This window comes from Tenacibaculum sp. E3R01 (assembly GCF_003318185.1).
GTDB classification, from domain to species: Bacteria; Bacteroidota; Bacteroidia; order Flavobacteriales; family Flavobacteriaceae; genus Polaribacter; species Polaribacter halocynthiae.
This window is the reverse complement of record NZ_QOCC01000016.1, coordinates 1-57,671: the sequence shown is the minus strand read 5'-3', so window position 1 is coordinate 57,671 and position 57,671 is coordinate 1. Positions and strand designations below refer to the sequence as shown.

Here is a 57,671-nt window from a genome sequence, read left to right as displayed (position 1 = left end):
AGTGTTGATGTAGCTTACATGGTAAATGAAACCATTGGTTACATTAAATTAGATCGTTTTGCTCGTAATACCTATAAAGAGTTTAAAACTTCTTTAGAAAAATTATTAAAAGAAGGGATGACTAGTTTAGTTTTAGATTTACGTGGTAATGGTGGTGGATTTATTGACATAGCTAATAAGATTGTAGATGAATTTTTAGAAGATGACAAACTCATAGTTTACACTAAAAATAATAAAGGAGATATTAATAAATCTTTTGCTACTGAAAAAGGTGATTTTGAAAATGGAAACTTATATGTATTAATAGATGAAAATTCAGCCTCGGCTTCTGAAATTGTTGCAGGAGCTTTACAAGACAATGATAAAGGTATCATTATTGGTCGCAGATCATTTGGTAAAGGGTTGGTACAACAAGAAATGGATTTAGGAGACGGTTCAGCAGTTAGATTAACAACAGCCCGTTATTACACTCCTACAGGACGTTCAATACAGAAACCTTATAAGAAGGATAAAAAATCGACTGATTACAGAAGTGATATCCAAAACAGATATACCAATGGAGAATTATTTGACAAGGATAGTATAAAAACAGTTGATAGCTTACAATTTAAAACCCCAAAAGGTAAAATTGTTTATGGTGGAGGTGGTATTATTCCTGATATGTTTGTAGCTGTTGATACTACAGCTTATTTACCAACAATCTTTTTTAGACCTTTAAATAATTTTGCATTTGAATATGTTGATGGAAATCGTAAAAAATTATCAAAATTATCAATAGGCGATTTTATCAAAAACTTTAATAAGGATAAAAAAATATCTAATACTTTTTTAGCTAAGCTTAAAGATTATACAGTTTCAGAAAGAACAAAGAAACAATTAGAAAAAAATCTAAAAATATTAATTGCAAGAGACTTATATAATGATGAAGGTTTATATAAACTAAATCAGCAAAATGATAAAATGATTCAAAAAGTTTTAGAAATTGAAGCTAAAAAATAGTCATTAAAAACCACATAAAAACACCCTTTAAAAAAACTAACAATAGCTGGATTATTGTTAGTTTTTTTAGTTAAAAGACTAAAACTAGAATTTTTAGTTTTTAAATTTCACTCTTTCTTTTATTTTATATTATCGAAAATTTTTGAATGCATTTTCTAACTATATTACACACTCCTTTAATTAACAAGTTTTTATAGGATATTTACGCTTAAATTCTCACTTTTATAAAATGTTAAAAAAACAGCAAACTACGGGAAACCCCGTAGATTTACACTAGGGGTATTGGGTATTGTTTTTCATAAAAAAACGCTGTAAGTTTGAAAAAGCATTATTTGCTATAACAGACTAATAATCAATACAAAACACTTCTTTTAAACAATCAATTACTACTATATTTACACTAGTATTAACTTTAAAATAGTGTAAAATGAAAAACTTAAGAACAATTTTAGCAGTAGTATTTTGTATGGTAGTATTAACTAGTTGTACGGATAATTCTTTAGAGGAAATTGAGCAAAATGAAAGACAAAATAACATCCAACTCATCGAACCAACTGAAGACCCAACAGTTGGAGGAGAAGATCAACAAGAAACAGGAGAGGAAGGATAATGTTAAAAGTACTATATTAGGCATAGTAGCTTTTTGTATAGTTACTATGTCTTTATTCCATATATTTTTTAACAAATATTCAGATGAATATAATGAACATTATAAAAACTATAGTTTAATTATTAAAGAAAGAAACCAAGTTCAAGACTCCTTATTAAAAGAGCTTGGCAATACTCTTACCATATCAGAATATAAAAAAGCTAGGGTAGAAAAATGGAAACTTTCTCAAAACAAATTAAAAATCTACACAAAAAAGAAAAAAAGGCTAGCAAAAGAACATTCTTTTAGAGGTAGAAGTAGCTTTAGGTTATGGATTTACATGTTTGGATTAGTGATTTTAGGTCTACTTTTTAGTTGTAAATCATTGTATCATGATATTGTAAATGGAAGCACTTTTAAATTTCAATTTATTTCAATCACAGGTATAGCAGTCTCTTTTTTTTGGGTAATTCATTTAACATTTCTTACACATAACGATTTTAGTAAAAATAGTTATATAATAATCTTATTAGTTGCAGGTGCACTTTCAAGTTGTTTTACCTACTTTTTAGTGAAAAACTACACCTATAAAGATGATTTAATTTTAAAACAACTTTCATTAATTGATAGAATAAAAACTGTTCATTATCCTCGGGTAGCTTTGAAAGCTCTTTACTCTGAAAGGAACGATAAGGCTATGCTTTCTGCTGACAGCGTTAAAGAAAACACCAATGCATTTGATGATGATATAGTAACAACACTAAAAGGAGTTTAGTATGAGTATGAAGCTGCTGAGAAATATAATACGTAGAATCTTAAAAAAGAGGACTTATACTACAAAAGAACAACGTAGAAACATTAAAAAGAAAACTATTATTGAAATAGCTAAAAAAGTTATAGAAGAAGAAAACAAAACAGCAAAAATAAACGATAAGTTAGATAAAAAAATGAGTACGTTTTTAAACAAAAATAAATCTCACTTTTTATAAAATCTATTACTCGTTTTTGAGTTTTTGTTCTAATAGTTTTTCATAACTTTCTATTTTAGCATACATTTTTTTCAACTCTCTTTGTTGTTGAAAGTTAGATAATATTGTAACTACGGCATCAATTTTAGTTTCCTCTCTAAAACTATCAGAATTGATTAAAATATAATCTAAAATATTTTCATTCTTCACCCCTGTCAAATCAACCACATAATCATTCTCTAAATTTAACATCGAATCATTTCCTGTAATCAACCAATTAAAATTTAATTCAGGATAATTTGCAGAGATAACAACAAGCCATTTAGAATTTATTTCTGTTCTACTATTAATAGCTTCATTCAAAACACCATTACCAATGTTAATAGTATTTTCAAAATCACTAATAGTAATACCTTTAAATTCAATAAATTCTTTAACTCTGTTTATTATCATGATAAAATATGAAAGGTTTTAAATTGGGAATATGCAATATAGCGGATTGCACAGTAACAAATATAAGAAAATTAAGGCTAGCTATAGCAACAGCGTACTGTTATAATCTTAAAAAAAGGTATTTTCCCCTTTAAAATTTAAACACTCTTTTTATTAAAAATTGATAACAATTCATATCCTTTATTCTTTAAACTAATAGTACTTCTTCATTTAATTTCCATTTAAAAACAGTTTTTAATAAGTAAGTCAATGGCTTACAAAAAGTAAGTCGTTGACTTACCTTCAAATATATATTTTCAAGTACCTTTACTTTTATTTTTTTACCTAGTATTATATTTCTTTTAATTTTAAACAAAATGATTAAAAAAACATTTTTAATAATCCTATTTTTATTGAGTGTAACAGCTTTTACTCAAAATATAACAGATGGATATTTAAAGTATTCTTTAACTTTAAAAATAGATAATCCTGCGATAACCGAATTACATGCTCAAAACGAAAACAAAGAAGATAGTTTAATTACAAAAGGGGTTTTTGAAGCAATAAAAAGCTTCAAAAACCTTTCATTTAATGTAGAGCTCAATATCTATCCTGATACTGTATTAATAAAAACTGCTGATACTAAAATTTTATTTATTCCTGAAAAACAAAAAAAACATACCCTCTTTTATAAAAATAATAAAGAATACAAAAGGTTTTTTGAGGTTACTGAAGGTTTAAAAAAGAAATGGAACATAAAACATAAAATTGAAGTAGACAGAAATGATAAAAAAACAATCAATGGTATTGAAGCCTATAAAATAGTTATCACTGAAATAAGACAATCTTCTTTAGGTGAGCTTATAGATGTTAATGAAGTTTATGTTAATGACAAAATAAAAATTCCTTTTAATAATTATGAAATTCTTGATTTAAACAAAAACATTAATTTAACCGGTTTAATTTTAGAAATAAAATCATACAACAAAGATTCTCCTAGTTTATATAATTTTTATGAACTCAAAGAGTATAATTTAAAAAAGCAAGATAAAAAACTATTAGAAAGTATAAAAAAAAGAATAACTTCTACTAACTAACATTTAAAATAAAAAGTAAGAACAGCCTTTTTAAAGACAGGCTGTTCTTACTAAAATAAACTATGAAAAACTACCTACTACTAATTGCGCTATTTTTAAACAGCCTATGTTTTGGTCAAAACCAACATGATATAAAAATACAAACCACTCAAAGTGAAAGAAACCAACAGTGCCAATACTTTTCAAAAATGTTTAGGCAAAAACCTAAAGAAATAAAGTTTGGTATTAAAAGAGAAGGTACGAAACTATATTTTGAAATAAATAACAAAAAGTGGTTTACACAACTTTTTAAACAAACAGGTGATGGTATAGCTGTAGATATTGTACCAAAAACAAGATATGAATGTAATGAAGATGTAAAGCCACAACAAGTAAGAGGTCTTTTATTAAAACCTGTATATGCAAAACAGTTACGAAGAAGTTTAAAGCCCTATCAAAAAAGGTATAGAGTATATGTAGGACAAATACCCAAACCGCTTGCAAAAGATGAATTAGAATTTAATATTTTGTTTTTATCAAATAGAACATTGTGTGAATATTATTACATATACAATTTGCAATCATACCCATGGGATTTACTAGATATGGGAGTATATTTAGACTCATTAGTGTACAAAACAAAAAGCATAACTACTCAAAAAGATAAATTTGTAAAAAAATATAAAACGCTAAAATTCACTATCCCTTTCAAAAAAAATAAAGCCACCTATTTACCTGAAGATATTAAACCTTTATATGACTCTTTACAACTAACAGATTTTAACATTAAAAAAATTAATATTAGAGCTTATGCATCAGTTGAAGGAAGTTTAAAAAGAAATACTGAACTACAAAATCAACGTGCTAGTAGTATTGCAAAAGCACTACAGTCCTTTCAAAAACCTCATATCCAAACAGAAGTTAAAACCTCAGAAAATTGGGTAGAGTTTTTAAATGACATTGAAGAAACTGCTTATACTGATTTTACAGATCTATCAAAAAAAGAAATAAAAAAGAAATTAGTAGGTAAAGTAGCTACTGATTTAGAGCCTTATTTAAAAAATCATCGAAAAGCGGTACTTACTTTAGAACTCGATAAAATTGATAAATATAAAGACATGCCAATCACTAAATTGGTAACGCTTTTTAATGAAAACATTGTTAATAACGATATACAACAAGCAATAAATATTCAAAATACTATTATAGGAAAGTTAGCTGAAAGATATTCTCCAGAAGTTTTAACTAAAATGGAAATTCCTAGGCAAAAAAAACACATCACCCTACTTACCAAAAATAGTATGGTTAAGTATTTAAACAATATTAGTCAAACATTAATTGTTACTCATGAATTAGAGCAATTAGAAAAAATAGCACCAAAAAACAAAAGAATAAAATACAATTTAGCTGTTTTAAAGTTTGTTATTTGGAGAAACAATGCAAAGTCATTCAATGAAAATAATTTTAAAAAGGAAATTTTCAACTTAAAAAAATATGGCATTAATCAAAAATTAATAGACCGAATGCTTGTAAACTTTCATATAGTAAAAGCAGAAAAAGAAATGAGGAAAAGAGACTATGCTAAAAAAGATGTTTCTGTAAAGTATATTTTAAACAACTATAAAAAGTTTCCTCTTTCAAACTATGACTACTTGAGTTTAGCTCAATTTTTAACTCATTATGTCAATATAGATAGTGCTATTGAACTATTAGATAAAAAAGCTAGAAGTATTACCATAGATGAAGATTTACTATTTTATTATTTAAATTTAACGATCATAAATACAGCATATACTGAAACGACTGAATACAGAACTATCATGCTAAATGCTATTAACATGAATAAAGATCGTTTTTGTAAACTTTTTAATCCTTCACTAGAAGGTGGTGTTACCTTTCAGTTGCTTGAAGACAAATACTTACGCAAAGCATACTGTGAAAGCTGTAATACAACTAAATAACTTTAAGTAAAACTTAACTTTAATCAACTATAATTTAAAACTCACCCAATGGTGAGTTTTTTTATTCTTTAATTTTTTTTCACCCTAAATGTAACCTTTTTGTAAATTGATGGTTTTAAAGATAGAAACTAACCAAAACTAACACATTGAAAAACTTAACAGACGAAGAACTTATGTTACTAGTTGCCAATGGAGACCTAGAAAAGCTATCCATCATTTTTGATAGATATTATCTTCGCATCTATAATTTTTTCAAGAAAATGTTACGTGATAAAACGATTAGTGAAGATTTAACACAAGAAGTATTTATTAAAATATTAAAATATAAATCATCTTATAAAAGTGGAAATTTTGCATCTTGGATATTTACAATAGCAAGAAATATTTTTACAAGTCACTATCAAAAAAACAAAAAAGAAAGAGCCAATATTATTAATGATGATTTAATAAGCTCGAATGAAGAAATAGCTTCAGAAGGAAATAAAGAAGCAATTGAGCATTTACAAAAATCATTACAACAGTTGAGTGTTTCTGATAGAGAATTAATTGTAATGCATAGATATCAGGGAATAAATTACGAACAAATTGCTGAGATTTTAGGAAGTTCAGCAGGAGCTATAAAAGTCAAAACACATAGGGCTTTAAAGAAATTAAAAAACATGTATTTTCAAACTATAGAAGGTTGATAAAAAAACATATTATGAATTGTAACGACTTACAAAATCAACTTATTAATTATATAGATAATAAACTCTCAAAAGAAGAGCATTTAAAAATAGAAACTCATATAAGAGTTTGTGATAATTGTACTAATGAATTAAAAAAATTAGAAGATATTCTTTTAGTTATGTCTAATGATAAATTAGAAAAACCTAGTGATAAATTAAAAATAAGCTTTGAAAACTTTTTAGCTAAAGAAATTAAAGAAGCAAACACTAAAGTTATTTCATTAAATTCAAAATCAGATTGGAAATCGTATATAAAAATTGCAGCAAGTATTTTAATAGTTTTAAGTGCTTTTTTAATTGGTAGGCAGTCTAATAAACAAAAAACATCAATTGCTAGTCAGCAAAAAACACAACAGAAACAACAGTTTTTTGCTTTATTAGATAACCAATCGGCTAGTAAACGAATTTTAGGAGTAACAAATTCAAAAAAGTTTTCGGAAAATAATACAGAAATAATTGAAGCCATAGTTAATAAGCTATTCTATGATAAAAATGTTAATGTGCGATTAGCTGCAGCAGAAGCACTTTCAAAATTTTCATCATTAGAACTTGTGAAAACAACTTTAATTAAAGCATTGCAAACAGAAAAAGAAGCCATTATTCAAATTGAATTAATTCAAATTTTAGCTAAAATACAAGAAAAAAGAGCGCTCGAACCCATGAAAAAACTACTAGAAAACGAAGAAACACCAAATTATGTTAAACAAGAACTACAATACAACATACCAAGTTTATTGTAATTAAAATTATAAAACATCATGAAAAAAATAGTCCTATTATTATTATTTATTGGAAGCACTGCTTTTTCTCAAGGCAAAGAACACAAACATTCTTTACAAGGAGTAAAAAAAGTACATATTTTATCAAACACTACAATTAAAGTTATAGCAACGAATACAAATTCATTACTATTAAAAAATCACAGTAATCATTCTGATAATCAATGTGAAGAAGATAATGATCGTGAACACTCAAATAACAAACATCATCAAAAGAAAAAAGATAAAAGAAAAGGATTAACCGCTATTTACCCAGGAGGTAAAGACAACACTAATGGGTTTGGTTTTTCTATAACAAAAGAAGGAAGCACCTTAATTGTTAAAGATTTAAAATCTCGTTTCCAACGACATGGAATTCAGCTTGAGCTTCCAAAAAATATTAATCTTTTTGTAGATTCAGGTAACTTAGGAAGCATTCATATTGAAGGGTTTTCTTCTGAAATTGAAGCTGACTCAAACGTTGGTCAAATAAACATGAAAAATGTTACTGGACCTATTACTGCCCACTCTAGTACAGGAGCAATTAATATCGATTTTAGTAAAGTAAATCAATCATCTCCTATTAGTATAAGTTCATCTGTTGGTGAAATTGACATTGCTATTCCTGCTTCAACAAAAGCAGATTTAGAAATAAAAACTAACAAAACAGTGTACACCAACTTTGATATTAACATTCCTACAAAAGAAGGTTTAAAAAATGTAAGTGGTAGAAAAAGAATTGTAAGCACCATTAATAATGGTGGTGTGCAAATTAAATTAAGATCATCAATGGGAGACATCTATCTTAGAAAAAAATAGTCTCTTAAAAAACTAATTCACACGTAATTTAAAATCTAAAAAAATGAAAAGTTTATTCTTATTCATAGGATTACTATTGCCTTTTAGTAACCTAACCGCTCAAAAAAAAGTAGTAACAAAACAAAATTCTAACTCTATTGAAGAAGTGTATGTAAATACCAAATTTGCTAACACTATAGAAGTTCAAAATTGGAATAAAAATGAAATCTCAGTAGTTGCTAACGTTAATATAAACGACAATAAAGACAATGACTACTTTAAATTTGAAACCAAAAAAACGGGAGCTATTTATAATGTAAAATCTGATTTTGGCAACTTATTTAAAAAACATAAAAAAGGAGTTACTATAACTCACAGTGGTAAAGGTTGTAACAGTTACAATTTTTGTTCTAACCATAATAATATAGTTATTAATTATGTTATTTATGTACCTAAAAAAATGACTTTAAAAGTTAAAAGTATTTCAGGTGATGTAGCCGTTTCTTCATATCAAGGGAAATTAACGCTAGATTTAGTTAGCGGTAATATTGATATAAAAAAACACTCAGAAAACATGTATTTAAAAACTGTTAGTGGTGATATTGATGTTGCTGTAGCTGATGCTACTTTTGAAGCAAGAACATTAACTGGTACTGTGTACTCAGATTTAGATATTGACTTTAATCAAAAAAGCAAAAGATCATCTCGTAATAAAATTCAAGGAACCATAAAAAACGGTACTGCTTATTTAAAATTAAAAACCGTTAGTGGAGATATTCTGTTAAGAAAAATTTAAATAAGGCAACCTTATAAGTATATTTATAGTCTATAAAATAAACACAATATATAACTATGAAAAAACTATTTTTAGTACTTATTTTAACAGGCTTATTTATTTCTTGTAAAGAATCAAAAACATACAACAATCATCCAGTAATAAATGCATCAACTGTAAATACTAGCTTTAAAATTGCAGAAAACTGGTATAACGGAAGATGGTCTATTGCTCCACAAGTAAAGCATGATACTTTGAAAATACAATGCCTTTCCAATCCTGAAAAGTTCGTTTTCAAAACAGACATGGATAGCATTTCTTTTGATGTTTTTGAAGGGAAATCGTATGATTTTTATGTACACTTAAATGATTCTATATATGCACATACAATAATTAAAGGGACTTCTTTTTCGAGGGAAGAAATAAAACATAACATTACTTCTAAAAATGACAGTCTCTTTATTTTGTATGAAAACAACAAAGAAAATCAATATCTAACAAAACTTGCTTCAAAATACCCTATCCAAAACTTAATCGATCAAAAATCTAACGACACTGAAAAAATCGTGAAAATTTTAGATTGGACAAATGCTAGATGGAAACATAGCGGAAATAACTCACCAAGTAAATCAGACCCAATTACTATTTTAGATGAAGCTAAAGCTGGAGGTAGATTTCCTTGCTTTGCCTATGCAATCGTACTAAAAGCCCAATTAGAAAATGCAGGTTTTAAGGCTAGAACTATTTATTTAAAAACTAAAGATGTAGAAACAAGAAAATCTTCTCCCGGACATGTAGCTACTGAGGTTTTTATTAATGATATACAAAAATGGGCATTTGTAGATGGTCAGTTCAATGTTATGCCTACTTTAAATAATATTCCTTTAAATGCTGTTGAGTTTCAAAATGCATTAACTAATAACTATGAAAACCTAGAGCTAACTAGCTTAAAAGAAGTATCAAAAAGATCATATACTGAGTTTGTATATGATTATTTATACTATTTAGATACTAGCTTAGATCATCGAAACTTAATTGGAACTGACATTAATCAACAGAAAATAAATGATAAAACAACCCTAATGCTAGTACCAACTGAAGCTCCTAATCCAAGGAAAATTGATTTTTGGAGTTCTAAAATCAATTATTGTATCTATACAAACTCTTTAAAAGATTTTTACGCCAAACCACATTAAAATTATTTAGTTAAATTAGTATTCATAATTTAATTTTGAAATAAAATTAAAAAAAGTGTCCTTTTTTATTTTTGGAAAACGTCTTACTAATACAAAACTTTAAAACTTTAAATGATGAAAAAATTTATGATGCTTTTTGTTGGAACTGAATACACTGATCTTGGACTTTCTCCAGAAGAAATACAAAATCGCATGGAAAAATGGTTTGCATGGAGTGAGAAAATGGAAAAGGCTGGTATCTTACGTGGTGGAGAAGCTTTAACATCACAAATAAGACGTATTGTTGGACAAAATAGAACAGTTACAGATTTAACTTCAGCTGAAGTTAAAGAAATTGTAGGGGGTTATTATTTAGTTGAAGCTAGTGATTTTGATTCAGTACAAGAAATTGCGCAAGATTTCCCTGATTACGACTTAGGAAACACGGTAGAAATTCGTGAAATTATGGTATTTGACAGTTAATGGATTCTAAACTCATAGATCATCTTTTCCGCCATCATAGCGGGAAGATGGTTGCTGTTTTAACTCGAATTTTTGGATTATCTAATCTTGAAATTATAGAAGATGCTGTTCAAGATACTTTTTTAAAAACAAGTACAAGTTGGCGTAATCAGCAACCTGATAATCCTGAAGCATGGTTAACTCATGCTGCAAAAAATAGAGTTTTAGATTTATTTAGAAAATTAAAAGCTGAAAAGAAATATATCCCGGAAATTAAAAATGGCATTGAAGCTATTTCTATCAATGACCTTTTTTTAGATACTGAAATTGAGGATGCTCAATTACGAATGATTTTCACTGCTTGTCATCCAAGTTTAAATGCAAAAGATAGAATTTCATTTGCCTTAAAAACCATTTCTGGATTTAGTATAAAAGAAATAGCCTCTGCTTTATTGACTAAAGAAGAAACCATAAAAAAAAGATTATTAAGGGCTAAACAAAACATTCAGAAAACAAACTTACAATTCAAAATACCAACTGGAAATCAATTACCTATTAGAATTGAAAGTGTTCTAGAAATTTTATACCTCATCTTTAATGAAGGATTTCATTCTAATAAAAAAGAAATTTTAATCCAAAAAGAATTGTGCGGTGAAGCTATGCGTTTATGTAAAATGTTATTAAAAAATAAGCACACAAATATTTCTGCTAGTTATGCATTGTTTGCTTTAATGTGTTTTCATGCCGCTCGCTTAGATGCAAAAATAAATACTGAAAACGAATTACTCGATTTAAAAACTCAAGATAGAAACAAATGGTCTTTTCCTTTAATACAATTAGGAAATGCAATGATGAATAAAGCTGTAGAAAACGATGAATTTTCTTGTTATCATTATGAAGCTGCTATAATAGCTGAACATATTAAAGCACCTAACTTTGAGCAAACAAATTGGAATAAAATATTACAATGGTATCAACACTTATATAAACTACAACCAACAACTTCACATTTATTAAGTATGGCTGTAGTGTGTTTACAAAGTAAAAACTATATTAAAGCTAATTACTATTTTGATAAAATTACTCCTCTTGATTTAGGGCAACGCTCTTATTTATATTTTGGAGCCAAAGCCGAGTTCTTTTATCAAACTGGAAAAATTAAAGAAGCTATAAAATATATTGATATTTCTTTAAAAAATGTAAATAATTCATTAGAAAAAGAATACCTACTAAAAAAGAGAAAAGTAATGTATAACCTTTAGTTTTTAGTTCTATCTTTCACTGAAATTACATTGACTAAAACTATAGTAAATGAATACCAACAATCACATAAATTATATAGAATTTACAGCTAGTAATCTTGAAAAGATAAAAACATTTTACATCAATACTTTTGAGTGGTTTTTTACCGATTATGGCCCTAACTATGTTGCTTTTTCAAATAGTGGTGTAGAAGGAGGGTTTGAAAAATCTGAAAAGAAAATAAAAAATGGGGTATTGGTCGTATTATATCATAAAGACTTAGAAAGCATTCAAAATTTAATTGTCAAATTTGAAGGAAAAATAACTAAAAATATTTTCTCATTTCCTGGTGGCAGAAGATTTCATTTTACTGATCCTTCTGGAAATGAGCTCGCTGTTTGGTCAGATAATTAAGATTTATTTTTAGTTCTTTTTTCATTATATACCTCAGCAATAGTTTTAGCGTCAGTACATGATTTTATCTGTATAAACTGATCTCCAGATTTTACAAAACCAGTTTCTAAAACTTTAAAATAAATTCCTGAATAATTCTGTTGCCAAAATTGCTTTACAATTTTCATATTATTAAAACGAACTCCAAGTTTCATACATGGCTCTCTTGGCTTAGTTACTTCTAATATTGCCTCCCCTACTTTATAAGTATCTCCTACATGAATCTCAGTTTCATCTAAATCGTCAATTGTTAAATTTTCACCAAACATTCCATGTTGCCATTCCAAATCTGGATAAAATTCTTTCCAATACTCATAATGTTTTTGAGAATACCCATATACAGCTTGATCTACTCCTCCATGGCTTTCTCTATTACAAATAGCATCTCCTTTTATTTCTTCAACATCTAAATAAATAGCTTTTTCAACAGGAAATTTAAAAATACCAGTAGTAATCGTTTTTCCTTTCCAATCTACTTCTTTACGTTCTCCTATGCTTGTAGCTATTATTTTCATTCTTTATTTATTTATAATTAAAGCAGAAAATCATTTAAAACATCTGCAATTTTACGATTATCTGACAACTGAGGTATTTTATTCTGTCCTCCAAATTTACCTATAGATTTCATGTACTCATGAAATCCCCCTTTTTTTACTTTTCTAATAACTAGTGGACGTAATATTTTTCCCTCAATTAGATCTTGATAATATATATTTTGTGCTTGCATAGAAGCATCAATCTTTAAAGATAATTCTTCAATATTGTTTGGTTCATTTTCAAATTCAATAAACCATTCATGATAAGGTAAGCCGTCCTCAGGGTTTACTTGCGGTGCTACCGTAAATTCACTAACATTTATATCGGTACCAATAATAGCTTCATTTAATGCTTTTTCTACTTCCTTTCCTATAACATGTTCTCCAAAAGCAGAAATAAAATGCTTAATACGTCCAGTTACCTTAATTCTATAAGGTTTTAGTGATGTAAACTCTACTGTATCTCCAATATTATACCCCCATAAACCGGCAGAAGTATTTAAAATGATTACATAATTAACTCCAATTTTTACATCTTTTAATGATATTCTTGTTGGACTATCTTCAAAAAATTCAGTGGCTGGAATAAATTCATAAAAAATTCCTGAATTTAACTGTAATAACATTCCTTTTTCCGTTTGAGAATCTTGATACGCTATAAATCCTTCTGATGCTGGGTACAACTCTACATAATCTATTTTCTTCCCTATAAGCGCTTCAAACTTATTCTTATACGGTTCAAAATTCACTCCTCCATACACGAAAAAATTAAAATTCGGAAATATCTCAGAAATTGTTTTTCCTGTTTTATCAATTAGTTTTTCAAAATACATTTGAACCCATGATGGAATCCCACTAATTACCGTCATATCTTCCGGTAATGTTTCTTCAACCACTTTATCTACTTTTGTATCCCAATCTTCAATACAATTTGTTTCCCAACTTGGTAAACGATTTTTCAACAAGTAATTTGGCACATAATGTGCTGCTATACCACTTAAACGCCCCAATTTTACACCATTTTTATCTTCCAACACAGGGCTTCCCTGAAGAAATATCATTTTTCCATTAACAAAACTAGCATCTTTAGTTTCTGCTATATAAAATAACAATGCGTTACGTGCTGCCTTAATATGAGTTGGCATTGACTCTTTAGTTATAGGAATATACTTGGCTCCAGATGTTGTTCCAGATGTTTTTGCAAAATAAATAGGTTTACCTTTCCAAAGTACATTCTCTTCTCCTTCTACAATTCTATCAACATAACTCCGTAAACCTTCATAATCATTTACAGGCACACGTTTTTTAAAATCTTCATAAGTATTAATAGATATAAAATCATGATCTTTTCCAAAAGCCGTTTTACACCCTTCAGTTATTAAGTACTCAAATACTTTTTCTTGAGTTTGATGCGGATTATTAGCCCATTTATAAACTCGTTTTCTTACTTGCTTAGCAAAAGGTATTGCTAATTTTGATTTAATACTCATTTACTGAAAATCTATATAATTTATTGGATTTACTGGGTACCCATTATTCCATAACTCAAAATGTAAATGCGGTCCTGTAGATAACTCACCTGTTGAACCTACATTTGCTATTACCTCACCTGATTTTACTATTTCTCCCTGTTCTTTTAACAATGTTCCATTGTGTTTATAAACAGAAATAAACTTATTCGTATGCTGTAACATAATTACATAACCAGTTTCAGCAGTCCACTCTGCTAAAATAACTGTACCATCAGCAATTGCCATAACAGGAGTACCAGTTTGAGCAACAATATCAACAGCAAAATGTTTTTCGTTAACATCAAATTCTTGAGACATGTTTCCTTTTAATGGAGAAAAGAATACATTTTTTGCTCTATTTAAACCTCCTTCGGTTAAAGGAAATCTATCTTTACTTTCTACTTTTTCTCTAAAAACTGAATCTTTTTTAGTAGGTTGTAATAATTTCTCATCTAAAACTACTCCCATTCCATCACTTATAATAGAGTCTATTTTTTCTGGTTCTATTTCTCCTGTTAAAACTGGCTTAATAGCTCTTGTATAATTCTCTAAAACTGTTAATTTTTGTTTTAATGAATCTGCCTTATAAATTAAACGGGTTGCTTTCTTTTTTAATGATGTTGAAGAATATCCCGGTATATATTCTCTTAATGAAGTAAAAGCTATTATTAGTGTTGTTAACATCACTAATAATATTGAAAACAAACCACCAAAAACAAATACATTTAATCTTGATAATTTTAAAGAAAATCGCTCTTGAAAAGTATCTTCATTTAAAATAACCAATCTGTATTTGTCTGTTAGCTTCTGTTTTAACTTTCCTTTTTTATGTTTTTTGGCCACAGTTAAGTAATATAGTAAGTTTGGATTTCAAATATACAACGAAAATTTTTCAATTCTTTTCTTACAGAAGTATTAAAATTTTGTTATAATCCTAATAAATATGCTACAGAAAACATAAATGTCCCTGTAGTTTTAAGATTAGATTCTCCTTCTAAAGCTGATGGAAGATTTAAAATATACCCTGCTTCAAAATCAAATCCGGCATAGGAATATTGAAGAGGTAATAAAAACTGTGCATTCAATAACCCAAATTCATTGTTTTGTTTATACACAGTAAAAACTCGATCTCTAAAAGTAAAAGTTTGCGCTAATTGAATTGTTTGTTGAGCTACAATAAGTCGTAATTCTGGTCTAAATTTTAATTCATTTTTCTTTCCTTTCGTTAATGAAATTTCACCATAACTAGACGATACTATTTGAATAGAACTCTCACTTCCAAATAATAGACTTGTAGCTAATTCAGTTCCTAAAGTTCTTGATTTGTTGTCTAACTCTAAACTAAAATTTATTGCGTTCTTTAAAGGATTGTTGCTTGGTTCACTAAAAAAATACCTATCATAATAAGTTGACCACCTAAATTGTTTATTCTTACCAAATCGTTTCCCATAACCAACTGTTATTGAAGTATAATCCCATTTAGGTTCTAATTCATTGTAATAAACACCAGAAATTCCTGCAAAATACCCTTTCGAATGAATATAGTTTATTTGAGGAGTTATAGAAAATTGATCTATTCCAATATCTCTTCCAGAAAAATATGTTTTGTTATTATAATTAATTGAAAAATGTAAAAAATCTAAATTTTCAGATAATTTAAATAAGTCTTCAATAGTTTCATCATTAAATAAACTATCTAAGATTTCATCTTCTTCTGTTATTACATCTACTTCATTACTTTCATTTTGTTTTTCTTGAGCATATGATGCTATAACACTAAATAGTAACAAAAATTTTAAGCATAGTTTTTTCATGATAATTTAAAAATACAAAAAGTGGTTGAACTTTCAACCACTAAAATAAAACAAGTTTATAAAAATCTTATCAATTCCTTATTCTTCTTCTTTTCTCTCTATTTAAATTTTTTTTTATATTTTTTCTAACCATTTTCTTTTTATTCCCAACCCTTCGCTTTAATTGTTGTCGTTGCTTTGGTGTTAATGTTGCTCTAAACTTAGCTTTTACATTTTTTACACTCACATTATTTTGCTTTATAATTCTTTTTTGGAAAGAAGTAAGTGTATTTTTTAAAGCTATCTGTCTTTCTACTTTTGTTAAAGAACTATTTTTTAATATTGTTAATTGTTCTTGTGAAAGTGTTTCTTTAAACGCTTTCCTATGTTTTTTAATTAATTTTTTTTGAGTCTTTAATAACTCTTTTTGCTCTTCTGAAAGGTTTAACTCTCCTTGTAAATCTTGAGAATACACTTTAAACACACTTAAAAAAAGTGATATTAAAATAATTCCTATAACTTTCAAACTTCTCATCTTTTATCTTATTAAACTCTATTCTTTAGACCCTTATATTCTAAAAAAGTTGTAATCTATTCTACAAAAACTTCTTTTGTAAGTAATTCTTCATTTACATATTCATCTAACAAATCATCAATATCAGATTCTTCTTCTATAATAGATGCTATTAAAATGTCATTCTCTAATTCATAGCCTACATTATCAAAAGGATTATATACAACTAAAACAAATAATAATGCTATTACTGCAGCTGCAGACCAAATGTACATTTTCTTAGAAAGAAAAATGATTTTTCCTTTTTTATTTTGACCAATAGTTTCACTAAGTATTGAGTTTTTTGATTTTTCAAAATAACCGTCTGGCACACTTAGTCCTAAATCTTTTTTATGTATTTTTTCTGAATTCACATCTAATGTATTTCGATAGATAAAGTTATCACTTTGTACGTTCATTACAAACTATGCTTTAATTTTTTCTATATATTCAATAGTAGTAATGTTTTTTTCTATGTGTTTTACAACTGCATAATAATGCGTTTTAATTGTACTCTCACTAATTTTCAAAAGCTTAGATATTTCCCTAAACTTTAAATTATCATAATATTTCATCTGAAAAACTCTTTTTTGGTTTTCAGTTAATACACTTAATATTTCATGTAATTTTATTTGAGCTTGTTCCCCATCAAAAAACACATCACTTTTTAAATTACTTAAAAAAGCATCATCTACTTCTTGTAACGATGAAAAGCTTTTCTTTTTTTCTTTCTCTAAAAACCGAATAGATTCATTATAAGCTATTCTATACATCCAAGTGTGCAAAGAACTTTCTTGTTTAAATTTTGACAAACTTTTATACACTCTTATAAAAGTATTTTGCAGAACATCATCAGCATTTTCATGAGTCCCTACTATTTTCCTTATATGCCAATACAATCTTTCCTGATACAAATCTAATAATTTTGTAAAAGCCCTATCTCTATACTTTTTACTTGATAGTTCTTTTATAAAGTTAGCTTCATTCATAGTACTTATAGAATAGTGTTGATTGTTAGACCCTTTAAAAGGAAAAAAGTTTTAATAAAATAGTTAATTTATTTTAAAAAGCCAAATTAAGTATCTCAATTTGGCTTTTAAACTGCTGCTATTTACGTTTTCTATTTTTCAAAGTTATTTCTTTAACCCTTCCAGCTTCATCAGTAATTGTTGCTAAATTATCACAAGAACCATCACCAAAATCCAATACATATTTGCTAGTCCCTTTAGTTAATTCAACTACACCACTAACAATATATTTACATGCATATTCTCTTCTTAAGCTAGTTGTGATTTGTGCTTTTTTAGCATCACCATTTTTATTAACTGACTCCCAAAAACCTGAAATTAAAAACACATCATCTCCCCTATCTTTTGTATCAGCACCTGCTATTTTTTCTTTTACTTTTTCTCCTTTTTTAACAATAGTTTCTCCTGACTCTAATGTAATTGTAATATCAACGGTATGCGTTCTCTCAGGATTACCATTTGTATTTTCTTTTACTTTGGTTGCCGACATTCCTCCTTCAATAGCATTTCCATTAACTGAGAAGTTTTCAAATGATACGGTTTTAGAAAATGAATCATTTTCACGAACATATTCTATAATAATTTTCCCAGCAAAAACTCGCCCTTTTTTCCCTTCACAACCAGCTCCAAAATCTAAAGTTACTATTTTACCGTTTGTGGTATTTTCAACAGTTCTTTCTAAACAAGATGGATGATTACTAGTTGTTGTTGTTCCTCTTGACGCTAACTCACTTTCTACAGAATCATCTTCAATAACATCATCGACATCTGATGATATATCATCTGCTAAAACAACTTTTAATGCTTCTTCGGTTGTTAAATCATTATTTAATAGTTCTTCATTACTATTTGACTCACATGAAGTGAATACTAAAAGTCCTAAAAATGCAAGGTAACATAAATTTCTTTTTACAAATCTTAAAGTCATAATTACTAATTTTTAATGTTAATCAGTTCTTTGACCTAAGAAGTTTTAAAAAGTTTTAAAAAAATTTTTTTTTTTATAAAAATTCATCTCATCAATATACTTCCATACTTCATTAGAAAGGAGTGGACGTACTGATTTATCTAGCTTTATAGCATTTCGAATCATTGTAGAAGAAATTTGAACAATTGGAGCTTCTACCCTATTAATTTTTATATGATTATCAAACTGAGTCTCAATAATCCCTTCTGATATTCTAGGATAAACATAAACACTATAATCATCTAAAATAGCTTCATAGTTTTTCCACTTATGAAAACTTTTCAAATTATCCTCACCCATTATAATACTAAATGAGTGTGCTGGATATTTATCAGAAATATGAGTTAAAGTGTTAATTGTATAATTAGGTTGAGGCAAACTAAATTCAATATCAGACGGTTTAATTTTATCATACTCTTTAGTTGCCAAGTACACCATTTCTAAACGATGGTGATTATCTAAAAGTGAACTTTTTTTCTTAAAAGGATTATGAGGTGTTACCACCATCCATATTTCATCAAGGTCAGAGTTTTCAACCATATGGTTCGCTATAACCAAATGCCCCATGTGTATAGGGTTGAATGTTCCAAAATACAATCCTACTTTTTTACTCATAAATAAGTATATTAATGCTTAGTAGTTTTTTTTAAACCTAAAAACTCATCTACTAAATCTTCAGCATCTTGTAATGCTACTTCTAAATCGTAGTTTTTTATAATTTTATCAAACTGAGGTGCAGTTGCTAGTTCTACAGAAGCTTTTGCTACACGCATGTTAATTTTATCTTCACTTTCTTCACCTCTATTTTTTAAACGTCTAATAAGCTCATTAATATCTGGTGGTTTTACAAATACAGCTAATGTTTGTTCTGGAAATTTTTCTTTTATACGAAGTCCTCCTACAACATCTATATCAAAAATAACATGCTTTCCTTTTGCCCAAATACGTTCTACCTCTGTTTTAAGTGTTCCATAAAAGTTATCTCTATATACTTCTTCCCACTCTAAAAACTCTTCACTTTTAATTTTTTGTTTAAAATCTGCTAATGAAATGTAATAATAATCTACTCCATCTTTCTCATTACTTCTAGGTTCACGAGAGGTTGCTGAAATAGAAAATTCTAAATTAAACCTATCTTGAGCCAATAAATGACGTACAATTGTTGTTTTTCCTGATCCTGAAGGTGCTGAAAACACAAATAATTTACCTTGAAAATCTTTCACCATTTTTATAATACGTTTAAAATTTGCTCTTTAATTTTTTCTAACTCATCTTTCATTTGGATCACAATTTTTTGAATTGGTGCAAAATTCGCTTTAGATCCTGTAGTATTTATTTCTCTTCCAATTTCTTGAACAATAAAACCTAATTTTTTTCCATTAGAGTCAGCAGTAGCTAATTGTTGTAAAAAATAATCTAAATGATTTGCTAAACGCACTTTTTCTTCATTGATATCTAGCTTCTCTAAATAATAAATAAGTTCTTGTTCAAAACGATTTTCATCAACTTCTACCTTCAAATCAGTTAACGCTTTTTGTAATCTTTCTTTTACATGATCTATTCTATCACCATCTAGCTTTTTAACTTCTTCTAAAGCAGTTTTTATATTTTCAATTCTTTGTTGAAAATCTTCTTCTAATGATTTTGCTTCGTCTTTTCTATATTGAACAATTTCTTTTACAGCAACTTCAATATGAGCTTCTATTTGTTTCCATTCTTCAACATCTAATTCTTCTCTTTCAGTTTTTAATGCATCTGGCATTTTTATTGCCATTTGTAACAACTCTACATCATCACTTGAACCTGTTTGAACAATATTTCTTAATTGCTCCATATACTCTTTAACAACTCCTTTATTTACAGTTGTTGAAGTTTCATCAGCAGTCATTTCTACATAAATTGAAAAATCTACCTTTCCTCTAACCAAACTACTAGCTAACTTTTTTCTTACCGTTAACTCTTTTTCTTTGTAGTAAGATGGAATACGAGTATTTAAGTCTAAATTTTTACTGTTAAGCGATTTTATTTCAATAGTTACTTTCTTGGTAGGTAACTGCAATACGGATTTACCGTATCCTGTCATAGACTGTATCATATTTTCAATTTAATGAAGTGCAAAGATACACTTATTTATTAGTAGTTTTTGGCACTTGTTTTGTTACTAAAGCAACCCCTAAAAATATAAGTAACGTTGCTATTACTTTTACAACATTTAGGCTATCACTTCCTCTAAACAAAGCAAACATTGTAGCTAATACTGGCTGTAAATATATAAACACACTTACTGTTGTTGGTTTTAATGTTGTTAATGCAAAAAGGTTAAATAAATAAGTAATACAAGTTGAAAAAAACACAACATACCCAATTTTTAAATAAACCGATGTGTCCATTGTATTAAAATCAATATTCATTAACTCAGTAAATCCGAAAGGCAATACCATTATAAAACCGAAGAGATACAACCACCTAACAAAAATTATCGGATTGTATTTATTAATTAGTTTTTTTACTAGCACTAGGTACAAACCGTAAGAAGCTGCATTTATAAACACTAAAAAGTTGCCTAAAACCACATTACTTCCATGTTTACTAGATGTATTTCCATAAATTATTAGAATAACTGCTCCTATTAACCCTATAATAACTCCTAGTATTTTTATAGGTACTATCTTTTCTTTTATTAATATGGAAGAAAAAATTAGAACCAATATTGGCGCGGTTACCATTATTGCTGATGCACTAATAGGCGTTGTATAACTTAACCCTTTAAAAAAAGTTAACATATTTAAACAAACACCAAAAAAAGCTGCAACGGCTATTCTTTTATAATCTTCACGCTCAATTTTCTGTTGTTTAATAAACAAACTTGTTATCCAGAAAAAAATAGCTGCTCCTCCTATTCTTACTACTATAAAACCGTAAGGTAAAATATGTTTTGGCATTACCTCTTTAGCTATAGTAAAAGTTATTCCATAAATTAAAGCAGTTATAGAGAGAGCTATTAAAGCTAAAGTTCTTCCATTCATACGTAAAAATATAAAGTGCAAAATTGAGAATAAAATTCAACTTTCCACTTCTTTTTTATCTAAAATAACTTCAAAAAAAAGCACTACATAGTGTAGTGCTTTTTCCTTTGGTTGATTAACTTTTGATTAGTCCACTAAAGGTGGTATTCTTAACACTTGTCCAGGATAAATTTTATCTGGATGTGATAACATTGGCTTGTTTGCTTCAAAGATAACTGGGTATTTCATAGCGTTTCCGTAAAATGTTTTCGCTATTTTCCCTAAAGTGTCACCACTAACAACAGTATGAAACTGTGCCATATCCTCTTCCTTAATCTCTTCAACTTCAGCAACAGTCATATTATCTTCAACAGATGCAATACCTTCAGTATTACCAACTACTAAAACTACTTTTTCTTTAGTTGCTAAATCAGCAGCTTCACCGTTTATTGTTGCTTTATCATCGTCAATATCTACTGATAAATCAGTTACAGATAATTCTAAAGCGTTAACAGCATCTACTAATTTCGAAGCTTTTTCAGCAGCTTCCTCTTCTGTTGTTTTTCCGATTCCAAAAACTTTAGCTCCGGCATTCTTAATAAATGAAAAAATTCCCATTCTTTTTTTGATTTTTTGTTAATTAATACTCATTTTCGTTTGACTAATATACAATTTTTATACCAAAAAAATAATATTAAAAAATTCATATCTATCTACAACTATATAACAAATAAATCAACTTTTGATAGTGATATAAGTTCTTATCAAAACAACTAAATAAGTTTTCTTTTTAATTTAATCATTACAACAAATCAATGCATAAAAAAAGCCGTTAAAAACGACTTCTTATTTTTTTATCCTTTAAACGAATTCCAACCTTGAGCTTTTAATTCTATTTCTTGATTTGCTCTTGTTACCAAATTCATACCTTGATTCTCCTCTGTAATATGACCTATAACACTTAAATTAGGATTCCCTTTTATTTTATCATAATCATCTATTGAAATTGTAAATAACAACTCATAATCTTCTCCACCACTAAGAGCTACCATAGTTGCATCAATTTCAAACTCTTCGCAAGTAGAAATTACTTGAGGGTCTAAAGGTAATTTCTCTTCATATAATTTACATCCCGTTTTACTTTGCGTACAAATATGCATTATTTCAGAAGATAGCCCGTCTGAAATATCAATCATAGATGTTGGTTTAACATCTAATTCTTTTAATAATTCAGGAATATCTTTACGAGCTTCTGGTTTTAATTGCCTTTCAATAATGTAGGTATAATTATCTAAATCAGGTTGATTCTCTGGATTTACTTGAAATACTTGTTTTTCTCTTTCTAAAACTTGTAATCCTAAATACGCACCACCTAAATCACCAGAAACAACTACTAAATCAGTAGGTTTTGCTCCACTTCTATAAATTACATCTCCCTTATTAGCCTTACCTATTGCTGTGATTGACATTAACATCCCTTTTGTAGATGAAGTTGTATCTCCTCCAATTAAATCAACATTATAAGTATTACAAGCTAATTGAATTCCAGCATATAATTCTTCTAAAGCTTCCAATGGAAACCTATTTGATATAGCTATAGATACAGTTATTTGCTCAGCTTCAGCATTCATTGCATATACATCAGATAAGTTAACCATTACTGCTTTGTATCCTAAATGCTTTAAAGGCATGTAACTTAAATCAAAATGAACTCCTTCGATTAATAAGTCAGTAGTTACTATTGTTTGTTTTTCAGATGAATCTATTACAGCTGCATCATCTCCAACACTTTTAATTGTTGTTTTATGGTATGATGAAAAGTGTTTTGTTAAATGTTTTATTAAGCCAAACTCACCTAGTTCAGACAACGACGTTTTTTCTTGATTTTTATCTTCTAACATCTTGCAAAGATACTACTAGGAATGTAAACTAAACAAGAATTATACAACATCCTTTTTTAAGGTTTAATTTTTCTCTTAGGGTGTTTACTTACTTAATTGTTAAACTTATACACATAATCTTTATATATTTCATAAATTTGTCTTAATCCAAAAATTATATCATGATAAGAAAAATACTTTTTTTACTTTCTTCTATTATATTTTTTACAAGTGTTTCCTACTCGCAAACACCTTGTTCTAGTGGAAAAGCTGGCGATTACCCTTGTAAGGGTTTTGATTTACTATCAAACATACCTGTATCAACTTTGGCTAACAGTAATAAAAGTGTTAATGGAAATGCCCCGGACGGAAGTGATATTTGGGGATGGACAGATTCTACTACCAACAAAGAGTATGCTATTGCAGCAATGACCAATAGTACAGCTTTTGTTGACGTTACTGACCCTGTTAATCCTATTTTTTTAGGAAGACTAGATTCTAATGCGAACAGTCATTACTGGAGAGATGTTAAAATATACAATAACCATGCTTTTATTGTTGCTGATAATGTTGGTAATCATGGAATGCAGGTTTTTGATTTAACTAAATTAAGAAACGTTACTACACCACAAAATTTTACCGCCGATAAAATTTATACTGGAGTAGGTAGTTGTCATAACATTGTTATTAATGAAGCAACAGCTGTTGCTTATTTAGTTGGTTGTAAAAGCACTAATGGTGGTGGACCAATTTTTGTAGATATTTCAGACCCTAAAAACCCTAAAGATTTAGGTAATTATACTGCAGACGGATATTCTCATGATGCTCAAGTTGTAACCTACAATGGACCAGACACACCATATAAAGGAAAAGAAATTTACATAGGTAGTAACGAAAATGAAGTGGTTATTTTAGATGTTACTGATAAAGCAAATGTGAAAAAAATTTCAAATATAGACTACCCACAAATTGGATATACTCATCAAGGTTGGTTTACTGATGATCACCGATTTTTTATTCTTGGTGATGAAACAGATGAAAAAGATCTTGGTATGAACACTAGAACTTTAATTTTTGACCTTCAAGATTTGGATGCTCCAAAATTATCTTCAACCTATCTTGGAGCTTCAAAAGCTATTGACCATAACGGATACGTTAAAGGAAATGAATTTTATATGGCTAGCTATAGAGCTGGATTAAGAGTTTTTGATATTACCAATATAGCAGCTTCAACAAATTCAATGACTGAAACAGGATACTTTGATACCTATCCTGCTGATGATAATACAGCTTTTGACGGTGCTTGGAGCGTATACCCTTATTTTGCTAGTGGTAATATTATTATCAATGACATTAATAGAGGTCTTTTTGTTATTCGAAAAAGTGGAACGCTTTCTTCAAATTCTGAAAACTTAAAAGAAAGTAGTTTTTCAATAAATCCAAACCCAACTAATACCTCTCCTATAATTACTGCTCAAAACAACACTATAAAATCAATTGAAGTATACAGTATTTTAGGAAAAAAAATATTTTCTAAGAAAAATATTAATCAAACAAAATTCGTTCTACCTATAAACCAAAATGCGAAAGGCATTTATCTTGTTAAAATAAACGGTAGAACATCAAAAAAACTAATTCTTAAATAACTGTAATTGGTAAAAAATATTTTTAAATATATTTTAATCTTCATAGTTCTTCTAGGTTGTACTAAAGAAGGCATTACATTTAAATCTACTTCTTTTTTAGAACAATTAGATTTTGTAAAAACTATAGGAGGTTCTAAAAATGAAGTTGCAAAATCTGTCATTAAAACACCAGATGGAGGATATGCTATTTTAGGATACACTCAAAGTAACGACATAGATTTCTCTCAGAAAAACAATACCAGTTTTGATTATGCTGTGCTTAAATTTTCTTCAGATGATAAATTAGAATGGAAAAAAACATATGGGGGATCTAATGATGATAGAGGTGAAAAAATTATTTCTACTTCTGATGGAGGATATGCTATTTTAGGCTACACCAAAAGCAATGATATAGACATCACCAACAATGCTGGAGATAGAGATTTTTGGTTAGTAAAACTTAACCCAACTGGAACTATCATATGGCAAAAAACATTTGGATATATTGGCAAAGACATTGGCACTACTCTTATTGAAACCGATGATAATGGTTTTTTAATTGCTGGCGAATTAGACGTCACTTCTTCAGGAGGTTTAGGAAACTCTAAATCTTCTGCTATTCAACATGCTGGTGGTGACATGTGGGCTTTAAAGTTAAATAGTCTTGGTGCTATAGAATGGAGCAAATATTATGGCGGAACTTTTACTGATACACCACATGGAATAGTAAAAACAGATGATGGGTACATTATAGCTGGAATTTCTGACAGTAGTGATGTTGATATAACAAACAATAAAGGTTCTTATGACTTTTGGGTTATTAAAATTAACAAAAAAGGAAAACTTCTTTGGAATAAAAACTTTGGAGGTACAGAAATTGATGAAGCTAAAGCCATTGTTTCTACCAATGATAATAATTTTTTAATTGTTGGAAATACAAGAAGCACCGACAAGGATGTTACAAATAATAAAGGAGGAGCAGATCTTTGGGTTATTAAAATTAACTCAAATGGAGGTTTAGTATGGCAAAAGAATTTTGGAGGGAACAACTTTGATGTTGGAAATTCTATTAAAAAAATGAGCGATGGAAATTACTTACTTTCTGGTAGTTCAAGAAGCGCAGACAATGGTATTACTAATAAAGGACAAAACGATGCTTGGATTTTAAAAATCTCTCCTGATGGAAGCTTATTATGGCAAAAAACAATTGGAGGTACTGAAATAGATTTTTGCTATGATGTAGTTGAACTCAATAACGGAACTATTGTTGGAGTTGGAGAAAGCTCTAGTAACAATAATGATATAACAAACAACAAAGGTTTTTCTGACCTACTTATAATAAAATACAAATAAACCAATGAAAAATTACGCTATACTATTTTTATCTTTATTCCTTTTTTCTTGTAGTTCTGATAATGACGAACCAATTAAGGAAGTTTCTATTGACCTTAAATTTACTCATAATTGGGGGGGAACTGATGTAACCAAAAGTGATTTTAATAAAATAGAATTCGAAAATTCAAAAGGCGTTAAACAAAGCATAGAACGTTTACGCTATTTGATTTCTAGAATTACACTTACTGATGGAAATAAAAAAGAAATTAATTTTGATGGATATAAGCTAGTAGATTTGGATGACTCTGACAACTTAACACATGCATTATCACAAAAAATATCTGAAGGAACCTATAATCTTTCTTTTACTTTTGGTTTTAATACTGAAGATAATAAAGATGGTGTATATAAAGATTTAAACACTGCTTCTTGGGAAGTTCCTGCTATGCTAAATGGTGGTTATCACTTTATGCAACTTGACGGGAAGTATTCAGATAAAGATGGAAATCCTCAACCATATAACTTTCATGCAATTCAAGCTTACGATCAAACAACAAAAGAAAGTAAAGACACCTTTTTTGTTGTTGAACTTGGTACTGTATCTATAAAAAACAATGCTACTATTACTATTAACATGGACATATCTCAATGGTTTAAAGTTCCAAATGAATGGGATTTAAATATTTTAAACGTAATGTTAATGGGTAATTTCGAAGCTCAAAAACAGATTTCTGACAACGGTCGAAATGTATTTAGTTTAGGAGGAGTTAGTCAATAAAATCAAATGAAGAAGCTAAGTATATTTCTTTTTATAATTTTTATAAGTTGTTCTTCAAAAAATGAAGAAGAAGAATATATTCCTAAACCTACAGAATTAGAAATACCAGAAATACTTAAACAAAAACTAATCGCTCCAGTAATTCCTTCAACAAACCCTTTAACTGAGGAAGGAATTGCTTTAGGTAAAAAATTATTTTTCGATAAACTTTTATCTAAAAACAACACACAATCTTGTGCCAGTTGTCATAATCCTCAAAAAGCATTTAGTGATGAAACTCGATTTAGTGATGGGGTAGATGGAGTATTCGGCAAGAGAAATTCTATGCCTTTATTTAATTTAGCGTGGAATTTTGATGATCGTTTTACTTGGGATGGAAAAGAGCTTAGTTTAGAAAGACAAGCCTTTGAACCTGTTAGAAACCCCATAGAAATGCATAGTATTTGGGCTGATGTTGAAAAAAAACTACAAAAACATTCCGAATATCCTATATTATTTAAACAAGCATTTGGAACTTCAAAAATTGATTCTACACTAGTAACTAAAGCAATTGCTCAATTTGAAAGAACATTAATCTCTGCGAACTCAAAGTTCGATAAACATCTACTTGGTAAAGCACAACTAACTCCAGAAGAATTAAATGGATTCAATGTTTTTATGGATGAAAATAAAGGAGATTGTTTTCACTGTCATGGAAGTAATAACAACCCACTTTGGACAGATAATAAATTTCATAACAATGGCCTTGATAATGTTTTTGCAGATTTAGGTTTCGGAAAAGTCACTGGAGACTCTAACGATAATGGTAAATTTAAAACTCCTTCACTAAGAAATTTAGCTTTTACTGCTCCATACATGCATGATGGAAGGTTTTCTACTTTAGAAGAAGTTATTAATCATTACTCAGAAGGCTTAAAATCATCGCCAACAATTGACCCTCTAATGAAAAAAGTAGATAAAGGAGGCGTTCAATTAACTGAAAAAGACAAAGCAGATTTAAAAGCTTTTTTATTATCCTTATCAGATTATGACTTCATAAATAACACCAAATTTCAAGAATAACTATTTAAAGTATCAACAAATTTTATAGTCTTATAAATGATATTAGTTTCAAAAAATGATAAAAATCATATTTTGTGATTATCTTTGCAGTTCATTTAGATTTAATCTACTTTAAATTATGATAAAAGTTTCAGACACAGCAAAAAAGAAAGTTGTTCAACTAATGACTGATGATGGCTTTGACGCTACTAGCGATTTTGTTAGGGTTGGCGTAAAAAGTGGAGGATGCTCAGGCTTATCATACGATTTAACTTTTGACAAAAAAGAACAAGAAGACGATAAAGTTTTTGAAGATAATAATGTAAAAATTATTGTTGATAAAAAAAGCTTTTTATACTTAGTTGGAACAACTTTAGAATACTCAGGAGGTTTAAATGGTAAAGGTTTTGTTTTTAACAATCCTAATGCCAATAGAACTTGTGGGTGTGGAGAAAGTTTCTCTTTATAAACTTATTGAAAACAGAACTTAGAACTGATGAGTAAATACACTGAAGACGATTTACGAGAAGAATTAAAAACCAAAGAATATGAATATGGTTTTTATACAGATATAGAAAGTGAAACCTTTGCAAAAGGGTTAAATGAAGAAGTGGTTCGTGCAATTTCTAAAAAGAAAAACGAACCAGAATGGATGACTGAATGGCGTTTAGAAGCCTTTAGAGTTTGGAAACAAATGGAAGAACCAGAATGGGCAAATGTTCATTATGAAAAACCAAACTTCCAAGAAATAGCATATTATTCAGCACCAAAAGAAAAACCAAAATTAAATAGTTTAGATGAGGTTGATCCAGAATTACTTGACACCTTTAAACGTTTAGGAATTTCTATTGATGAACAAAAAAAGTTAGCAAATGTTGCTGTTGACATAGTAATGGATTCTGTATCTGTTGCAACTACCTTCAAAGAAACTTTAGCTGAAAAAGGTATTATTTTCATGCCAATATCTGAAGCTATTCAAGAACATCCTGAATTAGTTAAAAAATATTTAGGAACAGTAGTACCAACTACAGATAATTTCTATGCAGCTTTAAATTCAGCTGTTTTCTCTGATGGCTCTTTTTGTTACATTCCAAAAGGGGTACGTTGTCCAATGGAGTTATCTACCTATTTCAGAATTAATGAAGGAGGTACTGGTCAATTCGAAAGAACTTTAGTTGTTGCTGACAAAGGAAGTTATGTTTCTTACCTAGAAGGATGTACCGCTCCAAGTAGAGATGAAAACCAATTGCATGCAGCCGTTGTTGAATTAATTTCAATGGATGATGCCGAAATAAAATATTCTACAGTTCAAAACTGGTATCCTGGTAATGCAGAAGGAAAAGGAGGAGTTTACAATTTTGTTACCAAAAGAGGTTTGTGTGAAACAAATGCAAAAATTTCTTGGACTCAGGTAGAAACAGGTTCTGCTGTAACATGGAAATACCCTAGTTGTATTCTTAAAGGAAACAACTCAGTAGGAGAGTTTTATTCAATTGCAGTAACTAACAATCATCAACAAGCCGATACTGGTACTAAGATGATTCATTTAGGAAAAAACACTAAATCTACAATTATATCTAAAGGTATTTCTGCAGGAAAATCTCAGAATAGCTATAGAGGTTTAGTTCAAATAAATTCTAGAGCTGAAAACGCACGTAATTTCTCTCAATGTGATTCTTTATTAATGGGTAATGAATGTGGTGCACATACATTCCCTTACATTGAAGTAAAAAACAAATCAGCTCAAATAGAACATGAAGCTACTACAAGTAAAATTGGAGAAGATCAATTGTTTTATTGTAATCAAAGAGGTATTGACACTGAAAAGGCAATCGCTTTAATTGTTAATGGATTTAGTAAAGAAGTTTTAAACAAACTTCCTATGGAATTTGCTGTTGAAGCTCAAAAATTATTAGAGATTTCACTAGAAGGAAGTGTTGGATAAATTCCAATAAAATTAATTCCATATAATATATTAATTGTAAAAATCACACGCTTGTGGTTTAAAAACCAAAAGCAAACAGCATAAATATTAAGATGTTAAAAATAGAAAATTTACACGCACAGATAGAGGATAAAGCTATTTTAAAAGGGCTAAATTTAGAAATAAAAGCTGGTGAAGTTCATGCTATAATGGGGCCAAATGGTGCTGGTAAAAGTACTTTTGCAAACATTGTTGCAGGTAAAGAAGAATATGACGTTACTAACGGAACTATTGAATTAAATGGTGAAGACATTAGCGAACTAGCTCCAGAAGAAAGAGCTCATAACGGTGTGTTTTTATCTTTTCAATATCCAGTAGAAATACCTGGTGTTACCGTAACTAATTTTATTAAAACAGCTATAAACGAATCTCGTAAAGCAAAAGGCTTAGAAGAAATGCCTGCTAAAGATATGCTTAAAATGATTCGTGAAAAATCTGAATTATTAGAAATAGACCGTAAATTTTTATCGCGCTCTTTAAACGAAGGTTTTTCTGGAGGAGAAAAGAAGCGTAATGAAATATTTCAAATGGCTATGTTAGAGCCTAAACTAGCTATTTTAGATGAAACTGATTCTGGTTTAGATATTGATGCTTTACGTATTGTAGCAAATGGTGTAAATAAATTAAAATCTAAAGACAATGCTGTAATTGTAATTACGCACTACCAACGTTTATTAGATTATATCGTACCAGATTTTGTACACGTTTTACACAATGGAAAAATTGTTAAATCTGGTGATGCTTCTTTAGCTTTAGAATTAGAAGCTAAAGGTTATGATTGGATTAAGGAAGAGGTAAATAGTTAAGAAGTTTAAAAGAATAACTTTTTAAACTTATACACTTTTAAACTAACAACAATGGAGTTGAAAGAAAAATTAATATCATCATATGTAGCTTTTGAAAACGGAATCAATATCAATTCTGATATTCATGATATTCGCACAAAAGCTTTACAAAACTTTGAAGACTTAGGCTTCCCTTCTAAAAAATTAGAAGCTTGGAAATACACATCTTTAAATTCAGTTTTAAAAGAAGACTATAGTCTTTTCCCAGATAATGACATAGCAATTGAATTAGCTGATGTAAAGAAGTATTTCATACATGAAATTGATAGCTATGCTGTTGTTTTTATAGATGGTAAATACAGTTCATTTTTATCAAACACAACTCATGATGGAATGGATATTTGTTTATTATCTGCTGCCTTTACAAAAAGTAAGTACAAACCTATAATTGAAAATTATTTCAATAAAATAGCTAAACAAGATAATTTAACATCTTTAAATACTGCTTTTGCTAACGAAGGAGCTTTTATACACATACCAAGAGGTGTTGAAGTTGAAAAACCTATTCAAATTATTAACTTTACCACTGGTAAAGAAAATGCAACTATGTTACAGCCTCGTAACTTAGTTGTTGTAGAAAATAATGCGCATGTTCAAATAATTGAACGCCATCAAAGTTTAACAGACAATGCAGTTTTAACAAATTCTGTTACTGAAATCTACACAGATGTTCATGCTACTGTAGATTACTACAAAATACAAAACGACAACATTAATGCTTCTTTAGTTGACAACACTTATATTGAGCAACAAAAAGAAAGCGTTTGTTCTGTTCACACATTTTCATTTGGAGGTAATATTACAAGAAATAATCTTAATTTTTACCAAAAGGGAGAGCGAATAGATTCTATATTAAAAGGAATTACAATTATAGAAGGAAAACAACATGTTGACCATCATACATTAGTTCATCATATAGAACCTAACTGTGAAAGTCATCAAGATTACAAAGGTATCTTTGGAGAGCGCTCTACTGGAGTTTTCAATGGAAAAGTTGTTGTAGAGAAAGAAGCTCAAAAAACGAACGCTTACCAACAAAACAACAATGTACTTATCAGTGATAAAGCTACCATTAATGCAAAACCTCAATTAGAAATATTTGCTGATGATGTAAAGTGTTCTCATGGATGTACTATAGGTCAACTTGATGACCAAGCATTATTTTACATGCAGCAAAGAGGGATTCCTAAAAAAGAAGCCCAAGCTTTATTAATGTATGCTTTTGCCAACACTGTTTTAGAAAGCGTAAAAATACCAGAAGTTAAAAAGAGAATTAACAAGCTTATTGCCAACAAACTAGGAGTTAACATAGGATTCGATTTATAATCAATTCTTTACTATTATAATAAAAATAGCTCAGAAATATTTCTGAGCTATTTTTTTTGTTAGACTGATTTATTTAATTCACTAGTTTTTATTAGTTTTTATAAAACTCTTAGAATAAGAATGCTTTGTACTTTGTACCTCTAATACATAAAATCCTGCTTTTATTTCCTCTACAGATATAGATTTAGACAATGATCCTTTTTTAATAACTGCCCCAGTTAAGTTAACTATTCGATAAGAACCGTTTAATTTTCTTTCTGGTATAATTATATTCAATACGCTGTTAGAAGGATTAGGGTACACCATTAAGTCATCTATAACAACTGAAGTAGGTGTAAAAACTTCTACCGCATTTTCTACAGCATTTGTTCCAATACAGAAAGCTTTAGTATCTGTACTTGTAAACTGACCTCCTGATGCTAAAACAGTTCCAGAACTATTAGTTAGTTTATAAGATCCATTTCCATAACTACAACATATACCGTCTCCATAAGAATCTTTAAATATTAAACTATAACATCCATTAGGTAAAGTTTTATTTACAGTAATTTTCGAACCACTTGCTTGACTGTTATAATTATTACCAGAAGCAACAACAGTATTAGAACTATTAGTTATTTCCCAGCTTGTTTCAGAAGAATAATTATCAAAAGTTATCTCTAAACTTACAGTAGAGTTTCCACCTCCAGTACTTCCTGTTGAAACAGATAACTGATCGATAGCCATATCACCTTGCCAAGTTGTTCCTGTTACACCATTAAATCTTACTTGAACATCTTTACCTACATAACTATCTAAATTAACACTTGCTGTTTGCCATGAATTTCCTTGATTTCCTGATTTTTGCCAAACACTTGTCCAATTTACACCTTTATCAATACTTACTTCTACCTTTAAGTTACCCATAGCTGAAGTACCATACATATGATATTTAAATGATAAAGAAGCATTACTAGCTTGTTTTAAATCAAAACAAGGAGAAGTTATTATTGCTGACTTGTTTGAATAATTTGGAGAGGAAGATTCCATATATAAATAATAACTCCCTGCATTGGCTGAAGTTGGTCCTGTGTTGCTTGAAGGTGTTGATCCAGATCTAGTAGCCCAATTAAAATCGTCAGATGTACTTTGCTTCCAGTTCCCTATAGTGTTTTCAAAACTTTGATTGTAAGGAAATGAAGATACTGTATTACTACAACTACCACCTGGTGGATTTCCTCCACCACCATTATTATCAACTCCTTTAGCTGGCATATCAGAACCAATTGAACTAATTAAATTATCTGACCTTCCATAAGATCCATTAGGACAACCACCTGTGTTATGAATTGCTATCACTAAATTAGAATTATAATCTAAAACTGGAGATCCAGAACTTCCTCCTTCTGTATCTGCATAATATCTTACTTGTTGACCAGATCCAGAAGAACTTTCAAACACTCTAGAAAAACCATCAGGAGTAGCATCTCTATCAGACTTAACAGAAATCTCTTTTCTTCTTCCTCCTGGGTGTTGAGGGATATATATTCTATCTCCTTTTGAAGTAACAGCAGAACTTAAGCTTAAAAAACCATAAGTATTTGTAGGATTAACAGGTAACTTAACTAATGTATAATCAAGTGATGAATTTGTTTTTACAAATGTAGCTGAAGATGCCACTACATTAGACTGTGCATTTGTAGAACCTGAACATCCATCATATTGATAATTGAACATAAAATCTGTGTTTTGAGCATCAGAAGCAGATCCTATACAGTGATTGTTAGTCATTAAATGACCTTCATTACCTAATAACCATCCAGTACATAAAGAACTACCACCAATTAATAACCTACATACAGCTTTTGCCTTCTCATACATTTCGGTACCTTGATAACAAGAAATGCGTTCTTTATCGTCATTAGAACAGATAGATCTTCTTTGATTAGCCAATTTTTTCATTATTCTTTCTTCACTATAGCCATAAGCTACTTTACTAATTTCAAATCCATTATGCTTACTTGCCTTTCCTGAAGAATATAACTTAACTTCTACTTTCTCATCAAACAATACTTTTGACCAAAAATCACTAATCATAGTCATATTATTATCTACAATTTTACCTTGTCCACCATAAATAATAGACTCTTTACTTTTACTACCTGTGATTTTTACATAATCTCCAGGAGCTAAATCGAAATTTTTAAAATAAATTTTGATGTAAGAAGAATTTTCTGAAAAGAATTCTTTTTTGTAAACTAATTCTTTTTCATTAATTTTTGATGCAGTTCTTTTAAATTTTTGATAACTTTTGGTGACTTTAATATCAGAATCGAACTCATCACCTATTTTAAATACCTTCTGGGCATTTAAATTTTTTGTACATAAAAGCACAGCAGTCAAAATGACTACTTTTAAAAAGTAATTTTTCATTTTTGAAGGGTTTATTTAGTTAATTAATCACGACTAAATTACTGATTATTAAAGTTTTTAACAAAAAAACGTTAATTTTTTACAATATTATTCTTAAAAAAAAGTTCTTATTGATTAATCACAAACCAATTATTTTCCATGAACCACCAGTATTTACCCAATTGCAACTCATTCTCACTTCATTAAATATTTCAAAAATTTTCTTTTAGCATCAGCATTATTATGTAGTGAAAAAGTCATTAATAATATTAAATTTCACTTTTTTTCGTGTAATTATTTTAATTATTTCCTTTAATTAATCGAATAAAGTTATCAATATAAAAAATCGTAAAATCGATTTTACTACTTACTCAAAAAATGGCTTTTATTTAAATTTGAAAAAGATTATTATTAGATTAATTTAAATAAAGTAATACTTCAAAAAACATTAACTCCTCCCCTTAAGTATTCTAAACTTAGATGATAAAGTATTAATTATCAAAACAATAATCCATAACAAAAAATACAACAAAGACCTCATTAACAATAACATACATAAAATTATTATACAGTACTTTAAATAGACCTTCCTGTATTATTAAAAGATAATACCGCTCCTAAAGGAACGTTAAAATTCAATATTTTAAGAACCATCATGTAATGAATTAAATTCTTATTCGTCCAAGGAACTATACAATTTATCAATAATCAAAAAATTATGCGAAAAACTATTATTATAATCTGCTTACTTTTTATAAGTATACAAACACAAGCTCAAACTGATGTTTTTAATGCTCTTTTAAAAACATATGTTGACAACAAGGGTAATGTTGATTACAAAGGACTACGTAAAAATCGTGCTCTTTTAGATATATACCTTAAACACTTAGATAACACAATACCAGGCAAGAGATGGTCTTCAAATAAAGCTAAAGCTTTTTGGATGAATGCTTACAATGCATACACTATTAAATTAGTTTTAGATAGTTACCCTCTTAAAAAAATAACAGCAATTAAAAGACAAGGTAAAAATGCATGGAAGCTACCTATTGCTAAAGTTGGTAAAAAAGAATACACTTTAGATTATATTGAACATAAGATTTTACGTAGATGGCATGATGATGCAAGAGTACATGTTGGATTAAATGCAGCTTCAAAATCTGGACCATGTTTCCCTCCTTATGCTTTTACTGAAAAAAACATTAATACTAAATTAGAATCATTAATGAAAAAATTCATTAATGATTCAACCAAAAATAAAATCTCATTAAATAAAGTAGAAGTTTCCAAAGTTTTTGAATGGTATCAAGAAGATTTTACTTCAAAAAATAGCTTAGTAGATTATATCAATAAATACTCTAAAATAAAAGCTAATGACAATGCCGAAGTTGTTTATTTAAATTACAACTGGGATTTAAACGAAAAATAATGAAACAATAGACAACTCCCCTTTTAATTTTTCCCCTTAAAAAAAAGCGAAGCATAAAATAATATTTTATGCTTCGTTTATTTTTTAAATACTTCAATTAACTTCAACACTTTCTTCTATAAATAACTAACAACTTCAATAAAGTTATTTATTTTTCTATAGACAGTAAAATCATACGAAGTTCCATATAAGAATAACTTTTATCTAGTTTACCTTTAAGATCAGACAAGCTTTCAAATTCAGTATTTTCAATATCTTTAATTATTTTTTTATACTTTTCTAAGGAAATTAACTCTAAAACATCAACCTCTCCAGAAGGTATAAAACTAACCAAATGACTTTCTATGGTACCCACTGTTAAAGATCTTTCATTTGCTATCTCTTTTAAGGACATTCCAGATTTAAACAACTCAAAACTAATTTGTTTAGTTGACTTTTTATCTTCCTTTTTTTGTTCATTTAACTTATTTATACCATTCTCTTTACAGTATTCTTCTACAACCTCTAAAATTTCTTCCCCGTGTTTATTAACACGAATTTTCCCCATTCCATTTACCTTTAACAATTCTTTTTTAGTTCTTGGTAATGCATCGCAAATTGCATATAATGTTTCTTGAGTAAACACTTGAAAATGTGGAATACTTAAAGATTTAGAAATATCATCTCTTAATTCACGTAATTTTAAAGCCAAAATCGGGTCTCTTTTTGAAGAAAGTTTTTTCTTTTTAGTAGGTGCTGTTTTTTGCAATACAGCATTGGCCCTTACTTGTAAATACTCTTGTACTTTAAAACCCTTTGTCATTTTTTTTAACGCAAATAACTTCTCTTCAAGTTTTTCCTGTAAGGCATCAAACTGTTTAGAAAAATCTTTTTTTACTGCTTTATTATCAGATGAAAAAGAAATAGCATCTAATGGTGTTTGTATTTTATTATTTGTTTGCGTTAAAAAATAATCTACAGCTTTTATAAATCGTTCCTGAATAACTGAACTATGTTCTGGTAAAACTTCATCATTAGACATTTGACTTAATTGATTTTTAAACCCATTGGAAACCTTCATTAAAGTAACTACCCCTTCATCTTTTATAACTTGCAAATAATCAATCACCTCACCTTTTATACTTGTTTTATTCTTATAAAAAATATCAATTAAACGAGTAACTGGATACAATAAATACTGATAATCGAACAATTCAGAAACTAGATTTAATTGAAACTGCTTTTCAGATTCATTTAATACTTGTTCATTAGGATGATTCTCTTCAACACTTTCATTAAATGAACTTACCGTTTTATCATTAATTATTGCATTACTAGAAATTTGTGTTTTTAATACCAATCCTTCTAAAGAAGTACATCTACTCAAAGCCACATAAGTTTGTCCATGAGCAAAAGAAGCTTCTGCGTCTATAACAGCTTTTTCAAACGTTAAACCTTGACTTTTATGAATAGTTATTGCCCATGCTAATCGTAATGGAATTTGAGAAAAAGAACCCGCTATGTCTTCTTTAATTTCTTTAGTATCTTCATTAATTGAATAATTAATATTTTCCCAAGTTTCTTTTTCTGTAATAATTTCATCTATCTCATTCCTACACTGTACTGTAACTGAATCACTAGAAATATCAGTAACAATTCCTATTTTCCCATTAAAATATTTTTTTTCAGGTGAAGAGTCGTTTTTTATAAACATTACTTGAGCTCCAACTTTTAACTCTAACTTTTCACTATTAGGATACGAATTCTCATTAAACTTCCCAGAAACTTCAGCTTCAAAATAACTACTTCTTGTTTTTAATTCCTTTAATTCTGAATCATTAATTGAGTTCGCTCTTTTATTATGTGTTGTTAAGGTTATATATCCATCTTCTTTACTTGGAGAAAAGGTAGGGTTATAATGTTCATTTAAAATACTAGCAGATTCTTTTGACAAAGAATCATTTCTAATCTCATTTAAAATTTTAATGAATTTCTCATTTTTTTGACGGTAAATATATTTTAACTCAATAGAAACTACATTTGCTTCTTGATATGCTTTACTACTAAAAAAATAAACAGTTTTATAATACTGCTGAAGCAAACTCCATTCATTTGGTTTTACTACCGGGGCCAACTGTTGTAAATCTCCAATCATTAAAACCTGAGCACCACCAAACACTTTATTTCTATTCTTATATCGACGCATTACTTGGTCTATTCCATCTAATAAATCAGCTCTAACCATACTAATTTCATCAATAACAACTAAATCTAACGATTTTATAATATCAATTTTAGTTTTCGAAAATTTACGTTGTTGATTAGAAGTATTTGTTATTTGATTTGGTAAAATAGGACCAAATGGCATTTGGAAAAAAGAATGAATAGTAACTCCTTTTGCATTGATTGCTGCAACACCAGTCGGAGCAACAATAACCATTCTTTTTAAGGATTCACTTTTAATTTTATGCAAAAAAGTAGTTTTTCCTGTACCAGCTTTTCCTGTAATAAAAAGATTCCTGTCTGTTTTCTCTATAAACTGTAAAGCAAGCTCTAGCTCTTTATTTTCAATCATTCTATAGGTTTATTCTACTTTAGTATTTTTCAATTTATTTTCTTAATACTCTACAATCAAATACTTTCAAATTAAAACTTTTTAAGCTTAAGTTATTTGTTATAAAATCATGATTTTTTAGTAATAATATCCAATGTAGCAAAATTTCATGAAATAAAAAATCCTACACAAACTGTGTAGGATTTTTTATATTTATGAAACCTAAAATCGGCTTACATTTCTAATGCTTTTGTAGGATTATTATCCATTAACAACTCTACTGGATTTTCTAAAGCTTCTTTAACAGCTACTAAGAAACCAACAGACTCACGTCCGTCAATAATTCTATGGTCATAAGATAATGCTACATACATAATTGGTTGAATTACAACCTCACCGTTAACAGCCATTGGGCGGTTTACAATATTATGCATTCCTAAAATTCCACTTTGAGGAGGATTAATAATTGGTGTAGATAACATAGATCCGAAAACACCTCCATTAGTAATAGTAAATGTTCCACCAGTCATCTCATCAACCGTAATTTGACCGTCACGAGCACGTAATGCTAAACGTTTTACTTCACTTTCAACACCTCTAAAAGATAAATTTTCTGCATTTCTTATTACAGGAACCATTAACCCTTTAGGACCAGAAACTGCAATAGATATATCTTGAAAATCGTGTTTAATTTGGAAATCACCATCTATCATTGAATTTACATCAGGATATAATTCTAAAGCTCTAACAACTGCTAAAGTAAAGAAAGACATAAACCCTAACCCAACTCCATGCTTTGCTTTAAAATCTTCTTTATACTGCTTACGTAAATCAAAAATTGGCTGCATGTTAATTTCGTTGAACGTAGTTAACATCGCTGTTTCACTTTTTACAGCTACTAAACGTTGCGCAACTTTTCTACGCAACATAGACATTTTTTTACGTTCAGTACCTCTTGAACCGTTTGCTGGTTGGGTTCCCATTGAAGGTACAGCTTTTACAGCATCTTCTTTAGTTACACGCCCATCTTTTCCTGTTCCTTTCACACTAGAAGCGCTAATTCCTTTTTCTGCTAATACTTTTTTAGCAGCTGGAGAAGCAGTACCTGTTGCATAGGTATCATTTTTAACTTCAGCTTTAGGAGCTTCAGCTTTTGGTGCCTCCTCCTTTTTTACTTCAGTAGAAGACCCTCCTTCTGGTTTAGCTGCGCTCATATCAATAAGACATACTACAGCCCCAACCTCAACAGCGTCACCTTCTTCAGCTTTTAAAGTAATAATTCCACTTTCTTCCGCAGGTAACTCTAATGTTGCTTTATCAGAATCAACTTCGGCAATTGGTTGATCTTTTTCAACATAATCACCATCTTCAACTAACCAAGTTGCTATTTCTACTTCTGTAATTGATTCCCCCGGAGAAGGAACTTTCATTTCTAAAACACTCATGTTTTTTATTTTTATTCTGAAATACTTTCTTTCTTAATTTAATCGAAAACCTTATCTAAAACTCTTTGGTGACGACGTTTGTAACGTGCACTTGAACCTGCAGCAGGTGCAGAATGATAGTCTCTAGACGCACACTCTAATTTTGCTAATTCAAAACGCTCTAACATATACCCCCAAGAACCCATATTTTTTGGTTCTTCTTGTGCCCAAACATAACGCTCAACATTTGGATATCTATCCATCACTTTTTTAATCTGATCATTATGTAATGGAAATAGTTGCTCTATTCTAACTAAAGCAACATCTTCTCTATTTAGTTCTTCACGTTCAGCTAATAAATCATAATAGAATTTCCCTGAACAAAACACCATTTTTCTCACTTTAGAAGTATCAACAGTATCATCTATTACTTCTTGAAAAGTTCCATTTGCTAATTCTTCAATTGTATTTACAGCTTTAGGTAAACGCAATAAACTTTTTGGTGTGAAAACAACCAAAGGTTTTCTAAAATCACGTTTCATCTGACGACGTAAAATATGATAAATATTAGCAGGTGTAGAACAATTTGCTACAGTCCAGTTATCTATTGCTGACGACTGTAAGAAACGTTCAATTCTTGCAGAAGAATGCTCAGGTCCTTGACCTTCATAACCATGAGGTAATAACATTACCAATCCGTTTTGCAATTTCCATTTATCTTCAGCAGAAGATATATATTGATCAAACACTATTTGTGCACCGTTAGCAAAATCACCAAATTGAGCTTCCCAAATAGTTAACGTATTTGGAGCTGCCATTGCATATCCATAGTCAAAACCTAAAACTCCATATTCAGATAAGTGAGAGTTAAAAATAGTCATCTCACCTTTATTATTAGGATTTGTGTTTAATAAATTAACACGTTCTAAAGTTTCTTCATCTCGCATAATAGCGTGACGATGAGAGAATGTTCCTCTTTCTACATCTTCTCCTGAAATTCTAATATTATACCCTTCTTCTAATAAAGTTCCGTAAGCTAGGTTTTCTGCAGTTCCCCAGTCTAATGAATTATCTTCAAAGACCATTTTTTCACGTCCTTTTAAAATACGTTCAGCTTTACGCACAAACTTATGTCCAGTTGGTGTAGTCGAAATTACTTTTGCAATTCCTTTTAAAGCCTCTACAGAATACGAAGTATCTACAGGTTGAAGCATATCTTGTAATTGCTTACGAACAAAACCATCCCATACTTCAGGCATGAATTCTTGAATCTTAGAAGTAGTTTTCTTTTTAGACTCAGTAAATTCAGCTTCTAAATGAGATTTAAATTCATCAGTTATCTGTTTTACGTAGTCAGAAGAAATACTACCTTCTTCAATTAATTTTGCAGCATAAATTTCTTTTGCATTTTTATGCTTTGAAATTGCTTTATATAATTTAGGTTGAGTAAAACGTGGTTCATCTCCTTCGTTATGACCATATTTACGATATCCTAATAAATCAATATAAATATCTTTTTTAAATTTAGTTCTGTACTCAACAGCCATTTCCATAGCATGACAAACAGCTTCTGCATCATCAGCATTTACATGTAATACTGGAGACAACGTTACTTTAGCAACATCTGTACAATAAGTACTTGAACGAGCGTCTAGGTAATTGGTTGTAAATCCAACCTGGTTATTTACTACAACATGAATTGTTCCCCCTGTTTTATAACCGTTCAAATTCATCATTTGACCAACTTCATACACTATACCTTGACCTGCAATTGCGGCATCACCATGAACTAATATTGGTAAAATTTTACCATTATCTCCTTTATAATCTAAATCAACTTTTGCACGAACAATTCCTTCAGCAACCGCATCTACGGTTTCTAAATGTGATGGATTTGGAACCAAATTCATCTTCATTTTTTGTCCGCCTTTATATTCTTTACTTAATGTTAACCCTAAGTGATACTTAACATCTCCATCAATATCTTGGTCTTCAAAATCTTTACCTTCAAATTCGCTAAATAAATCACGAACAGGTTTCTTAAAGATATTAACCAATGTATTTAAACGACCACGGTGTGCCATACCTAAAACACACTCTTCTACTCCATATTTTTCAGCAGCATCACGAAGTGCTACACTTATACCTGGAATTAATGTTTCACCTCCTTCAACAGAAAAACGTTTTTGCCCAACATATTTTGTTTGTAAAAAACTTTCAAATGTAGAAGCTTGATTTAGTTTAGTAAGAATATATTTTTTCCCTTCTAAATCATACATAGGGTGATTATCGTTTTTATTTAAACGACTTTGCCACCATTTTAATTCTTCAGGGTTTCTTAAATACATATACTCTACCCCAATACTATCACAATAAATTGCTTTAAGGTGAGAGATTATTTGTGATAAAGGACTTGGCCCCATACCTAAAATATCTCCAGCATTAAAGACTGTTGATAAGTCTGATTTATTTAAACCAAAATTCTCTAAGTCTAGGCTAGGTTCATACTTTCTTCTTTCTCTAACTGGATTTGTTTTAGTAAACAAATGCCCACGAGTTCGGTATCCATTTATTAAATCAATTACCAAAAATTCTTTACGTACTTCTTCAGGAATTTCAATTGAATTTTCTTCGTCTGTTAACGAATAATCTTCATTTGCCAAATCATATCCTTGAAAAAAACTTCTCCAACTTGGTTCTACCGCATCAGGGTTTTTTTGATACTGTTCGTACAAATCACCTATAAAACCTGTATGTACTGCGTTTAAGAACGAAAACTTGTCCATATTTTTTGTTATACTTTTCTTTATATAAGAATAATGACCACAAAAATACAACTTTTAAGAAAAACAAGGTTTTTTTTTATTCTTAATTTCTGATACTTTTTTGCACAAGCTAATATATTTTGAAAGAATTTTATTCAAAAAAACGTTTAATAACGATTTGATTTTCAAATAGTATTCATTCTTATTTATTTTTTTATCACTTTTTATTTGCAGATATTAAAAAAACACTTAAATTTGCACTCGCATTTTAAGATTTATATCATCTTAAATTCCTCCTTAGCTCAGTTGGTTAGAGCATCTGACTGTTAATCAGAGGGCCCTTGGTTCGAGTCCAAGAGGAGGAGCAGAAGGCAACTTGGAAGCCGATAATTTCCAAATTTTACATAGATTGTTCTATATGAACATTCCTCCTTAGCTCAGTTGGTTAGAGCATCTGACTGTTAATCAGAGGGCCCTTGGTTCGAGTCCAAGAGGAGGAGCAAAAAAAAGACTTTACAAATTGTAAAGTCTTTTTTGTTTCTATCTAATCTATCTATATCGCAATAATTATGCGAATGCTTTTTTTCGTAAAAAAAGTTTTTCTTGTAAATACTTTAATGCTTCAACTTTAGATTCTGTATCAATAACTACGGAAACATTATTATCATTTTTACCAAGAGATATCATTTTAACAGGTATATGTTTTAGTATATCAAATATTTTATGTGTTTTTTCATCATCAATTATAGAATTCCCGACAATACAAATAATAGTATTTAATGAATCAATATTAACCTCAGCATGAACCTCAATTTCGTTAACAATTTCTACAAGATTACTTGTATCATCAATAGTTAATGATATTGACTCTTCTGAAGTAATTACAACTCCTATAGAAGTTTTATGTTTATCAAAAATCTCAAATATCTCTTTTAAAAAACCATGTCCACCTAAAGCAACTTTAGGTTCAATTTTAACTATGGTTATTTTATCTTTTCCAGAAATAGCCTTTACACCTTTTGTATAAGCATCACTAGATATAACTGTTCCAGTTTTACTAGGCATAAATGTATTCTTTAATATTACTGGAATATCTTTTCCTGCCAAAGGTAAAACAGTTTTTGGGTGTAATATTTTTGCACCAAAATGTGCCAATTTAGATGCTTCTGCATATGACAAATAAGGCACTGACTCTGTATTATTAACATATCTAGGATCATTATTATGAAGCCCATCTATATCTGTCCAAATTTCTATTTCTTCTGCATCTATTGCTGCGCCTATAATTGTTGCCGAATAATCACTCCCTCCTCTCTTAAGATCTGTTATAATTCCATTTTCATCTCTACAAATAAAACCTTGTGTGATATATACTTCAGATTTAGGTAAATGCTCTAATACTGATTTTAATGTGTCTGAAACCTTTTCTATATTAGGTTTATCTATAGAATCAACCAGCATAAAATCCTTTGCTTTTAATAATGTATTTGGTACTCCTGAAACATTTAAGTACTCAGAAAATATTTGAGTTAAAAGCGCTTCCCCATAAGTTATTATTTTAGATTTTAAAGATTCTGAATATTGCTGCTTAGTCAATTCTGAAATTTCTTTAATCATATTAGAAATTTCTTTTTTTAGCTTTTCCTTTACTTCATTATCAACAATTAAAGAATGTATAACATCAATATGTTTTCCTTCTAAATTATATAAATATTCCTTTATACGTATTGTATTGTTATTTTTAACATCCTCTACAATAGAAACTAATTGGTTTGTAACTCCAGACATTGCAGAACAAACAACAATTATTTCTTCATTCTTTTTTTCAAGGATGTCTTTTACTTGAGACAAACTTTCAATTGATCCTAGTGAAGTTCCTCCGAATTTTAATACTTTCATTTGGTTAAGTTTATAGCATTACTATTTACTGAACACTTTTAAATTTATGAGTAATTCAAAAGGTTCAATACGTTATTTTAAATAAATTTATTTGTAATTAAATCACAGACAGCTGCTTACTTTTTTCAACAGCATAACATAATTTTTGAACAATAGCTTTAGGGTGTTTGAAAATAAAAAAATGATCACCGTGTAATACTTCAAAACTACATGGACCAGAAGTTACTTTTCCCCATGCTTTCATTTCTGTAATCGTTGTTTTATTCTTTCCCTCTCCTATTTCTTCTGTACCTAAACATACTTGAATAGGTATCATAAATGGTAAGTTCCCCGTTTTATATTTATAATTTTCTATTGATTTAAAATCAGATTTTAAGATTGGGTAATACAAATTTAATAAGCTTTCGTTTGCTAAAATTTCTTTTGGCAAACCACCCATTTCATTTACTTCTTTCCAAAATATTTTTTCAGAGAGTTGAGATTTTTTATTTACAATTTTGTCGTATTCTGGAGCTCCTCTTCCCGTAAAAAACAAACTATTAGGTAATTTAAATTTTTCCTCTCTTGCTTTTTTAAGCAATTCATATCCTAATAATGTTCCCATACTATGTCCGAAAATAATATATTCACTCCCGCCTACAACTGATATTAATTGAACAAAAAGATCCTCAGCCATTTCATTTATTGTTTCAATGAATTCCTCAGTAAATCGCTCACCTCTTCCGGGTAACTCTAATGTTACCCATTCAATATCTTTTGGTACATATTCTTGAATTGCTCTGTAACAATATTTATTCCCCCCTGCATATGGCAAGGCTATTATTTTAGTTTTAGTTGTTGTTAAAGCTTGTTCCATTTTTAAATAATTACTTATCCTTAGCTTAGTACTACATTTTGAGCTTCAAACTTATTTTTAAAGAACATTATCAACTCCTCAGCTTTCATTTCTTTTGAGATTTCGTCTTTAAGAAAAAAACGAGCTATCTCTAATTGATCATCTTCTGGATTATTTTTAATATGCTTACAAAGTTTATCTATTTGTGTAGCATGCAAAAAGTTCCATGTAATTGAAATACTATCAGATACACTAGTTACATCATGAAACCAACCTGAAGGAAAAAGTATAATCTCTCCTGGTGATAATATATCTTCATAATCAGGTGTTATATTAGAAAAATTTGGAAACTTTATATGATCTGGATTTTTAACATCAACAAATGCTCCTTTACTCATCACATCCTGTTCCTTTTTAGGACTGTATAAAAATATTTCTTTTTGCCCGTGAAATTGACACAAAACAGCATTACTCACAAATGGATCTTTATGCAATCTTGTTCTAGAGCCTTTTCCTGAGATAAACAATCCTTTATATGGGTATCCATACTCATTAATAGTTCTTTTTTCAGCATTTTTATTACTTGGAATCACCAATGATGTATCTGGTATAAAATAAGGTTGACTCCATGCATTTTTTAATCTATCAAAAACACTATCTGACCAATAAAACTCAACTTCTTTTAGTTTTGTATACCATCTCATGTACTGCTTTGCCGGCCCATCAGCTTCACTTCTAAAAAAGTTAGTATTGATATACTTTTCTAATGACTGTACAGTTTGTAAATCAAATAAGTCATTATATACCTGAACTTTCTCATCACCAAATTCCTTTATAAGATATTCTGGTGTAAATTTTTCCATATCCCAGTTTTCCATACCATCAGTCACAATAACTGGTGTATTTCCTACGATATAGTTTTCAATAAAACTTTCTTCTGATATACTTTTTACTCTAGGTACTTTCATTTTTTCTTTTTTGATTAGATATAATTTATTAAATAACTGATTATAAGAAGTATTAGATTAACTAACATAATTTAAATATGATTTATAAAGTGGAAAAATAATTTTTTCTGGAACTTTAAGTCCAAGACCTGCATATGTTAATGCATTGTAATACACATTTTTAAGAGGCGCTCCTTTCCATAAAGTAGCCACTCCTTTTCTTGCACTTTTTGAAGTATGCCAATCAATATTAAATGATACCGATTGACTTAATCCATGTACCTGATGAAGCATTCCTGAAGGCATAAAAAGAATATCTCCAGGCTCTAATATTGCCTCCATTATCTTAACCCCTTTTGCCTGAGGGAACTTTTCATAATCTGGATTTTGGGGATCAAATTTTGCCCATCTCCATCCTTCCATATAGCAATCCTTTTTTTGGTTTGCTTCTATCAATATAAATTTCTTTCTACCTGCAACCTGGAAGAATAAATTATTTGTCAATAGCGTATCAAAATGCAATGGAGTTAAACTACCTGTCGACCCCATAAAAAATTGAATATAGTTTTGCCATTTAGACCAGTACCATTTAGGTAATAGTTCTTTAGGAAAAGGATTTATATCAGATAAATACTCTGGAAACATGTAAAAAAAAGGAAGGTCATGTAAATACCCTGGCTTTGTTGCCTTCAACCCCATTTTAAGGTTTTGCTCATACTCCTCTAGCTGCTCCACATAAGAACTAAGCTGCATTTTTTCTTTTTTACCTTCACTTATATCTCCTACTTTTATAGCTACTTCTTGCTCTTTTCCTTTTGATTTAAAGTATTCGGAATCCCAATTCAGAGCTTTCCATTTATTTGTCATTCCTCTTATTACTACAGGCTTATTTTTATTTACATATTCCTTATAAAAAATACCTCTATTCATACTTTTTTCAATAGGAATGTGTTGAAAAGACTTTAGTTTTTTTAATTCTTCTATCTTATCCATTATTATTTAATTATTTAGTTATTTGTCTTTTTAATCTAAAGTGTTAGCGAATGCTACTTCTTTTTCTTTATCTATATTTTGGTTCTCTTTTTTTATTTTGTCTTCATTGTTCTTTTGACTACTCTTATCCATCTCTATATCATACATTAGATCTAGATTTTTTATTGACTTTGTTCTACTAAACCATAGTGAAATCAAAAAGAGCAAAACTCCAGAGACAGTAAAAACAATTATAATAGCTAGTGTAACACTGGTTCCTGGAAAATAATTAACTACTGTTTTTGGAAAAGCTGTAACCATATTTTTTAAAGTATCTACTAATACTCCAGATAATAAAAAAGCTAATGGACCAGCTGCACCAACTAATAACTCTTCAAAACCTCCTAATCTTCCAATTAATTTTACAGGGGCAATTGCTAAATAAAATGCTTCATTTATAACATCTGAAATTGTAAATAGTATAATTATTGACATTCCTAATATTGCTAAACCATATGTATTCACGCTTGTCCATAAACAAGCTATAAGAATTCCAGCAAAAATATTAGCGAACATAATTTTTTGAATAGGCTTTTTAAATTTCTTTACTCCTCCCATTATTAAGGCACCTACAATCATACCTAAACTTACTATTGTCATTATCTTTGAAACAGCATATTCATCGGCAAAATCTAATATTAAAGGAGTGAACAATACTTGTACTAAACCAATTAAAAAATGAATAATAAAAAAGAACGCTAGTAACTTAATAAGTCCTTGTCGCTCAACCAAGAAACCTTTCACTAGCTTCCAGTCGTTTTTCATATTAAATTTTTCTTCTGTTTTTTCAACAACCACAAACTGTATCATAAAAAAAACAAGTATAGCTACAGAAAAAGTAACGATATCTATCAAAAAAACTTTATCCATTCCCATTAGCCTATACAATGCAGGAGCAGCCATAGGAACCCCAACATTTATTAAACCAAATAAACCTAGTGATATTCCTTGAGCATTTACTAATTTACTTTTAGGTACTAAAGCTGTAGTAGCAACATAGAAAGCAGTAAAAACAAACATACTTGCAATAGAGCCTATACCAGAAACTATCATAATATGCCAAGGTTTCAGCTCTCCACTGTTATATAATAACATCAATATAAGAGTACCAATACCAGCTACTACCTGCCCATAAATAATCATTTTCTTTTTACTCCACCTATCAACTAAACTACCTATAAATGGAGCTAACAAAACTGCTGGAGCTTCTTCAAAAAACCAAATAAATGAATAGGATGTAATTGACGGGTTTGGTTGTTTAAGCACCCAAACACCTAAACAAAAATCAGTTAATTCAGTGCCTAATAATGAAAACATTATTAGGCCTAAATACAAGAAATATTTTTTCATTATTTAAAAAATCAGAAAGAATTAGTAAAAAACAATTTTGCTTTTTTAATTAAGCAGTTACAAATTCTTTTACAGAAAGTTGCTTCATGTGAGTTGCTATCGATTGAACATGCGGTTCTTCTAACATCGTTCCATGATCACCAGGAACCGAAAATACCGTTACCTCTCTATCCATGAATTTTTGCCAGCCAAGTTCTCCTTCTATGCCTTCTTCTATAGTTTTAAATACATACACAGGCACATCTCTCTTTTCTATATCCTTAGGAATATAATTAGATAAGTTATTCGCTATAAAAACATTAACTCTACCTCGCATTTGCTCTTCAATAGCCTCTAAGTTTGGAGACTCTTTAGCCAAATCAAAAACAATTTCTAATTGTTCTTCTTTTGTTTTTCCCCTTAACATTTTACTATCAACTTCAATATTAGTATCAAATAACCCGTTTATTTCCTCTACTAAAAAGTGTGCTACTTGATTAAACGCTTTATCATCTAATTCATCTTCCTCAATAAAATCTGGTGCTACAGCTTCAAATACAAACAACTCTTCTACTTCAAACCCATTACGATACAATTGTTGCATCATCTCATAAATAATATCACCTCCAAAAGAATATCCTGCTAAACGATACGGCCCTTCAGGATCAACAGTTTGCATTTCATTTATAAACAAAGTAGCAAGTTCCTCTACAGTTTCTATGTAAGGCGTTTTCCCATCTAAACCAGGGCATTGAAATCCATACAAAGGCTGTTCATTACCTAATTGTTTTGACAACTTAGAATATCCCATCGAGTCTCCTCCAGCTGGTGGTGCACAAAATATTGGTTTCATTGTTCCTTCTTTTTGTAAAGCCACTAAAACATCTTTTTTAAACTCAACGTCGGTTGCATAATATTCACGCAAAGAAGCTATACTTGGATATTCAAATATATGTGCAATCGTTATTTCTCTTGGTAATACATCATTCATCCTAACTACCATTTGAATTGCTAGTATTGAATGCCCGCCAAGTTCAAAAAAACTATCATTGATCCCAACTTTTTCAACTTCTAATAATTCTTGCCAAATAACTATTAATTTTTCTTCTATTTTATTTCTTGGTCCTTCATCATCAATTGCAGAAGCAGAAGAAACTATTGGTTCTGGTAACTCTTTTTTATCAATTTTACCATTTTTAGTTAATGGCATTTCATTTAAATTTACCCAAACTTGTGGAACCATATAATCAGGAAGCTTGGTTTTTAAATAATTCTGTATTGATAGTCTATCAAAATCCCCTTCAGTTACAACATAACTAACTAATCTATTATTACCTAAAGAATCTGGTTTAGCTATAACGCAACAACTGTTAACTGTAGGTTCTTGTGATAATATATTTTCTATTTCTCCTAACTCAATACGATATCCTCTAATTTTTATTTGATCGTCTTGTCTTCCTAAAAACTCTATGGTTCCATCTGGTAACCACCTTCCTAAATCACCAGTTTTATATACTTTACTTTCTGACTTTATAAAAGGATTTTCAATAAAGCTTTTTACTGTTCTTTCTTTATCATTAATATAACCTTGTCCAACTCCAATACCTCCTACCCATATTTCACCAACAACTCCTAAAGCACATAAATTACTTGAAGTATCCACAATATACAACTGCATATTTGCTACAGGTTTACCTATTGAAACAATTCCTTCACTAGGTAATTCTCTCATAATATGTAAACTTACATCATCAGCAGCTTCAGCTGGGCCATAAGCATTTACAACTGCTACAGATGGATAATACTCAAACCACTTAGATAATAATGAATACTGAACAGCTTCACCTGTTACTAAGAAATATTTTAATTTTTCTAGCTTCTTTTCTGAATTAGCATTTAACAACTCAGAAACATATGAAGGTACTAATTGAAGTATGCTAACATTTTCATTGTATAATGACTCTTGTAATATGAATGGATCAGATATTTGACGCTCACTATACACTTCTATTTTACCTCCACATAACAAACCACTTAACATTTGCCAAACAGAAATATCAAAAGTAAATGGTGCTGTAAATGCAACTACACTAGTAGCATCCATTTCTAATTCATCTATCATAAGAAGTAAATGATTTAACATTCCTTGCTGCGTAATCATTGCTCCTTTGGGTTTTCCTGTACTTCCAGATGTATAAATGACATATCCTAATGAAGATGGCTTGCTTTTTACTTTTAGCGGTACTTGAGGTTGACTTTGGTATATTTTATCACTTTCTGATAGCATTACCATGTTTATTTTATTCGACAACTCACCAACAGCATCCTTTCCTTTCTCATCTACCAATATTACATTGCATTGAGCGTCTTCAAATATATGCTCTATTCGTGCCTCAGGAAAATCTGGTTTCATTGGTACGTATGCTCCTTTAGCTTTTAAGATTCCTAATATACCTATCAGCATATTTTCAGAACGATCTAAACATATTCCTACTAAATCATTTTCTTTAACCCCTATACTTTCTAAGTAATATCCTAATTGATTGGTTTCTTGATCTAACTCTTTATATGTAATTTTCTTTTCTCCAAAAGAAACCGCTATAGAGTTTGGCGCTTTTTGAACCTGTTCCTCAAAGAGCTCAACAAATGTTTTATCTAAAGGATAATTTACATGCGTATCATTAAAAATATGTAATAATTGATGCTCTTCTTCTTTTGTTAAAAAAGACAATTTCTTTACCTCTTGATCAGCACCAGTAATTATATTTTTCAACAACTCTTGATAATGAAGCAAAAAGCGATTAATTGTTTCTTCTTTAAACAAATCAGTGCAATACTCCATATCTAACGACAATCCTAATTCATTTTCTTCTATTGTTAAATTTAAATCAAACTGTGATGTATTCGCTTCGTATTCATATGGTGAAAAAGTTATTCCTTCTAGTTCTATTTCTTCTTTTTCTTCCGGAGTATTTTGAAGTGTAAACAACACTTGGAATATTGGACTCATACTCATATCTCTATCATCAACAACACGATCTACAACCTTTTCAAAAGGTGTTTGCTGATGCTCATAACCCTCTAAAGTTGTTTCTTTAACTCTAGATAAAATTTCTGTAAAAGTCAAAGCTCCTTTTAAATCAGTTCTTAATGCTAATGTATTTGCAAAAAAGCCAATCATATCTTCCACGTCAGACTGTGTTCTATTGGCTATTGTTGTTCCAATACAAATATCTTCTTGACCGCTGTACCTAGATAGTAAAACTTTAAATCCTGCCAGCAATGTCATAAATAAAGTAACATCCTCTTTTTTACTAAAATCAACTAAAGCTTTTGTTAAATCTTTATCTAACTCATACTGAATTGCAGTTCCTTCTTTACTTTGTATTGATGGTCGTATATAATCCGTTGGTAATATTAAAGGTGTAATATCTTTTAATTTATTTCCCCAATATGACAATTGAGTATCTAAAATTTCTCCTTCAATATATTTTCGTTCCCAAAGAGCATAATCTGAATATTGAATTTTCAACTTTGGTAATACTGGCTCTTCTTTGATTTGTAGCATTTTATATGTGCTCATAAATTCTGACACTAAAACACCTTGAGACCATCCATCACTAGCAATATGATGAATTACACAAGCTAGAACATAATTATTATCTCCAAGATTATATAGACAGGCACGAAGCATAAAATCTTCCGATAAATTAAATGGTTCTTCTAAAAATGAAGTTATTACTTCCTCTTCATTTTTTTCATCTAATAAATGTGTGATTAAATTCCATTTTTCTGATTCTAAAAATTGTTGATAGCCAACACCTTCTTTAGCATATATTACCGCTCTTAAAACCTCGTGTCTTTCAATAACAGTTTTTAATGATTTTTCAATATTCTCTATACTCAATTTTCCTTTTAATCTAAGTACTATAGGTATATGATATTCAGTACTTCCTTGTAACTGATCTAAAAACCATAAACGTTCTTGGCTAAATGATAATGGTATATCGTTTGTTTTTTCTTGAACTACTAATGCTGGTAAGAGTGTTTTTGATGATTCAGCTAAATGAATACTTAAATTAGCAATAGTTGTATGTTCAAAAATAGCTTTGATTTTTACTTCTAATTTTAATTCACTACGAATCATAGAAACTAATCGTGTTGCCAATAATGAATGACCACCTAGCTCAAAAAAGTTATTGTGTATTCCTATTTTATCTACTTCTAATAACTCTTCCCATATTTTAACAAGTTTTACTTCAATCTCATTTCTTGGAGCCACATATTCTTGTTGAGATATACCAGATAATTCGATTTTCTCTAAACTCTTTTTATCAATTTTACCATTACTTGTTAATGGCATTTTTTCTAAACTTACCCAAGTTGTTGGAACCATATATTCAGGAAGCTTTGTTTTTAAATAAGTTTCTATTTCCTCATTCTCAACAAGACCTTCTTTTACTATATAACCTACCAGCCTTTTAGTACCTTCAGTATCACTAACAGCTAATACACAATTGTTCTTAATTACAGAATGCATTGATAAAACTGCCTCTATCTCTCCTAATTCTATACGATACCCTCTAACTTTAACCTGATCATCAGTTCTACCAAAAAATTCTATATTTCCATCTGGTAACCACTTTGCTAAATCTCCTGTTCTATATATACGTTCTCCTTTAACAAAAGGATTAGCTATAAATTTTTCTTCTGTTAATTCTTCTCTATTAATATAGCCTCGTGCTAATCCTGCTCCTCCAACACATAATTCTCCCACAACACCCTTTGGAAGTAATTGTTGAGTATCACTTAAAATATAAGCACTTGTGTTTCCTATAGGCTTACCAATAGGAATTTTATCTGTAAAATCATCTTGAAAAGTAGTAGCACATATACTTGTTTCTGTTGGTCCATAGGCATTAATATATTTTCCTCCCTTATTTACAAATTCAAGTGCTTCATCAATTGGAGCTTGCTCCCCTGCTGTTATTAACACTTCTAAAGAACGTAAAGAATCAATAGGCATTAGCTTTACAAAAGCAGGAGGTAATGTTGCTATAGTTATATTATTTTCACTTAAATAATTTGCAAAATAATCTAAATCAGATTTTTTGTCTTCTTCAATAATAAACAACTTTGCCCCACTTAAAAGTGGTAAGAATATTTCCCAAATTGATGCATCAAAAGATGAACTAGCAAACTGCAAACAATGAGTTTTCTCATTAATATTTAAAGCGTCAATTTGTGTATAAACAGTATTCACAATACCCTTATGCTCAATCATAACACCCTTTGGATTCCCTGTAGAACCTGATGTATAAATTACATATGCTAAAGATTTTTTTGTTATTTCTATTTCTGGTGCACTTGAAAGGTAATTTGCTTTTTCTTCTTTAAAGAGATCCAAAAACTCTTTATCAATAACTATCGTACTTTTACTATCTTTTTCAATATATGAAATACGTTCTTGTGGGTAATTAGGGTCAATAGGTAGGTAAGCTGCTCCTGTTTTCAAAACAGCCAAAAAACTTATGATAAGATCATTACTTCTTTCTAATTTTACTACAATTAAATCTTCTAAAGCAACTTTATGTTTAGATAAAATATAATTAGCCAATCTATTAGATTCTTCATCTAATTGTTTATAAGTCAATGAAACTCCTTCAAATATAATCGCTTCTTTATTTGGTGTTCTACCTACGTTCTCTCTAAACAAATCAACTAATGTCTTCTCTTTAGGAGAATCAACTGAAGTATTATTAAAATTAATTTTTAATTCATTTTCTTCTGCAGTAGTTAATATGGATAATTTATTTATGCTTTGATTTTTATTTGTAATAATACTCCTTAACAATTCTTGGTAATGAACCAACATGCTTTTAATAGTTTCCTCTTTAAAAAGCGCTGTACAATAGCCCATACTCAAAATAATATCTGAAGCTTGTTCTTCAACATTTAATGTAATATCAAATTGTGAAGTAACTTCTTTATACTCATAATCAGAAACAGATAATTCTTCTAGTTTTATTTCTGAGTCTTGAGGTGTATTTTGTAAAATAAATAGAACTTGAAATAATGGAGACATACTCATATCTCGAGTATCAACTACTCTATCTACTACTTTTTCAAAAGAAGCTAGTTGATTATCATACCCTTCTAAAGTTGTACTTTTTACTGCCTTTAATACTTCCTTAAAACTAGGATTATTACTCAAATCAGTACGAAGTGCTAAAGTATTTACAAAGAACCCAATCATTCCTTCTAACTCTGATTGTGTTCTGTTAGCTATTGGTGTACCAACACAGACATCTTCTTGTCCACTATATTTTGATAATAAAACCTTAAAAGCAGCGAGTAATACCATAAACAATGTAACCCCTTCTTCTTTACACAACTCTTTTACTGCTTTGCTTACTTCTTTATCTAACTTAAAATCGACACTATACCCTTCAGTACTTTGAATAGAAGGCCTTGGATAATCTGTAGGCAATGACAAAGATGTTATTCCTTTTAACTTTTCTTCCCAATAAGTTAATTGTTTATCTAATACAACTCCTTCTATATATTCACGTTGCCACACTGCATAATCTGCATATTGCAATTCTAGACTTTGTAATTCAGTATTTTTATTTAATTTTAATGAATTGTATATTTCTTCAAATTCAGTTATTAAAATACCTTCTGACCAACCATCACTTGCAATATGATGAAACACCATCGCTAACAAACATTGATCGTCTTCTAAATGGTAAATCTTAGCCCTAAGCATATAATCATTTTCCAAATCAAAAGGAGACTCCATAAAATTGGAAATTGTTTTTTCAACACTTTCTTTTTCTAAATTACTTTCAGGTAAATGCCAATTTTCAGAAGAAATAACTTCCTGAAATCCAATACCATTTTCAGATTTTATAACGGTACGTAATACTTCATGACGCTCTATTATTGTTTTTAACGTCATTTCCAAAATAGAAGCATCTATTTTTCCTTTTAACTTTAATACAACTGGCATATGATATTCTATACTACCTTGCAATTGATCTAAGAACCATAAACGCTCTTGACTAAATGATAATGGAGTTCGTCCTTCTTTTCTATGAGAAACAATAACTGGTAATAATACGCCCTCAGATTTTTTTGACAAGTGTATTCCTAAGTCATTTATAGTTGAATAAACAAAAACATCTTTTATCGCTATTTCAAGTTCCAATTCTCTACGAATTGTTGACACTAAACGTGTAGCCAATAAAGAATGCCCTCCTAATTCAAAGAAATTATCATAAACTCCTACTTGTGAAACTCCTAATAATTCTTGCCAAATATTCACCAAGTGTTCTTCTAACTCATTACGTGGAGAAACATAATTATTTATTTGAATTGATCGTTCTCCTGAAAATTCTGATTCATATATTGATAACAACTTCTTTACATCTACCTTATCACTTAAGTTCTGAGGAAACTCTTCTACTATACAATATTGTGATGGATGCATATATGTTGGTAATTCAGACTTACTCAACTCATGCAACAACTCTGTTATTGAACCCTCATCATGATTTAAACCTATAGTACTTAATACCACAAAGCATAATAACAATTCTTTATCAGCTTCATCTTTATAAACTAAAACATGAATATCCTCTATTGATTCTGGCTTTCTTAATACAGAAGCGATTCCTTCTAACTCTACTCGATGTCCTCGTATTTTTACTTGATGATCTTCTCGTCCTAAAAACTCTATATTTCCATCTGGTAACCATCTTCCTAAATCTCCCGTTTTATAAAGTACGTCTCCTAATAAATCTGGATATGGATTGGGTATAAAACTCTGAGATGTACGTTCTGGTAACCCTAAATAACCTGCTCCTACTCCTACTCCACTTACACATAACTCTCCAGTTACTCCTATTGGACATAATTGTAAATTATCATCCAAAATAGCAACATTCATATTTGGTATTACGCGACCTATTGGAACTCTTGATTGACTCTCTGGAAAATCTTCAGTTATCTCAAATTGAATTACGTCATCAGATGCCTCACAAGGTCCATAAGCATTCAGTAAACGGATTTCTGGATAAATACGTCGTAAATCATTCACCAATCCTACTGGAATTGCTTCACCAACTAACATTATCCATTTTAATGTTGTTAATGCTATTGCTCTTTTACTTTCTTTTATATAAGATAATAAGCCCCACATATAAGTTGGAACAAACTCTACCAAACTTACTTTTGTTCGGATAATCGTTTCTAATAATGACTCATAATCTAACAACTCATATTTATCTACAATTACACTTGCTCCTCCTTTTAATAATGGTCCTAAAATTTGCCATACTGAAATATCTGAACCTATTCCTGCACTTTGTAAAAAACGGAAACCATCTGCTAATTCTAATAGTTTATACTCTGCCAATAAATGGTTCATTGCTCCGTCATGACGTGTAATCGCTCCTTTTGG

At 29.4% G+C, this 57,671-nt stretch carries 48 protein-coding genes and 2 tRNA genes (1 of these 50 running past the window's edge); 25 read left to right on the top strand and 25 right to left on the bottom strand.

Translation table 11 applies throughout. From position 1 onward, the window contains the following. From DS884_RS04015 to DS884_RS04000, 4 genes are all read left to right on the top strand, one after another. A protein-coding gene (locus DS884_RS04015; protein WP_113785876.1) for a S41 family peptidase crosses the window boundary here: on the top strand, nt 1-999 show its 3' portion. The gene continues 564 nt to the left of window position 1, outside the view; the window shows 999 of its 1,563 coding nt (coding positions 565-1,563); the start codon falls outside the window, past its left edge; its stop codon occupies nt 997-999. A gap of 427 nt (nt 1,000-1,426) precedes the next feature. Further along, nucleotides 1,427-1,609, top strand: coding sequence for a hypothetical protein (locus tag DS884_RS04010; protein ID WP_093870036.1), 183 nt, complete (start codon nt 1,427-1,429; stop codon nt 1,607-1,609). Nucleotides 1,610-1,655: 46 nt separating this feature from the next. Continuing rightward, entirely contained in the window at nt 1,656-2,363 is a 708-nt protein-coding gene (locus DS884_RS04005; RefSeq protein WP_093870035.1) for a hypothetical protein, read from the top strand. Nucleotide 2,364: 1 nt separating this feature from the next. Further along, on the top strand, nt 2,365-2,577 hold the full coding sequence (locus tag DS884_RS04000) for a hypothetical protein (protein WP_093870034.1): 213 nt from the start codon (nt 2,365-2,367) through the stop codon (nt 2,575-2,577). A gap of 6 nt (nt 2,578-2,583) precedes the next feature. Here DS884_RS04000 and DS884_RS03995 read toward each other — a convergent pair whose 3' ends face one another. Continuing rightward, nucleotides 2,584-3,009: a hypothetical protein gene (locus DS884_RS03995; protein ID WP_093870033.1), complete on the bottom strand. Its 426-nt coding sequence runs from the start codon at nt 3,007-3,009 to the stop codon at nt 2,584-2,586. Nucleotides 3,010-3,365: 356 nt separating this feature from the next. Here DS884_RS03995 and DS884_RS03990 point away from each other — a divergent pair, with 356 nt between their 5' ends. The 10 genes from DS884_RS03990 (at nt 3,366) to DS884_RS03945 (ending at nt 12,377) form a co-directional block, all read left to right on the top strand. After that, nucleotides 3,366-4,085, top strand: coding sequence for a hypothetical protein (locus tag DS884_RS03990; protein WP_113785875.1), 720 nt, complete (start codon nt 3,366-3,368; stop codon nt 4,083-4,085). Between the two features lie 62 nt (nt 4,086-4,147). After that, nucleotides 4,148-6,025, top strand: coding sequence for a hypothetical protein (locus DS884_RS03985; protein WP_113785874.1), 1,878 nt, complete (start codon nt 4,148-4,150; stop codon nt 6,023-6,025). A gap of 146 nt (nt 6,026-6,171) precedes the next feature. Next, nucleotides 6,172-6,711, top strand: coding sequence for an RNA polymerase sigma factor (locus tag DS884_RS03980; RefSeq protein WP_113785873.1), 540 nt, complete (start codon nt 6,172-6,174; stop codon nt 6,709-6,711). A 14-nt stretch (nt 6,712-6,725) separates the two neighbouring features. Then, nucleotides 6,726-7,493, top strand: a complete 768-nt coding sequence (locus DS884_RS03975) for a HEAT repeat domain-containing protein (protein ID WP_113785872.1) — start codon at nt 6,726-6,728, stop codon at nt 7,491-7,493. Nucleotides 7,494-7,511: 18 nt separating this feature from the next. After that, the gene (locus DS884_RS03970; protein ID WP_093870020.1) at nt 7,512-8,330 is read left to right on the top strand and encodes a DUF4097 family beta strand repeat-containing protein; all 819 of its coding nucleotides are present in this window, start codon (nt 7,512-7,514) and stop codon (nt 8,328-8,330) included. Between the two features lie 43 nt (nt 8,331-8,373). Beyond that, entirely contained in the window at nt 8,374-9,105 is a 732-nt protein-coding gene (locus DS884_RS03965; protein ID WP_113785871.1) for a DUF4097 family beta strand repeat-containing protein, read from the top strand. A gap of 56 nt (nt 9,106-9,161) precedes the next feature. After that, nucleotides 9,162-10,280 (top strand): transglutaminase domain-containing protein, encoded by a 1,119-nt coding sequence (locus DS884_RS03960; RefSeq protein ID WP_113785870.1) that lies wholly within the window; start codon nt 9,162-9,164, stop codon nt 10,278-10,280. A 111-nt stretch (nt 10,281-10,391) separates the two neighbouring features. Next, complete coding sequence (locus DS884_RS03955) at nt 10,392-10,742, top strand: YciI family protein (RefSeq protein ID WP_233487104.1); 351 nt, start codon at nt 10,392-10,394, stop codon at nt 10,740-10,742. Then, nucleotides 10,742-11,983 (top strand): RNA polymerase sigma factor, encoded by a 1,242-nt coding sequence (locus tag DS884_RS03950; RefSeq protein WP_093870016.1) that lies wholly within the window; start codon nt 10,742-10,744, stop codon nt 11,981-11,983. Before DS884_RS03955 ends, DS884_RS03950 begins: the two co-directional genes overlap by 1 nt. A gap of 49 nt (nt 11,984-12,032) precedes the next feature. Further along, nucleotides 12,033-12,377, top strand: a complete 345-nt coding sequence (locus DS884_RS03945) for a VOC family protein (RefSeq protein ID WP_113785869.1) — start codon at nt 12,033-12,035, stop codon at nt 12,375-12,377. On the opposite strand, the gene DS884_RS03940 is transcribed toward DS884_RS03945, so the two are convergent. The 14 genes from DS884_RS03940 to thiL form a co-directional block, all read right to left on the bottom strand. Beyond that, the gene (locus DS884_RS03940; protein WP_113785868.1) at nt 12,374-12,931 is read right to left on the bottom strand and encodes an MOSC domain-containing protein; all 558 of its coding nucleotides are present in this window, start codon (nt 12,929-12,931) and stop codon (nt 12,374-12,376) included. The two genes, DS884_RS03945 and DS884_RS03940, sit on opposite strands and share 4 nt — an antisense overlap. 17 nt (nt 12,932-12,948) lie before the next feature. Beyond that, entirely contained in the window at nt 12,949-14,442 is a 1,494-nt protein-coding gene (locus tag DS884_RS03935) for a GH3 auxin-responsive promoter family protein (RefSeq protein ID WP_093870014.1), read from the bottom strand. Further along, a complete protein-coding gene (locus tag DS884_RS03930; protein ID WP_093870013.1) occupies nt 14,443-15,306 on the bottom strand; it encodes a M23 family metallopeptidase in 864 nt (287 codons plus the stop codon). Between the two features lie 83 nt (nt 15,307-15,389). After that, on the bottom strand, nt 15,390-16,277 hold the full coding sequence (locus tag DS884_RS03925) for a hypothetical protein (protein ID WP_113785867.1): 888 nt from the start codon (nt 16,275-16,277) through the stop codon (nt 15,390-15,392). A gap of 70 nt (nt 16,278-16,347) precedes the next feature. Beyond that, on the bottom strand, nt 16,348-16,791 hold the full coding sequence (locus DS884_RS03920) for a Spy/CpxP family protein refolding chaperone (RefSeq protein WP_093870011.1): 444 nt from the start codon (nt 16,789-16,791) through the stop codon (nt 16,348-16,350). Between the two features lie 56 nt (nt 16,792-16,847). Then, nucleotides 16,848-17,228, bottom strand: a complete 381-nt coding sequence (locus DS884_RS03915; RefSeq protein WP_113785866.1) for a hypothetical protein — start codon at nt 17,226-17,228, stop codon at nt 16,848-16,850. A gap of 6 nt (nt 17,229-17,234) precedes the next feature. Then, a complete protein-coding gene (locus DS884_RS03910) occupies nt 17,235-17,798 on the bottom strand; it encodes an RNA polymerase sigma factor (RefSeq protein ID WP_093870009.1) in 564 nt (187 codons plus the stop codon). A 118-nt stretch (nt 17,799-17,916) separates the two neighbouring features. Continuing rightward, nucleotides 17,917-18,765, bottom strand: coding sequence for a hypothetical protein (locus DS884_RS03905; RefSeq protein ID WP_113785865.1), 849 nt, complete (start codon nt 18,763-18,765; stop codon nt 17,917-17,919). A gap of 45 nt (nt 18,766-18,810) precedes the next feature. After that, nucleotides 18,811-19,419, bottom strand: coding sequence for a nicotinate (nicotinamide) nucleotide adenylyltransferase (gene nadD, locus DS884_RS03900; protein ID WP_113785864.1), 609 nt, complete (start codon nt 19,417-19,419; stop codon nt 18,811-18,813). Between the two features lie 11 nt (nt 19,420-19,430). Continuing rightward, complete coding sequence (gmk, locus tag DS884_RS03895) at nt 19,431-20,030, bottom strand: guanylate kinase (RefSeq protein ID WP_093870006.1); 600 nt, start codon at nt 20,028-20,030, stop codon at nt 19,431-19,433. A gap of 2 nt (nt 20,031-20,032) precedes the next feature. Beyond that, nucleotides 20,033-20,899 carry a YicC/YloC family endoribonuclease gene (locus DS884_RS03890; protein WP_233487103.1) on the bottom strand — a complete coding sequence of 289 codons (867 nt, stop codon included), beginning with the start codon at nt 20,897-20,899 and terminating at the stop codon, nt 20,033-20,035. Between the two features lie 31 nt (nt 20,900-20,930). After that, nucleotides 20,931-21,830 (bottom strand): DMT family transporter, encoded by a 900-nt coding sequence (locus DS884_RS03885; RefSeq protein ID WP_093870004.1) that lies wholly within the window; start codon nt 21,828-21,830, stop codon nt 20,931-20,933. Nucleotides 21,831-21,956: 126 nt separating this feature from the next. Next, on the bottom strand, nt 21,957-22,427 hold the full coding sequence (lysM, locus tag DS884_RS03880; protein ID WP_093870003.1) for a peptidoglycan-binding protein LysM: 471 nt from the start codon (nt 22,425-22,427) through the stop codon (nt 21,957-21,959). A gap of 236 nt (nt 22,428-22,663) precedes the next feature. Continuing rightward, entirely contained in the window at nt 22,664-23,710 is a 1,047-nt protein-coding gene (thiL, locus tag DS884_RS03875) for a thiamine-phosphate kinase (protein ID WP_113785862.1), read from the bottom strand. Nucleotides 23,711-23,871: 161 nt separating this feature from the next. Here thiL and DS884_RS03870 point away from each other — a divergent pair, with 161 nt between their 5' ends. The 8 genes from DS884_RS03870 to sufD all read left to right on the top strand — a co-directional run bounded on the left by DS884_RS03870 (nt 23,872) and on the right by sufD (nt 32,623). After that, complete coding sequence (locus tag DS884_RS03870) at nt 23,872-25,335, top strand: choice-of-anchor B family protein (protein ID WP_113785861.1); 1,464 nt, start codon at nt 23,872-23,874, stop codon at nt 25,333-25,335. 6 nt (nt 25,336-25,341) lie between these two features. After that, nucleotides 25,342-26,667, top strand: coding sequence for a hypothetical protein (locus DS884_RS03865; RefSeq protein WP_233487102.1), 1,326 nt, complete (start codon nt 25,342-25,344; stop codon nt 26,665-26,667). A gap of 4 nt (nt 26,668-26,671) precedes the next feature. Next, nucleotides 26,672-27,427 (top strand): MbnP family protein, encoded by a 756-nt coding sequence (locus DS884_RS03860; protein ID WP_113785860.1) that lies wholly within the window; start codon nt 26,672-26,674, stop codon nt 27,425-27,427. Nucleotides 27,428-27,433: 6 nt separating this feature from the next. Further along, on the top strand, nt 27,434-28,489 hold the full coding sequence (locus tag DS884_RS03855; RefSeq protein ID WP_199488182.1) for a cytochrome-c peroxidase: 1,056 nt from the start codon (nt 27,434-27,436) through the stop codon (nt 28,487-28,489). Between the two features lie 118 nt (nt 28,490-28,607). After that, nucleotides 28,608-28,937 (top strand): HesB/IscA family protein, encoded by a 330-nt coding sequence (locus tag DS884_RS03850; protein ID WP_093869999.1) that lies wholly within the window; start codon nt 28,608-28,610, stop codon nt 28,935-28,937. A 27-nt stretch (nt 28,938-28,964) separates the two neighbouring features. Next, complete coding sequence (gene sufB / locus DS884_RS03845; RefSeq protein ID WP_093869998.1) at nt 28,965-30,413, top strand: Fe-S cluster assembly protein SufB; 1,449 nt, start codon at nt 28,965-28,967, stop codon at nt 30,411-30,413. 92 nt (nt 30,414-30,505) lie between these two features. Beyond that, the gene (gene sufC, locus DS884_RS03840; RefSeq protein WP_093869997.1) at nt 30,506-31,258 is read left to right on the top strand and encodes a Fe-S cluster assembly ATPase SufC; all 753 of its coding nucleotides are present in this window, start codon (nt 30,506-30,508) and stop codon (nt 31,256-31,258) included. A 51-nt stretch (nt 31,259-31,309) separates the two neighbouring features. Beyond that, nucleotides 31,310-32,623, top strand: coding sequence for a Fe-S cluster assembly protein SufD (sufD, locus tag DS884_RS03835; protein WP_093869996.1), 1,314 nt, complete (start codon nt 31,310-31,312; stop codon nt 32,621-32,623). A gap of 81 nt (nt 32,624-32,704) precedes the next feature. Here the strand turns inward: sufD and DS884_RS03830 are convergent, their stop codons facing one another. Then, nucleotides 32,705-35,035 (bottom strand): trypsin-like peptidase domain-containing protein, encoded by a 2,331-nt coding sequence (locus DS884_RS03830; RefSeq protein WP_093869995.1) that lies wholly within the window; start codon nt 35,033-35,035, stop codon nt 32,705-32,707. A 697-nt stretch (nt 35,036-35,732) separates the two neighbouring features. Between DS884_RS03830 and DS884_RS03825 the strand changes: the two genes are divergently transcribed. Then, nucleotides 35,733-36,443, top strand: a complete 711-nt coding sequence (locus DS884_RS03825; RefSeq protein ID WP_113785859.1) for a DUF547 domain-containing protein — start codon at nt 35,733-35,735, stop codon at nt 36,441-36,443. Nucleotides 36,444-36,591: 148 nt separating this feature from the next. Here DS884_RS03825 and DS884_RS03820 read toward each other — a convergent pair whose 3' ends face one another. From DS884_RS03820 to DS884_RS03810, 3 genes are all read right to left on the bottom strand, one after another. Then, on the bottom strand, nt 36,592-38,997 hold the full coding sequence (locus DS884_RS03820; RefSeq protein WP_113785858.1) for a helix-turn-helix domain-containing protein: 2,406 nt from the start codon (nt 38,995-38,997) through the stop codon (nt 36,592-36,594). A gap of 212 nt (nt 38,998-39,209) precedes the next feature. After that, the gene (odhB, locus tag DS884_RS03815; RefSeq protein ID WP_113785857.1) at nt 39,210-40,421 is read right to left on the bottom strand and encodes a 2-oxoglutarate dehydrogenase complex dihydrolipoyllysine-residue succinyltransferase; all 1,212 of its coding nucleotides are present in this window, start codon (nt 40,419-40,421) and stop codon (nt 39,210-39,212) included. Between the two features lie 38 nt (nt 40,422-40,459). After that, a complete protein-coding gene (locus tag DS884_RS03810) occupies nt 40,460-43,198 on the bottom strand; it encodes a 2-oxoglutarate dehydrogenase E1 component (RefSeq protein WP_255405274.1) in 2,739 nt (912 codons plus the stop codon). Between the two features lie 258 nt (nt 43,199-43,456). Between DS884_RS03810 and DS884_RS03805 the strand changes: the two genes are divergently transcribed. Together DS884_RS03805 and DS884_RS03800 are read left to right on the top strand one after the other, a co-directional pair. Continuing rightward, nucleotides 43,457-43,530, top strand: a tRNA-Asn gene (locus tag DS884_RS03805). 61 nt (nt 43,531-43,591) lie between these two features. Then, nucleotides 43,592-43,665, top strand: a tRNA-Asn gene (locus DS884_RS03800). A 67-nt stretch (nt 43,666-43,732) separates the two neighbouring features. Here DS884_RS03800 and DS884_RS03795 read toward each other — a convergent pair. The 6 genes from DS884_RS03795 to DS884_RS03770 form a co-directional block, all read right to left on the bottom strand. Next, a complete protein-coding gene (locus DS884_RS03795) occupies nt 43,733-45,064 on the bottom strand; it encodes an aspartate kinase (protein ID WP_113785856.1) in 1,332 nt (443 codons plus the stop codon). A gap of 97 nt (nt 45,065-45,161) precedes the next feature. Continuing rightward, the gene (locus DS884_RS03790; protein ID WP_113785855.1) at nt 45,162-45,920 is read right to left on the bottom strand and encodes a thioesterase II family protein; all 759 of its coding nucleotides are present in this window, start codon (nt 45,918-45,920) and stop codon (nt 45,162-45,164) included. A gap of 20 nt (nt 45,921-45,940) precedes the next feature. Further along, nucleotides 45,941-46,867 (bottom strand): cupin-like domain-containing protein, encoded by a 927-nt coding sequence (locus DS884_RS03785; RefSeq protein ID WP_113785854.1) that lies wholly within the window; start codon nt 46,865-46,867, stop codon nt 45,941-45,943. 57 nt (nt 46,868-46,924) lie between these two features. Next, a complete protein-coding gene (locus DS884_RS03780) occupies nt 46,925-47,839 on the bottom strand; it encodes a cupin-like domain-containing protein (protein ID WP_113785853.1) in 915 nt (304 codons plus the stop codon). A gap of 30 nt (nt 47,840-47,869) precedes the next feature. Beyond that, the gene (locus DS884_RS03775; protein ID WP_113785852.1) at nt 47,870-49,228 is read right to left on the bottom strand and encodes an MFS transporter; all 1,359 of its coding nucleotides are present in this window, start codon (nt 49,226-49,228) and stop codon (nt 47,870-47,872) included. 49 nt (nt 49,229-49,277) lie between these two features. Further along, nucleotides 49,278-57,659 carry a non-ribosomal peptide synthetase gene (locus DS884_RS03770; protein ID WP_255414818.1) on the bottom strand — a complete coding sequence of 2,794 codons (8,382 nt, stop codon included), beginning with the start codon at nt 57,657-57,659 and terminating at the stop codon, nt 49,278-49,280. Between the last annotated feature and the right edge of the window lie 12 nt (nt 57,660-57,671).

Bases quoted from the DNA above. Each gene is read 5' to 3' on its own strand.
- DS884_RS04010 (WP_093870036.1), top strand. From the start codon at position 1,427: ATGAAAAACTTAAGAACAATTTTAGCAGTAGTATTTTGTATGGTAGTA.
- DS884_RS04005 (WP_093870035.1), top strand. From the start codon at position 1,656: ATGTCTTTATTCCATATATTTTTTAACAAATATTCAGATGAATATAAT.
- DS884_RS04000 (WP_093870034.1), top strand. From the start codon at position 2,365: ATGAGTATGAAGCTGCTGAGAAATATAATACGTAGAATCTTAAAAAAG.
- DS884_RS03995 (WP_093870033.1), bottom strand. From the start codon at position 3,009: ATGATAATAAACAGAGTTAAAGAATTTATTGAATTTAAAGGTATTACT.
- DS884_RS03990 (WP_113785875.1), top strand. From the start codon at position 3,366: ATGATTAAAAAAACATTTTTAATAATCCTATTTTTATTGAGTGTAACA.
- DS884_RS03985 (WP_113785874.1), top strand. From the start codon at position 4,148: ATGAAAAACTACCTACTACTAATTGCGCTATTTTTAAACAGCCTATGT.
- DS884_RS03975 (WP_113785872.1), top strand. From the start codon at position 6,726: ATGAATTGTAACGACTTACAAAATCAACTTATTAATTATATAGATAAT.
- DS884_RS03970 (WP_093870020.1), top strand. From the start codon at position 7,512: ATGAAAAAAATAGTCCTATTATTATTATTTATTGGAAGCACTGCTTTT.
- DS884_RS03965 (WP_113785871.1), top strand. From the start codon at position 8,374: ATGAAAAGTTTATTCTTATTCATAGGATTACTATTGCCTTTTAGTAAC.
- DS884_RS03960 (WP_113785870.1), top strand. From the start codon at position 9,162: ATGAAAAAACTATTTTTAGTACTTATTTTAACAGGCTTATTTATTTCT.
- DS884_RS03955 (WP_233487104.1), top strand. From the start codon at position 10,392: ATGATGAAAAAATTTATGATGCTTTTTGTTGGAACTGAATACACTGAT.
- DS884_RS03950 (WP_093870016.1), top strand. From the start codon at position 10,742: ATGGATTCTAAACTCATAGATCATCTTTTCCGCCATCATAGCGGGAAG.
- DS884_RS03945 (WP_113785869.1), top strand. From the start codon at position 12,033: ATGAATACCAACAATCACATAAATTATATAGAATTTACAGCTAGTAAT.
- DS884_RS03940 (WP_113785868.1), bottom strand. From the start codon at position 12,931: ATGAAAATAATAGCTACAAGCATAGGAGAACGTAAAGAAGTAGATTGG.
- DS884_RS03935 (WP_093870014.1), bottom strand. From the start codon at position 14,442: ATGAGTATTAAATCAAAATTAGCAATACCTTTTGCTAAGCAAGTAAGA.
- DS884_RS03925 (WP_113785867.1), bottom strand. From the start codon at position 16,277: ATGAAAAAACTATGCTTAAAATTTTTGTTACTATTTAGTGTTATAGCA.
- DS884_RS03920 (WP_093870011.1), bottom strand. From the start codon at position 16,791: ATGAGAAGTTTGAAAGTTATAGGAATTATTTTAATATCACTTTTTTTA.
- DS884_RS03915 (WP_113785866.1), bottom strand. From the start codon at position 17,228: ATGAACGTACAAAGTGATAACTTTATCTATCGAAATACATTAGATGTG.
- DS884_RS03910 (WP_093870009.1), bottom strand. From the start codon at position 17,798: ATGAATGAAGCTAACTTTATAAAAGAACTATCAAGTAAAAAGTATAGA.
- DS884_RS03905 (WP_113785865.1), bottom strand. From the start codon at position 18,765: ATGACTTTAAGATTTGTAAAAAGAAATTTATGTTACCTTGCATTTTTA.
- nadD (WP_113785864.1), bottom strand. From the start codon at position 19,419: ATGAGTAAAAAAGTAGGATTGTATTTTGGAACATTCAACCCTATACAC.
- gmk (WP_093870006.1), bottom strand. From the start codon at position 20,030: ATGGTGAAAGATTTTCAAGGTAAATTATTTGTGTTTTCAGCACCTTCA.
- DS884_RS03890 (WP_233487103.1), bottom strand. From the start codon at position 20,899: ATGATACAGTCTATGACAGGATACGGTAAATCCGTATTGCAGTTACCT.
- DS884_RS03885 (WP_093870004.1), bottom strand. From the start codon at position 21,830: ATGAATGGAAGAACTTTAGCTTTAATAGCTCTCTCTATAACTGCTTTA.
- lysM (WP_093870003.1), bottom strand. From the start codon at position 22,427: ATGGGAATTTTTTCATTTATTAAGAATGCCGGAGCTAAAGTTTTTGGA.
- thiL (WP_113785862.1), bottom strand. From the start codon at position 23,710: ATGTTAGAAGATAAAAATCAAGAAAAAACGTCGTTGTCTGAACTAGGT.
- DS884_RS03870 (WP_113785861.1), top strand. From the start codon at position 23,872: ATGATAAGAAAAATACTTTTTTTACTTTCTTCTATTATATTTTTTACA.
- DS884_RS03860 (WP_113785860.1), top strand. From the start codon at position 26,672: ATGAAAAATTACGCTATACTATTTTTATCTTTATTCCTTTTTTCTTGT.
- DS884_RS03855 (WP_199488182.1), top strand. From the start codon at position 27,434: ATGAAGAAGCTAAGTATATTTCTTTTTATAATTTTTATAAGTTGTTCT.
- DS884_RS03850 (WP_093869999.1), top strand. From the start codon at position 28,608: ATGATAAAAGTTTCAGACACAGCAAAAAAGAAAGTTGTTCAACTAATG.
- sufB (WP_093869998.1), top strand. From the start codon at position 28,965: ATGAGTAAATACACTGAAGACGATTTACGAGAAGAATTAAAAACCAAA.
- sufC (WP_093869997.1), top strand. From the start codon at position 30,506: ATGTTAAAAATAGAAAATTTACACGCACAGATAGAGGATAAAGCTATT.
- sufD (WP_093869996.1), top strand. From the start codon at position 31,310: ATGGAGTTGAAAGAAAAATTAATATCATCATATGTAGCTTTTGAAAAC.
- DS884_RS03830 (WP_093869995.1), bottom strand. From the start codon at position 35,035: ATGAAAAATTACTTTTTAAAAGTAGTCATTTTGACTGCTGTGCTTTTA.
- DS884_RS03825 (WP_113785859.1), top strand. From the start codon at position 35,733: ATGCGAAAAACTATTATTATAATCTGCTTACTTTTTATAAGTATACAA.
- DS884_RS03820 (WP_113785858.1), bottom strand. From the start codon at position 38,997: ATGATTGAAAATAAAGAGCTAGAGCTTGCTTTACAGTTTATAGAGAAA.
- odhB (WP_113785857.1), bottom strand. From the start codon at position 40,421: ATGAGTGTTTTAGAAATGAAAGTTCCTTCTCCGGGGGAATCAATTACA.
- DS884_RS03795 (WP_113785856.1), bottom strand. From the start codon at position 45,064: ATGAAAGTATTAAAATTCGGAGGAACTTCACTAGGATCAATTGAAAGT.
- DS884_RS03790 (WP_113785855.1), bottom strand. From the start codon at position 45,920: ATGGAACAAGCTTTAACAACAACTAAAACTAAAATAATAGCCTTGCCA.
- DS884_RS03785 (WP_113785854.1), bottom strand. From the start codon at position 46,867: ATGAAAGTACCTAGAGTAAAAAGTATATCAGAAGAAAGTTTTATTGAA.
- DS884_RS03780 (WP_113785853.1), bottom strand. From the start codon at position 47,839: ATGGATAAGATAGAAGAATTAAAAAAACTAAAGTCTTTTCAACACATT.
- DS884_RS03775 (WP_113785852.1), bottom strand. From the start codon at position 49,228: ATGAAAAAATATTTCTTGTATTTAGGCCTAATAATGTTTTCATTATTA.